The 55,805-nt window shown below is 58.1% G+C and carries 55 protein-coding genes and 1 pseudogene (2 of these 56 only partly in view); 18 read left to right on the top strand and 38 right to left on the bottom strand.

From position 1 onward, the window contains the following. The 4 genes in view from R0J87_RS00555 to R0J87_RS00540 are tightly spaced (at most 53 nt apart) and all read left to right on the top strand, a layout consistent with a single transcriptional unit that may run on beyond the window. Positions 1 to 1,952 carry the 3' portion of a heavy metal translocating P-type ATPase gene (locus R0J87_RS00555; RefSeq protein WP_054644987.1) on the top strand. It extends 235 nt beyond the left edge of the window, so the window shows 1,952 of its 2,187 coding nt (coding positions 236–2,187); its start codon lies off the left edge, out of view; its stop codon occupies positions 1,950 to 1,952. Further along, a complete protein-coding gene (gene lspA / locus R0J87_RS00550; protein ID WP_022521288.1) occupies positions 1,949 to 2,452 on the top strand; it encodes a signal peptidase II in 504 nt (167 codons plus the stop codon). Before R0J87_RS00555 ends, lspA begins: the two co-directional genes overlap by 4 nt. Before the next feature lie 4 nt (positions 2,453 to 2,456). Continuing rightward, complete coding sequence (gene lnt, locus R0J87_RS00545; protein ID WP_022521287.1) at positions 2,457 to 3,989, top strand: apolipoprotein N-acyltransferase; 1,533 nt, start codon at positions 2,457 to 2,459, stop codon at positions 3,987 to 3,989. Positions 3,990 to 4,042: 53 nt separating this feature from the next. Then, positions 4,043 to 5,086, top strand: coding sequence for a L,D-transpeptidase family protein (locus R0J87_RS00540; RefSeq protein WP_016916424.1), 1,044 nt, complete (start codon positions 4,043 to 4,045; stop codon positions 5,084 to 5,086). A 126-nt stretch (positions 5,087 to 5,212) separates the two neighbouring features. Here the strand turns inward: R0J87_RS00540 and R0J87_RS00535 are convergent, their stop codons facing one another. The 5 genes from R0J87_RS00535 to R0J87_RS00515 form a co-directional block, all read right to left on the bottom strand. Further along, positions 5,213 to 6,118 (bottom strand): hypothetical protein, encoded by a 906-nt coding sequence (locus R0J87_RS00535; protein WP_016916423.1) that lies wholly within the window; start codon positions 6,116 to 6,118, stop codon positions 5,213 to 5,215. 518 nt (positions 6,119 to 6,636) lie between these two features. Further along, complete coding sequence (locus R0J87_RS00530; RefSeq protein ID WP_081139052.1) at positions 6,637 to 7,725, bottom strand: TniQ family protein; 1,089 nt, start codon at positions 7,723 to 7,725, stop codon at positions 6,637 to 6,639. Further along, the gene (locus R0J87_RS00525) at positions 7,725 to 8,609 is read right to left on the bottom strand and encodes a TniB family NTP-binding protein (RefSeq protein WP_022521282.1); all 885 of its coding nucleotides are present in this window, start codon (positions 8,607 to 8,609) and stop codon (positions 7,725 to 7,727) included. Before R0J87_RS00525 ends, R0J87_RS00530 begins: the two co-directional genes overlap by 1 nt. Further along, the gene (locus R0J87_RS00520; RefSeq protein WP_022521281.1) at positions 8,606 to 10,534 is read right to left on the bottom strand and encodes a TnsB C-terminal domain-containing protein; all 1,929 of its coding nucleotides are present in this window, start codon (positions 10,532 to 10,534) and stop codon (positions 8,606 to 8,608) included. Before R0J87_RS00520 ends, R0J87_RS00525 begins: the two co-directional genes overlap by 4 nt. After that, positions 10,527 to 11,207: a TnsA endonuclease N-terminal domain-containing protein gene (locus R0J87_RS00515; RefSeq protein WP_498883630.1), complete on the bottom strand. Its 681-nt coding sequence runs from the start codon at positions 11,205 to 11,207 to the stop codon at positions 10,527 to 10,529. The genes R0J87_RS00520 and R0J87_RS00515 overlap by 8 nt, the downstream gene beginning before the upstream one ends. A gap of 141 nt (positions 11,208 to 11,348) precedes the next feature. On the opposite strand from R0J87_RS00515, the pseudogene R0J87_RS00510 reads away from it, so the two are divergent. Continuing rightward, a pseudogene (locus R0J87_RS00510) lies at positions 11,349 to 12,011 on the top strand (ATP-binding protein); the annotation flags it as partial. On the opposite strand, the gene R0J87_RS00505 reads toward R0J87_RS00510, so the two are convergent. Further along, positions 12,008 to 12,976, bottom strand: a complete 969-nt coding sequence (locus R0J87_RS00505; protein ID WP_404464446.1) for an alpha/beta hydrolase — start codon at positions 12,974 to 12,976, stop codon at positions 12,008 to 12,010. The pseudogene R0J87_RS00510 and the gene R0J87_RS00505 sit on opposite strands and share 4 nt — an antisense overlap. Positions 12,977 to 13,195: 219 nt before the next feature. Between R0J87_RS00505 and R0J87_RS00500 the strand changes: the two genes are divergently transcribed. Further along, on the top strand, positions 13,196 to 15,370 hold the full coding sequence (locus tag R0J87_RS00500; RefSeq protein ID WP_498883628.1) for a malate synthase G: 2,175 nt from the start codon (positions 13,196 to 13,198) through the stop codon (positions 15,368 to 15,370). Positions 15,371 to 15,461: 91 nt separating this feature from the next. After that, entirely contained in the window at positions 15,462 to 15,878 is a 417-nt protein-coding gene (locus tag R0J87_RS00495; RefSeq protein WP_498883627.1) for a PaaI family thioesterase, read from the top strand. Positions 15,879 to 15,915: 37 nt separating this feature from the next. Here the strand turns inward: R0J87_RS00495 and paoC are convergent, their stop codons facing one another. Genes paoC through R0J87_RS00480 form a run of 3 tightly spaced genes read right to left on the bottom strand, consistent with a single transcriptional unit; the run spans position 15,916 to position 19,616 of the window. Further along, entirely contained in the window at positions 15,916 to 18,099 is a 2,184-nt protein-coding gene (paoC, locus tag R0J87_RS00490) for an aldehyde oxidoreductase molybdenum-binding subunit PaoC (protein WP_498883626.1), read from the bottom strand. A 3-nt stretch (positions 18,100 to 18,102) separates the two neighbouring features. Next, complete coding sequence (locus tag R0J87_RS00485) at positions 18,103 to 19,053, bottom strand: FAD binding domain-containing protein (protein ID WP_498883624.1); 951 nt, start codon at positions 19,051 to 19,053, stop codon at positions 18,103 to 18,105. Next, entirely contained in the window at positions 19,050 to 19,616 is a 567-nt protein-coding gene (locus tag R0J87_RS00480; protein WP_498883622.1) for a 2Fe-2S iron-sulfur cluster-binding protein, read from the bottom strand. Before R0J87_RS00480 ends, R0J87_RS00485 begins: the two co-directional genes overlap by 4 nt. A 168-nt stretch (positions 19,617 to 19,784) precedes the next feature. On the opposite strand from R0J87_RS00480, the gene R0J87_RS00475 reads away from it, so the two are divergent. The 3 genes from R0J87_RS00475 (at position 19,785) to R0J87_RS00465 (ending at position 23,956) form a co-directional block, all read left to right on the top strand. Beyond that, on the top strand, positions 19,785 to 20,774 hold the full coding sequence (locus R0J87_RS00475) for an XdhC family protein (RefSeq protein ID WP_498883620.1): 990 nt from the start codon (positions 19,785 to 19,787) through the stop codon (positions 20,772 to 20,774). Between the two features lie 5 nt (positions 20,775 to 20,779). Continuing rightward, positions 20,780 to 21,373, top strand: coding sequence for a nucleotidyltransferase family protein (locus R0J87_RS00470; RefSeq protein ID WP_498883618.1), 594 nt, complete (start codon positions 20,780 to 20,782; stop codon positions 21,371 to 21,373). A gap of 90 nt (positions 21,374 to 21,463) precedes the next feature. After that, positions 21,464 to 23,956 carry an EAL domain-containing protein gene (locus tag R0J87_RS00465; protein WP_498883616.1) on the top strand — a complete coding sequence of 831 codons (2,493 nt, stop codon included), beginning with the start codon at positions 21,464 to 21,466 and terminating at the stop codon, positions 23,954 to 23,956. Here the strand turns inward: R0J87_RS00465 and R0J87_RS00460 are convergent. After that, positions 23,943 to 24,383, bottom strand: a complete 441-nt coding sequence (locus tag R0J87_RS00460; protein WP_498883615.1) for a DUF411 domain-containing protein — start codon at positions 24,381 to 24,383, stop codon at positions 23,943 to 23,945. The genes R0J87_RS00465 and R0J87_RS00460 overlap by 14 nt on opposite strands. 162 nt (positions 24,384 to 24,545) lie before the next feature. Between R0J87_RS00460 and R0J87_RS00455 the strand changes: the two genes are divergently transcribed. Next, positions 24,546 to 25,301 (top strand): glutaredoxin, encoded by a 756-nt coding sequence (locus R0J87_RS00455; protein ID WP_498883614.1) that lies wholly within the window; start codon positions 24,546 to 24,548, stop codon positions 25,299 to 25,301. Between the two features lie 6 nt (positions 25,302 to 25,307). Here the strand turns inward: R0J87_RS00455 and R0J87_RS00450 are convergent, their stop codons facing one another. Next, a complete protein-coding gene (locus tag R0J87_RS00450; protein ID WP_498883613.1) occupies positions 25,308 to 25,688 on the bottom strand; it encodes a DUF423 domain-containing protein in 381 nt (126 codons plus the stop codon). A gap of 142 nt (positions 25,689 to 25,830) precedes the next feature. Here R0J87_RS00450 and thiS point away from each other — a divergent pair, with 142 nt between their 5' ends. Genes thiS through trmB form a run of 3 tightly spaced genes read left to right on the top strand, consistent with a single transcriptional unit; the run spans position 25,831 to position 27,636 of the window. Further along, positions 25,831 to 26,052 carry a sulfur carrier protein ThiS gene (gene thiS / locus R0J87_RS00445; RefSeq protein ID WP_311064543.1) on the top strand — a complete coding sequence of 74 codons (222 nt, stop codon included), beginning with the start codon at positions 25,831 to 25,833 and terminating at the stop codon, positions 26,050 to 26,052. A gap of 27 nt (positions 26,053 to 26,079) precedes the next feature. Further along, positions 26,080 to 26,874, top strand: a complete 795-nt coding sequence (locus tag R0J87_RS00440) for a thiazole synthase (protein ID WP_498883612.1) — start codon at positions 26,080 to 26,082, stop codon at positions 26,872 to 26,874. A 12-nt stretch (positions 26,875 to 26,886) separates the two neighbouring features. Continuing rightward, positions 26,887 to 27,636 carry a tRNA (guanosine(46)-N7)-methyltransferase TrmB gene (gene trmB / locus R0J87_RS00435; RefSeq protein WP_490175857.1) on the top strand — a complete coding sequence of 250 codons (750 nt, stop codon included), beginning with the start codon at positions 26,887 to 26,889 and terminating at the stop codon, positions 27,634 to 27,636. A gap of 3 nt (positions 27,637 to 27,639) precedes the next feature. Here trmB and R0J87_RS00430 read toward each other — a convergent pair whose 3' ends face one another. The 3 genes from R0J87_RS00430 to R0J87_RS00420 form a co-directional block, all read right to left on the bottom strand. Beyond that, positions 27,640 to 28,242: a glutathione S-transferase family protein gene (locus R0J87_RS00430; protein WP_498883610.1), complete on the bottom strand. Its 603-nt coding sequence runs from the start codon at positions 28,240 to 28,242 to the stop codon at positions 27,640 to 27,642. A gap of 18 nt (positions 28,243 to 28,260) precedes the next feature. Next, positions 28,261 to 29,262, bottom strand: coding sequence for a 2-hydroxyacid dehydrogenase (locus R0J87_RS00425; protein ID WP_498883608.1), 1,002 nt, complete (start codon positions 29,260 to 29,262; stop codon positions 28,261 to 28,263). A 310-nt stretch (positions 29,263 to 29,572) separates the two neighbouring features. Continuing rightward, a complete protein-coding gene (locus R0J87_RS00420) occupies positions 29,573 to 30,487 on the bottom strand; it encodes an AEC family transporter (protein ID WP_498883606.1) in 915 nt (304 codons plus the stop codon). Positions 30,488 to 30,609: 122 nt separating this feature from the next. Here R0J87_RS00420 and R0J87_RS00415 point away from each other — a divergent pair, with 122 nt between their 5' ends. Together R0J87_RS00415 and R0J87_RS00410 are read left to right on the top strand one after the other, a co-directional pair. Next, positions 30,610 to 31,110, top strand: coding sequence for a hypothetical protein (locus R0J87_RS00415; RefSeq protein ID WP_404464469.1), 501 nt, complete (start codon positions 30,610 to 30,612; stop codon positions 31,108 to 31,110). Positions 31,111 to 31,114: 4 nt separating this feature from the next. After that, positions 31,115 to 31,720 carry an SCO family protein gene (locus tag R0J87_RS00410; RefSeq protein ID WP_404344263.1) on the top strand — a complete coding sequence of 202 codons (606 nt, stop codon included), beginning with the start codon at positions 31,115 to 31,117 and terminating at the stop codon, positions 31,718 to 31,720. A 26-nt stretch (positions 31,721 to 31,746) separates the two neighbouring features. Here R0J87_RS00410 and R0J87_RS00405 read toward each other — a convergent pair whose 3' ends face one another. From R0J87_RS00405 to R0J87_RS00375, 7 genes are all read right to left on the bottom strand, one after another. Continuing rightward, on the bottom strand, positions 31,747 to 32,817 hold the full coding sequence (locus tag R0J87_RS00405) for an alpha/beta hydrolase family protein (RefSeq protein WP_498883604.1): 1,071 nt from the start codon (positions 32,815 to 32,817) through the stop codon (positions 31,747 to 31,749). A 3-nt stretch (positions 32,818 to 32,820) separates the two neighbouring features. Then, on the bottom strand, positions 32,821 to 33,501 hold the full coding sequence (gene bamJ, locus R0J87_RS00400; RefSeq protein WP_404344265.1) for a BamJ family beta-barrel-assembly machinery protein: 681 nt from the start codon (positions 33,499 to 33,501) through the stop codon (positions 32,821 to 32,823). 151 nt (positions 33,502 to 33,652) lie between these two features. Beyond that, positions 33,653 to 34,096 carry a universal stress protein gene (locus R0J87_RS00395; RefSeq protein ID WP_311064534.1) on the bottom strand — a complete coding sequence of 148 codons (444 nt, stop codon included), beginning with the start codon at positions 34,094 to 34,096 and terminating at the stop codon, positions 33,653 to 33,655. Between the two features lie 21 nt (positions 34,097 to 34,117). Beyond that, positions 34,118 to 35,401, bottom strand: a complete 1,284-nt coding sequence (locus R0J87_RS00390; protein WP_404344266.1) for a TRAP transporter large permease — start codon at positions 35,399 to 35,401, stop codon at positions 34,118 to 34,120. 28 nt (positions 35,402 to 35,429) lie between these two features. Continuing rightward, positions 35,430 to 36,008: a TRAP transporter small permease gene (locus R0J87_RS00385; RefSeq protein ID WP_498883601.1), complete on the bottom strand. Its 579-nt coding sequence runs from the start codon at positions 36,006 to 36,008 to the stop codon at positions 35,430 to 35,432. 315 nt (positions 36,009 to 36,323) lie between these two features. Further along, positions 36,324 to 37,373, bottom strand: coding sequence for a TRAP transporter substrate-binding protein (locus R0J87_RS00380; RefSeq protein WP_498883599.1), 1,050 nt, complete (start codon positions 37,371 to 37,373; stop codon positions 36,324 to 36,326). 197 nt (positions 37,374 to 37,570) lie between these two features. Further along, positions 37,571 to 38,143 carry a TIGR02444 family protein gene (locus R0J87_RS00375; RefSeq protein ID WP_498883597.1) on the bottom strand — a complete coding sequence of 191 codons (573 nt, stop codon included), beginning with the start codon at positions 38,141 to 38,143 and terminating at the stop codon, positions 37,571 to 37,573. Between the two features lie 29 nt (positions 38,144 to 38,172). Here R0J87_RS00375 and R0J87_RS00370 point away from each other — a divergent pair, with 29 nt between their 5' ends. Beyond that, the gene (locus tag R0J87_RS00370) at positions 38,173 to 40,119 is read left to right on the top strand and encodes an ATP-binding cassette domain-containing protein (RefSeq protein WP_498883595.1); all 1,947 of its coding nucleotides are present in this window, start codon (positions 38,173 to 38,175) and stop codon (positions 40,117 to 40,119) included. A gap of 5 nt (positions 40,120 to 40,124) precedes the next feature. Here the strand turns inward: R0J87_RS00370 and dtd are convergent, their stop codons facing one another. The 10 genes from dtd to R0J87_RS00320 form a co-directional block, all read right to left on the bottom strand. Then, the gene (gene dtd / locus R0J87_RS00365; protein ID WP_498883593.1) at positions 40,125 to 40,562 is read right to left on the bottom strand and encodes a D-aminoacyl-tRNA deacylase; all 438 of its coding nucleotides are present in this window, start codon (positions 40,560 to 40,562) and stop codon (positions 40,125 to 40,127) included. Between the two features lie 94 nt (positions 40,563 to 40,656). Next, positions 40,657 to 41,235: a chalcone isomerase family protein gene (locus tag R0J87_RS00360; RefSeq protein ID WP_498883592.1), complete on the bottom strand. Its 579-nt coding sequence runs from the start codon at positions 41,233 to 41,235 to the stop codon at positions 40,657 to 40,659. Positions 41,236 to 41,337: 102 nt separating this feature from the next. Next, positions 41,338 to 42,183 carry a universal stress protein gene (locus R0J87_RS00355; protein ID WP_404344273.1) on the bottom strand — a complete coding sequence of 282 codons (846 nt, stop codon included), beginning with the start codon at positions 42,181 to 42,183 and terminating at the stop codon, positions 41,338 to 41,340. 120 nt (positions 42,184 to 42,303) lie between these two features. Next, positions 42,304 to 43,170, bottom strand: a complete 867-nt coding sequence (gene thiD / locus R0J87_RS00350) for a bifunctional hydroxymethylpyrimidine kinase/phosphomethylpyrimidine kinase (RefSeq protein WP_498883591.1) — start codon at positions 43,168 to 43,170, stop codon at positions 42,304 to 42,306. Positions 43,171 to 43,336: 166 nt separating this feature from the next. Then, positions 43,337 to 44,446 (bottom strand): TRAP transporter substrate-binding protein, encoded by a 1,110-nt coding sequence (locus R0J87_RS00345; RefSeq protein WP_498883590.1) that lies wholly within the window; start codon positions 44,444 to 44,446, stop codon positions 43,337 to 43,339. A 172-nt stretch (positions 44,447 to 44,618) separates the two neighbouring features. Further along, positions 44,619 to 46,022, bottom strand: a complete 1,404-nt coding sequence (locus R0J87_RS00340; RefSeq protein ID WP_498883589.1) for a TRAP transporter large permease — start codon at positions 46,020 to 46,022, stop codon at positions 44,619 to 44,621. After that, positions 46,022 to 46,582 (bottom strand): TRAP transporter small permease subunit, encoded by a 561-nt coding sequence (locus tag R0J87_RS00335; RefSeq protein ID WP_498883587.1) that lies wholly within the window; start codon positions 46,580 to 46,582, stop codon positions 46,022 to 46,024. The genes R0J87_RS00340 and R0J87_RS00335 overlap by 1 nt, the downstream gene beginning before the upstream one ends. A gap of 103 nt (positions 46,583 to 46,685) precedes the next feature. Continuing rightward, the gene (locus tag R0J87_RS00330; protein WP_404344278.1) at positions 46,686 to 47,528 is read right to left on the bottom strand and encodes an endonuclease/exonuclease/phosphatase family protein; all 843 of its coding nucleotides are present in this window, start codon (positions 47,526 to 47,528) and stop codon (positions 46,686 to 46,688) included. 2 nt (positions 47,529 to 47,530) lie between these two features. Further along, positions 47,531 to 48,163, bottom strand: a complete 633-nt coding sequence (locus R0J87_RS00325; RefSeq protein WP_404344279.1) for a thiol:disulfide interchange protein DsbA/DsbL — start codon at positions 48,161 to 48,163, stop codon at positions 47,531 to 47,533. Positions 48,164 to 48,279: 116 nt separating this feature from the next. Further along, on the bottom strand, positions 48,280 to 48,909 hold the full coding sequence (locus R0J87_RS00320) for a c-type cytochrome (protein ID WP_404344280.1): 630 nt from the start codon (positions 48,907 to 48,909) through the stop codon (positions 48,280 to 48,282). A 309-nt stretch (positions 48,910 to 49,218) separates the two neighbouring features. Between R0J87_RS00320 and yihA the strand changes: the two genes are divergently transcribed. Then, entirely contained in the window at positions 49,219 to 49,866 is a 648-nt protein-coding gene (gene yihA / locus R0J87_RS00315; protein WP_498883585.1) for a ribosome biogenesis GTP-binding protein YihA/YsxC, read from the top strand. Positions 49,867 to 49,875: 9 nt separating this feature from the next. Here the strand turns inward: yihA and R0J87_RS00310 are convergent, their stop codons facing one another. The 7 genes in view from R0J87_RS00310 to argH are tightly spaced (at most 16 nt apart) and all read right to left on the bottom strand, a layout consistent with a single transcriptional unit that may run on beyond the window. Beyond that, positions 49,876 to 50,613, bottom strand: a complete 738-nt coding sequence (locus tag R0J87_RS00310; protein ID WP_404464493.1) for an HAD family hydrolase — start codon at positions 50,611 to 50,613, stop codon at positions 49,876 to 49,878. 2 nt (positions 50,614 to 50,615) lie between these two features. Next, complete coding sequence (locus tag R0J87_RS00305) at positions 50,616 to 51,521, bottom strand: tyrosine recombinase XerC (RefSeq protein WP_498883583.1); 906 nt, start codon at positions 51,519 to 51,521, stop codon at positions 50,616 to 50,618. Then, positions 51,514 to 52,239, bottom strand: coding sequence for a DUF484 family protein (locus R0J87_RS00300; protein ID WP_404344284.1), 726 nt, complete (start codon positions 52,237 to 52,239; stop codon positions 51,514 to 51,516). Before R0J87_RS00300 ends, R0J87_RS00305 begins: the two co-directional genes overlap by 8 nt. Before the next feature lie 16 nt (positions 52,240 to 52,255). Further along, positions 52,256 to 53,089 carry a diaminopimelate epimerase gene (gene dapF / locus R0J87_RS00295; RefSeq protein WP_404344285.1) on the bottom strand — a complete coding sequence of 278 codons (834 nt, stop codon included), beginning with the start codon at positions 53,087 to 53,089 and terminating at the stop codon, positions 52,256 to 52,258. Beyond that, on the bottom strand, positions 53,089 to 54,360 hold the full coding sequence (gene lysA / locus R0J87_RS00290; RefSeq protein ID WP_498883581.1) for a diaminopimelate decarboxylase: 1,272 nt from the start codon (positions 54,358 to 54,360) through the stop codon (positions 53,089 to 53,091). The genes dapF and lysA overlap by 1 nt, the downstream gene beginning before the upstream one ends. After that, positions 54,360 to 54,488, bottom strand: coding sequence for an LPS translocon maturation chaperone LptM (gene lptM, locus R0J87_RS00285; RefSeq protein WP_188639640.1), 129 nt, complete (start codon positions 54,486 to 54,488; stop codon positions 54,360 to 54,362). Before lptM ends, lysA begins: the two co-directional genes overlap by 1 nt. Continuing rightward, positions 54,485 to 55,805, bottom strand: the 3' portion of a protein-coding gene (gene argH / locus R0J87_RS00280) for an argininosuccinate lyase (protein ID WP_498883580.1). The gene runs 83 nt beyond the window's last position; only the last 1,321 of its 1,404 coding nucleotides appear in the window; its start codon lies off the right edge, out of view; its stop codon occupies positions 54,485 to 54,487. The genes lptM and argH overlap by 4 nt, the downstream gene beginning before the upstream one ends.

Here is a 55,805-nt window from a genome sequence, read left to right as displayed (position 1 = left end):
CCCATGATGGCCAAACACGCGCATCTGGTGCTTCATCCTCTTGGTGGCAAACCGCTAAAGGGCGCTTGGTCATTATCACAGGAAATCTGCTGATAGTGGCCTTCGCGCTTCGTTTAGCATGGCCTGCGCTGGGTAATATGCCTTTCATTTTGGCCACGCTAGTCGGCTTAATACCCATTGCGCAGAGTGCCTGGGGCGCCCTCAAAATGCGCAATCCCTTTACCATAGAGATGCTGATGTGCATCGCTGCGCTTGGCGCATTGGCCATCAATGCTGCCGCTGAAGCTGCGATGGTCGTGTTCTTGTTCGCCGTAGGTGAGCTACTCGAAGGGGTAGCTGCTTCACGAGCGCGCCGCAGTATCTCAGCCTTGGCAAATTTAACACCCTCAACGGCGAGGCTGATGGACAATGGCCATCTGCGTGACGTCTCGGCGGAGTCACTTAAACCCGGGCAGCGTGTGCTGGTGCGGCCCGGTGATCGCGTACCCTGCGATGGACGCATCCTGGTGGGCACCTCCGACATTGACGAGTCGCCGGTAAACGGCGAGTCCATACCCCGTTCGCGAGCGCCTGGTGATGACATTTTTGCTGGCACAGTGAATCTTGATGCCGCCCTGGAGGTGGAGGTAACACGAGGCGCTGATGACAATACGATCGCACGCGTTATTCGTCTGGTTGAAGAAGCACAGGCCGCCAAGGCACCGATAGCACGCTTTATTGATCGTTTTGCGTATTACTATATGCCCGCCGTCGTCTTACTCGCCCTACTGATGGCGATAGTGCCACCGCTGGTATCGACCATGGCATGGTCGGAGTCGATTTACCGTGCGTTAGCATTGCTGTTAATCGCATGCCCCTGCGCGTTAGTCATTTCCACCCCAGCCGCCATCGCCGCCGGTCTCTCGGCGGGAGCTCGGCGCGGACTACTGATCAAAGGGGGAGCCGTTCTTGAACAGTTAGGTAAGCTTCGCTTGGTGGCATTAGATAAAACGGGCACCCTCACTGCGGGTACCCCAAGAGTCACAGATGTGGAGTCTTGGATTGCTGAGGAAGACGATAACAGCGTATTGCGGCTCGCCGCCGCAATAGAGCGGGATTCCAGTCACCCTATCGCCACGGCTATCGTTGAGCATGCCCGACAGTCGGGCATCAACCTCCCCACCGTCACCGGCGGCCGCGCTCTGGCGGGGCGCGGTGTTTCCGGCCAGGTGGAGGGTCGCGAGCTGAGCTTAATGACGCCTCGTCACCTTCACGAGAAAGTCATCCTTGAGGAAAGTCTCAGTGCTCGGATTGTCGCGTTAGAAGAAGCCGGTAAGAGCCTCGCTCTCCTCGTCGAAGGCGAGCGTTTACTGGGCTTGATCGCGGTTCGCGATGAGCCACGCGAAGATGCCATTGAAGGCCTAGCGGCGCTATCCCGTTTAGGCGTACAGGCGGTCATGCTCAGCGGTGATAATGCCCGCACCGTCGCTGCCACGGGGGGTCGCTTAGGCATTGAAGCGTACGGCGAACTAATGCCTGAAGACAAGGCAGCGTATGTTCGAGACTGGCAAGCGGCTGGCCGTGGCCCCATCGGTAAAGTAGGCGATGGCATCAACGATGCACCGGCACTCGCGGCAGCCGATGTGGGTATCGCGATGGGGGGCGGCACGGATGTGGCGTTGGAAACCGCCGATGCAGCCTTGCTCAAGAACCGCGTTACCGGCATCGCTGAGCTGATAGACCTATCTCGTGCCACGCTGCGCAATGTGAAAACCAACGTTGTTCTCGCCCTTGGCTTAAAAGCCATTTTCCTAGTTACAACGGCGCTGGGTATTACCGGCATGTGGATTGCGGTGATGGCCGATACCGGTGCTACCGTCCTGGTGACGTTGAACGCCATGCGACTGCTGGGTTACCGCTTTTCGCCCAGTACCGCAATGACAGGCCTGTCACAAGGAAAAGTAACCTCATGAGAACAGTGCAACACGATAGCCCTTCACGTCGCTGGCCATGGTTCACATTAGCTTGCGTGATGGCTCTAGCCGATCAACTGGTCAAGGAAATTGTGCATGCTCAGATGTCGTTTGGCCAAGTCATTCCGCTAACGCCGTTTTTTAACTGGGTTTATACCGGGAACACAGGAGCCGCTTTCAGCTTTCTCGCAGAAGCAGGGGGTTGGCAGCGCTACCTCTTTCTTGGTTTAGCGTTGGTGGTGGTCGTCGTATTGGTTGTGCAGCTATGCAAACCCCTGTCGCGCTTGGAGGCCTGTGCGTACAGCCTGATTCTTGGCGGCGCGCTCGGTAATACTGTTGATCGCTTAGCGCGAGGGTACGTCGTCGACTATCTGGACATTTACTGGGGCGAATGGCATTGGCCCGCCTTTAACATGGCCGATATCGCGCTATTTGCCGGTGTATTGATGTTCGCGGTGGCGTTATGGCGTGAAAGTCCTGCTTTTAAGCGCTCTGAGTAACGCTATGGATGTGGTCGATAAAGATAAAGAATATACGCTTTTTGCTGGGCGCTCCTCACCAATAGTCGATTGCGTTGTAGCGCTCGCCGCTGGGGTGCTGACCACCTTGAGTGCCGCCCCCTTTTCCCTATGGTGGCTTGGCCCAGTGGCCGTGGCACTGGTCTATTGGAAGATACAGTTGCTAACGCCCGCCATGGCCACCCTGCGTGGGTGGTGCTATGGGGTAGGCCTGTTCGGTTCAGGCACGTCGTGGGTCTTCGTTGCTATTCACGATTTCAGTGGCACCGGGGCCTTGGTGGCGATGTTCCTCACCACTCTTTTTGTCAGCGTCCTGGCGCTCTTCTTTGCAGTCCCCTTTGGGCTCTATCGACGCATCACGGGGCCACGGTTCGCCTTTCTTAGCTTTGCCGGTATGTGGGTGGTGAGCGAATGGCTACGCACTTGGATGCTCACCGGCTTTCCCTGGTTATTGCTGGGCACCTCTCAGATTGATTCTCCACTAGCCCCATGGGCGCCCGTTGGTGGTGTGTACTTGCTGTCACTCATGACCGCGCTGACAGGTACGTTAGGGGTAGAGGTACTGCGTCGCCGCTGGAGTTTCCTTGTCCCAATGGCCGCCTTGTGGATCGTTCCATTCCTATTGCCCGCCCAATGGACAACCCCGGCTGGCAAGCCCATCCGGGTGGCATTGCTGCAAGGGAATCTTGACCAGCGCATTAAGTGGACTGCCCAAGGGCAGCGCGAGGCGATCAGTATCTACACGGCGATGACACGGGAGCAAGCAAGGGATATCGATCTCATCGTTTGGCCCGAGGCAGCCCTTCCCATGCTTGAGCAGGAAGCACAGCAAATACTTGAGCAAGTAGCGTCCGACCTGGGGCCTGACACCGCCTTGTTGACCGGCATTTTGCAACGCGACAGTGAAGGGCGCTCTTATAACAGCGTCATAGGGCTAAATGATGTGCAGGGCGAATACCAGAAGGCGCACTTGGTGCCCTTTGGCGAGTATTTGCCATTCCAAAGTCTCCTCGCTGGCACCCTTGCTTTTTTCGACTTGCCAGTACCTCGCCTGACCCCAGGGTCAGGCGAACAGGCTCCGTTACACGTGGCTGGAGCCACCATTGGCAATGCCATTTGTTACGAAATCATTTTTGCCGACCATGTCGCCCAGCAGGCGCGTAATGCCGAGCTGCTATTAACGGTTTCCAACGATACGTGGTTTGGGCGTTCCATTGGCCCACACCAACATCTTCAAATGGCGCGTCTACGTGCCTTAGAAAATGGTCGTCACCTACTTCGAGCTACCAGTAATGGCGTGACGGCCATCATCGATTCACAAGGTCACGTCACAGCCCGTGCCCCACAGTTTGAACAGGCCAGTTTAACGGGCGAGGTGACCCCGATGCAGGGCCTAACTCCTTTCACACGCACCGGTAGTGGCCCCGCTTGGATACTCGCTGCGGTGCTGACACTGCTCGGGTTACAACTGAACTTATCTCGATCAAAAAACGACGCATTAGATGAAAAAGGAACCTAGCGATGCTCTTGGCAAAGAACGCAGCAATACTTAAGAGATTCCTCCCATGGCCAATGCAGATCGGCTTCATCGTGAGTGTGATGGTTTCGTTTCTGGCATGGCTCCCTGTCGCCATGGCGGCACAACCTTCCACTGCCCAGGAGACGGAATGGCCCAAGGGGCATTACCCGCTACCTGAGGAAGGCAATATTATCGGAGAGGCTGACACCTTCATCGTGAAGAATTACGAGGATACTCTGATTGATATTGCCAGACGTCACAACCTTGGCTACCAGGAGATTGTACGTGCTAACCCAGAGGTCAGTATTTGGGTGCCCGGAGTGGGTACTGAAGTAACCATTCCAGGACGCTTCATCCTGCCGAATGTCGAGCGTACTGGGGTCGTCATCAATATCGCCGAGCTGCGGCTTTACTACTACCCAGATGTCAAAACCGGTGAGACACCGCGCGTTGAGACCTATCCTATCGGCATCGGTCGCGAAGGGTTTGATACACCCCTTGGTGTGACCGAGACCACCATGAACATTAAAAACCCCGCATGGTACCCGCCTGAGTCGGTAAAACGTGAAGCGGAAGCACGCGGCGAAACCGCACCAAGCGTTGTACCGCCCGGCCCCGATAACCCGCTAGGAGACCATGCCATCATCCTAGGCTTCGATGGCTATTTGATTCACGGCACCAACCAGCCCGATGGCATTGGCATGCGCGCAAGCCGAGGTTGTATCCGCATGTTACCCAAAGACATCGAATCTATATTTGACCGCATTCCACCCGGCACCCAAGTCAACATCATCAATCAGCCGATCAAGATAGGTTGGGAAGGCGGTCAGCCGCTGATTCAAGCCTTTCCGCCGCTTGGAGAAGAAGAGCACAGTATGACCGCACTCACAGAGACCATGACACGCCTTAACCAATACAATGTCGATAACGTAAACCTCGATTACGAGCAGCTCAGCGATGTCCTGTCACTCTCTAACGGGCTTATAACCCCACTACATCCAAAGCAGGAACAGGAGCCACAGCGCCACAGCCCAGAAGAGAAGGCTATCAAGGGCATTTATGAAGACCTGGTTTTGACGTCATCTCAACGGTCATGACACGCCTTTTGGCACCCCGTTGAGCCCTGGCATATAGGTAGAGAGCCATAGCCCCGTCCAAACGGCGGGGCGACATTCGCCTACAGAGTCGCGGGGCCCTCCAAGTGACTGCGCGCTATCAGTGTCTTAGCACTCAATATCCAGAGGCAGCCAGTAGGTAACGCCACCCACTACCACCTGTATCCCGTCTGTCGTCCGCTCTACGGTCTGTTGTCGAAGCATTTTCTGCGTTAATTTTGTGTCATGGAAATACTCCATGGCAGCAACGATCCATGCCTCCCTCCAGGCCTCTCCTTGATCAGCACACCGGGCCATCGTCATCAGGGTGCGGGCTAGTGTTTCTTTTCGCCGCTTTCTTGCCCGTTTTACATCCACCCGAGGAGCCAACGTGGTGGCATGTTGGCGATTTAAGAAATTAGTAAACCCCGTGACCGAGGCTGCTTGTCCGGGCACCGCATGCAAATAGTTGTCCACATCGCCCTGTTGAGGCAGTCGCTGCCCCTCCCGGTCAGTAGCGAGTAGCAATGCGGCTGCCGCTCTTAGTGCAAGTCGTGCGGAGGTGTGGGACGTTTTGCCCGCCTCTATACGGGTTTCCAATTGCAGCCAATAGGCTTGCAGCACTTGGTCTGATAGCGAAGCGAACGGCATAGAACTGAGACACGCTTGAATACGTCTTTTCTCTGAGTCGATCCGCTTTGCTTGGTGATCCGGCTCTACCCCTTGCTCTTCATGCAACCATCGCATGGGAAGCCTCACACGCCGCAAGCCCTCCGCCCCGAAGTGATGAAGTAGCTCCGAATAGCTCGGTATCCGTGACCATGCCTGGTCGAGCTCAAGGAAGAACGAGAAGAAATGATTGATCTTGAGGGCAGCCTTATGCGGCCCAGTGATACGAATCAGCCATTCACCAAATTCCCCAAAGGCCTCACTTAACGCTTTGGTAGTGATACCGGCTTGGCCAATGGTGATGCGTTTACGGCATGTTCGCGTCCAATAGCAGGGCTCACAGGCATCACCTCGACCCGCTGGCATGGGATTACCACACGATGGGCAGGCAATTTCCCCTTGCTCATTACAGGCTTTGCACAACGCATCCCCGTTGGGTGCCACCACCAATAAACGATGTCGACGACATGCAGAACAGGTACCGTGGTCTGCTGTCGAACAGCGTGGACATAAGCGATGATCATGCCCCATACGCGCCACTCGGGTAAGACGTTGAGATGCTTTCCCACACGCCTCGCAGGGCTCTGGTTCTTTGAAATAGGGAGCGCAGGCGATACAGACAGGGCCGTAGGGAGTGACCTTGCCGATGTTGTAGTCTGAACTGGCTTTTCCACATCGTGCACACGGTTTGTCAACGTTGCACTGACGACAGACGGCGTCTGGGTCATTCTTAGGCAGACGGGCTAACTCACCACATCGTGGGCACATCCGCCGCTTAAACACACGAGCATAGCAAGTTGAACAGTAGCCGTGCCCTTTATGGCGTCGCCACAATTTGGAGACTTCTCGGCCACACTCATGGCAGTCGACCGTTTGGTGTTGATTCAAGAGGTTGGCTCCGCTTTCATTCTGCGTTTTAAACGCGCCCATGAGGCTCTAACAGCGCGTTCCGACATGGGGCGACAAGCCGGGGGAACACGGCGGCGATGCGGCCCATGAGGGTGGTGAGATAACCGTGATAGCAGCGGCAACAACACAACGGGGGGCGACCTTCGGGGATCATGAAGCGCGCTCGTTTTGACATTGCACGCGACCAGAACGCTGAACGTTTCTTCAAGGCCCATACTGAGCAAGCGTTCCAACGCTACCAATAAGGCACTACGCTCGCTGACAGCCAGCAGCTCAAACGCCAGGCCAGACACAGGCATTCGGCAATCCGTAACCGAAATGCCCAATGAAAGAAGCGCATCGGCCAGGGGTGACACAGGCCGCCGACTTGCACGCCGTATAACGCCAATAAAAAAGGCCACCATAGAAAACCAATCGGCGGGTGCGATAGAGGCCTGCCTAAACGTCACCTTATCCTGTTCTAACACACGATCAGCCATCACTTGAACACTGAACGCTTCAGGTAAAGGCGACGTGCATACCGCCTTTCTAAAATCGTTATGACACCGGCTGCATTGAGCTAAATGTTGATCTTCCGCTGTCAGGCGATGGGGCTCTATAGGGGCCTTGCATGCTGGGCACTCATCTACCAGCTGCACCCCATGAAAGCGGCACCCAGTGTGCCAAGCGAATCGCCAGTGCCGGCGCAAGTAGGGGGTTGAGTCCTCTGCCAAGCACAACGTGCATACCTGTTGTCCTCCATGGCGGGTTCGATTTCGGCTGCCGAGTGCCAACAACCAGGGCCAAGTCCGGGTTTCCGGTAACGAGTAACCGACCACTTTCTCACAATCGTCCCGCATCCCCGCTTTCTGAAACTTAGCGGAAGATATCCCCGAGGCATTCACTAATGGGCGCATTCTTGCGAGGGGTATTTCCCTATCAATGTCCCTCGTCCATATACGCCATGTTGGCCAAATAGCCCCGGTGAGCGACAAAGGATCACACCCCTGTCGCAACGCCGCCCGAACGAGCCATGATGAAAGGGACTCCTCAGGCAGCAGGGGCACACTCAGCGCCCAGGTCATTACAGCATCACTTCCCTAATGCCACGGGTGGGCCGCACCCATGATTTACTCTGAATAATTTTCTCATCGATGCACTCAGCTCCAGACAAAATAGCGGCATTTGCACACTCAATCAGCAGCCGGTGCAGGTCACCCAAATTACCGCCAGAAATCGCGTGGAGCTGGGTCGCCAATTGGGGCTCATGCAGTTGGGAAGGATGTTTGAGAGGTAATATCTTCTCAAAGCCAGCGAGCAGCTTCTGAAACTCCTGATTGAGCTCCCACTTTGGTAACGCGACCACATCAAAGCGACTCGCATGCTGTGGGTCTGAATGCAGCACACGCACAGCATCTTGCGTCCCCACACCAACGATGGGAATCATTAGCTCATTGCATAAAAGCTTAATGGCATTCATCGTTTCGCGCTGCTTAACAGCACCACCGGTTAACAGAGAGTGAAACTCATCGATGATCAGTAAGCGCGTATGGCAAGCACGCAGTTGATGAATCACCTGGTAGCGCAGCTTGGGAACAGGATCTGTAGGCCGGTAGGGAGCCCAGAAACTCTCTAGCACTGCGATATACAGACTTTTCTCATCGGCACTCGGGGGAGCCTGAGTGACAACAACAGGCTTCACGGGCTCTACGTCTTCATTCACGTAGCCTTCACCGTACTGCTTACGAAACCGTTGAACGATGGTTGTCTTTCCGTTGTTGGAGTCACCCACGAGCAAGAGGTTAGGCATACGAGGACGACTGGGCTTCTCCATCAACCCACGCATGACCTCAATGACACGATTGGCCAATGGATAGCCCAACCAGCGCGGTTGATCCATAAACTCCATTCGCTCTTTAGCGGACAGCCCCAAGACGTGACGAAGATCAGGATGAAGGTGTGTGCTCATGCTATGTCCCAGTTCACATCGATATCACCCGTTAAAAGACCGTCCCCTTGAGCGGGTGTCTCTTTAGGGGCCGCAGTTGAGGGCGCATGTAAAAGGGGATCTGCAGGCGTCACCTTCTTCTCATGCTCTTTACGTCGTTGTGCCTGACGGCGACTTCGCTTAGTACGTGCTTGCGACTCCTCCACATGGGTTCGCAGCTCACTAATAGCGCGTAGAATTTCAGTCTCATTGACCGAGCTTCTTCCTTCCTGCCGAAGGCGCGCTTTAGCTTGGGCATACTCCCAAACACTCATCGAGGGGAGGGCAAGATTGGCAAAGGGCACGCGAAAATAGTGCCCGAGCTCCGGGTCTTTGAACCAAATGACACTAATGTCGCGAGGGTCGCGCCGGAAAACAAAGGTGCGTTTCTTGTCTGGCATGTCTGGATCTTTGGCATTGATCCAAGGTCTTAGCGCTTCATCGTAATAGTTTATGCCATCGATGGTCACACCAAAGGTCTGGATCGTACGCTGAAAGCTGGGCAAAAAATCGAGCAATACAGAGAGCCTGTCAGCAGGCCTCGGCGCTAATCCCACTCCCTGCACATCCGCATTGCCAAACACACCAATTTCCCACTTTTTCATCGGCGACATACCAATCCCAGAATGAAGGCGCTGGTGGTAAACCTTGCAAATCAACGTCACCAGCCACTCTTCAAACTCGCTTTTCGTCATGGCCGCGTGCTTCTCTGGATCGTATCCCTCTTTCTCTTTAATGGAGGAGAAGGTCGTCCCAGGCAGGTTATGGATTTCCTTTAGAAGAGAGCCCAGTACCCGCTCAATGTGGCCACCATAACGAGGCTGCTTAACAGGCCGAAACTCAAGGTTGACCCCATAGGCTAGGCATGAGCGCCGAAACGTCTCAGAGCGAAAATCTGGGCCGTTATCGACATGAATCGTGGCGGGTGTGCCCCATACCGGCCACTCAGCCTCCACATTATGCAGTAGCAACCACTCATCTTTAGGAAGCATGGAGTGCGCCACACACATGCCGACAGATGTTTCAGAGGGCGGGTCAAACGACAAGTAATACCCCGTGACCATGCGAGTAAACACGTCCATGGCCAACGTAATCCATGGGCGACCAATCGGCTTGCGATACACGTCATCGACCAAAATAATATCGGCAGGCGTGTGGTCAATCTGCATAACGGCTAACGGATAGTCCGCATTGGGAAATTTTCCGGCAGCCGGCTGGAACTTGTTAATGGCTTTGTCTCTAAAACCATGGCCACGCAACCGGTCACGCTCTGGGATATCACGCAGACGAGCACGAACGGTACCAGGGCTCGGCGGGTCGATGCGCCGTTCATGGCAGCGCCGCATGACTTCCTGTACCGCTTTTTGTGCGGACGGACGCTGCAGCGTCAAATACACCTCTTTGATGACTTCCTGAATCACTGCCTCGGCATGCGCGGGAATACGCGACTTTCCCTTCTTCCACCCTGGCTTTTGAGGAATCAATGCAAGCACCGAGCCCGTCGCTTTATACCGCTTCAACCAACGGTAGATCGTAGCCGTATCAACCCCCGTTTGTTTCGCACGCTCCTCCGCTGCATCCCGCCCCACCGTATGGCGATCCACCAAGGGCTTAATGATGGAAAAGCGATGCTCGGCCTCCCGCCAATCGGCATCCCCAATCTCGGACATATCCTGCTCAGGGGATACGGACCCGCTATTGAGAGGCGCTAGTTCTTTGATGCGAAGCGGGCAACTACGCCCGGACTCAACGGCAATGCCAATGACTGTCTCAAAATCGAGCACCTGGGAAATTCGGTAAACGGTGCCATCTTTCTGAACCTGCTCACCCACCATAATCTGCAAGTGTTGGCGTGTTTGGGCGACGCCGTTATTGGGTTCAGTTGCGCTGCCACGATGGTTATTCATAATCGGGTACCCATACCTCTGATAGAGGACTGAAGGATTGGGTCATATCGCAATCTAACTGCCGAGTCGCCAGTAGATGCCATAAATGCGCAATCCCCTCTGCCCGGTAAATATCGCCCATAAAGTGCCGAGAAAGCAGGTAATCCAAGGTCGCCACCCCCATTTCCCTCACCGTGTTGAGGACTGCCTGGCTTTCGACAGAAGGAAACACCATCCGTTTATAGCGCGCTAGGAAGGTAATGTTGTCCAAGGTCTTATCACGAATGCGGCTTTCATCATGAATGCGAAACGCCCAGCCCTCATTGTTGGCATGCCGTATCGCCGCCTTCCATTTAGGCGACCATTCACGCCAATGTGCTTGCCACTTTTCCCGTGGTTTGACCTCCACCAGGAGAGGTTTTGGGTAATCCCTGTAATGACGGTTACCGAGACGGTAATAAACCAAATAGTCAGGTGTGTAGGTGTAGCGCCTACCGGTCACGGGATGATGAAACGGGATCTCGCACGGCTGGGATATCACACCAAGGACGCTCACATCAAAGTCAGCCTTGATGAGGAAATCACGTTCGAGCGTCGACTCGAACGCAATAGACTCCTCCCCGCGAAAGGCATAGTAGCCAGACACACTTCGTCGGGTAGGGCCGATTTTACGAACGGATGTAGGCAGTGGCATGGGCAGTCGCACCAAATGTTGAATAAAACAAGACCTGTCGCATCAATTGCTATTAATTCTGTCGCACTCAATCCTGTACAGACTACCATAATAGCCCGATATTACGCCCTGAGGGTCGCATCAATTGCTGAAAATGACAGCGGTTCAAAACCCAAACCGGGTGAAATCTCGCTAGCGCACCACGGCGTGCTGTTTTTGGATGAGCTGCCGGAGTTTTCCCGCAACGTGTTAGAAGTATTACGCCAACCGTTGGAAACAGGGGAAATACATCTATCCCGCGCCAGCCATGAACGCCGATATCCTGCTCAATTTCAGCTCGTTGCCGCGATGAACCCTTGCCCCTGCGGGCACCTGGGCGACCCGCGCCAGCGCTGCCAGTGCAGCGCCAGCCAAATTCAGCGCTACCAGGCACGGCTCTCTGGCCCGCTGTTGGACCGCATCGATCTGCAGGTGGAAGTGCCCGCGCTGCCCCCGGAGCAGCTCACTGCACAAACCCAGGGCGAACCCTCCAGCGCGGTGCGCGAGCGGGTGATGGCGGCCCGGGAGCGGCAAATGGCCCGGGGCGCGCTCAACAGCCAGCTCAGCGGTAAAGCGCTGGAAGCCGCCTGCGCCCTCAATGATGAAGAGCGCGCTTGGCTGGCAGGCGTGCTGGAAAAGCTCAAGCTCTCCGCCCGCGCCTACCACCGCGTGCTGCGCGTGGCGCTGACACTGGCTGATTTACAGGGCGAGCCCAAGCCTTCCCAGCCGCACTTTATCGAAGCCATCGGCTACCGGCAGTTGGATCGGCTATTGAAAGGGGCTTAATGCACGTTCTCGACAAAGTGGTCGAGCGCTTCAAACAGCACTTGGCGAATCGGCTCTGCTTCGTTCACCAAATGGTGGCGCGCTTCCGGGTGGCGGTGAATTTCCGCGTTGGGGAATTTTTCCGCCAGGATGGCCAGGTTCCACTCCCAATCCACGGTGAGGTCCTGCTCACCCTGCAGAATCAGCGTTGGCAAGGGGTTAGGCTCTCGCGCCAGTAGGCGTGGCATCCAGCGGCGCATGGCCGTGATCCAGGCCACGCTTAGCCGCTCTGGCTGTAGCGGGTCTTGGTCGCGTAGAAAGGCGGTGAACTGCTCATCAGTGGAGTTGGGGCGATACTTGCGCGGCAGCTCTTTAACAAAGGGGCTGGCAATTAAATGCAGCCAGCTGGCCTGGCTCCAGCGCCAGGGGCGTACCAGCGGGGCCAGCAGTACAATGCCTGCCCAACCGGCCGTGTCGCGGCGGGTGAGCGCGTCGGTGGCTAAAATCGCCGCGCCGGTGCTTTGGCCCACGCCCAGCCACGGTTTCGGTGCCATACCTAGGGTTTGCAGCGACTCTTGCAGGTGCGCTAGGCAGTGCTGGTAGTCATCGAAGTCTTCAATTTCCGCCCGGGGGCCGCTGGAAAGGCCGTGGCCGGGTAAATCCCACAGCACCACGCGCCAGCCTTTGGCCAGCAGGCAGCTGAGCAAGTGGCGATACAGGCCTAAATGGTCAAAGTAGCCGTGAATTACAAACGCGGTGCCGGTGGGCGCAGGCGGGCTCCACACTTGGCACCACAGTGCGAACCGCCCGGTATCAATAAACCCGGCGTGCACTTCGCTGGTGTCGTTGAGCAGCGTCTCTAAGCCGTAGTGGCGAAAGTAGTCATGCACAGCTTCCGTTAGCGCATCGCCCGGGGTTAAGCGGGAGAGCGACGACTCACCTTGCGCCTGCCGAAACAGACCTTCCAAGTGTTGGAAATTATGCATTAACGTCTCTCCGTGAACACCACACTTCCATGGGCTGAGTAACAGCACAAAATAACAGCGGCGGTGGCGCCCGCTCTCATCATTTGGTCGAGCATTTTACCGCTTTAGGGTCTACGCTGTTTACATGCCAACGCAGATGTGGAAGTATTTTCCATAAATCAACTTCTACCCTGACCGTGGCAGTCAAACCATCCACGGGCACCCCCACAGGAGAACCCCATGAGCGAGCGTATCACGCGTCACCGTTTACAGGTGGCAGCCGACCTAGATCGTTTCATCAACGAGCAGGCTCTGCCGGGCACCGGCGTCGACGAAAGCGCCTTCTGGGCCGGTGTCGATGCTCTGTTCCACGATTTGACCCCGAAAAACCGCCAACTGCTCGAAGAGCGCGACACGCTGCAAGAGAAGCTGGACGCTTGGCACCGTGAAAACCCCGGCCCGGTCAGCGACATGCCCGCCTACCGCAGCTTCCTGAAAGAAGCAGGTTACTTGGTAGACGCGCCGAACAGCGTGAAAGCCACCACCGCCAATGTTGACCGCGAAGTGGCCACGCAAGCAGGCCCGCAGTTGGTGGTACCGGTGAGCAACGCCCGCTACGCCCTGAACGCGGCCAACGCTCGTTGGGGCAGCCTGTACGATGCGCTGTACGGCACCGACGCTATCTCTGAAGAGGACGGCGCGGAAAAAGGCACCAGCTTCAACCCGAAACGCGGCGAAAAAGTCATCGCTTATGCCCGTGGCGTGCTGGACCGTGCCGCCCCGCTGGCCACTGGCTCTCACCGAGATGCGGTGAAGTATGTGATCCGCGATGGCCACTTGGTAGTCAGCCTGGAAGGCGGCCGTGAAACCGGCCTGAAAGACTCCGGTAAGCTGATTGGCTTTAACGGCGACGCCTCCGCTCCCGAATCGATTCTGCTGGCCAACAACGGCCTGCACCTGGAAATCCAGATCGATGCCAACCACTCGATCGGTAAGACCGACCCGGCTCACGTCAAAGACGTCGTAGTGGAAGCCGCGCTGACCGCCATCATGGACTGCGAAGACTCCGTTGCGGCGGTGGATTCTGAAGATAAAGTCGGTGTGTACAGCAACTGGCTCGGCCTGATGAAGGGCGACCTGGAAGAGAACATCGAAAAAGGCGGCAAAACCTTCACCCGTAAGCTGCACGCCGACCGCACTTGGCAAACCACTGACGGCAACACCGTCACGCTGCCGGGCCGTTCGCTGATGTTCGTGCGCAACGTGGGCCACCTGATGACCACGCCTGCGGTGCTGGACGAGAACGGCAACGAGCTGCCGGAAGGCATTTTGGATGCGGTGGTAACCTCGCTGCTGGCCCTGCACGACCTGAAGAAAGACGCCGACCAACCGCGCAACTCCCGCGCAGGCTCAGTGTATATCGTGAAGCCGAAGATGCACGGCCCTGCCGAGGTCGCCTTCGCTAACGAGCTGTTTGGCCGCGTGGAAGACATTCTGGGCATGAGTCGTGACACCCTGAAAATGGGTATCATGGACGAAGAGCGTCGCACCACGGTGAACCTCAAGGCGTGTATTGCTGAAGCGACCTCGCGCGTGGTGTTTATCAACACCGGCTTCCTGGATCGCACCGGTGATGAGATGCACACCGCCATGGAAGCAGGCCCGATGGTTCGCAAAGGCGATATGAAGAGCGCCGCGTGGATCACCGCCTACGAGAAGAACAACGTGCAGGTTGGTTTGGCCTGTGGCCTGCGTGGCCGCGCCCAGATTGGTAAAGGCATGTGGGCCATGCCGGACCTGATGCACAACATGCTGGAACAGAAGATTGGCCACCCGAAAGCCGGTGCCAATACCGCGTGGGTACCTTCCCCCACCGCCGCTGCCCTGCACGCACTGCACTACCATCAAGTGAACGTTGCTGACGTTCAGCGCGAGCTGGAAGCCCAAGGCGAGCCGGACTTCCTAGACGACCTGCTGAGCGTACCGGTAGCGGAAAATGCCAACTGGTCAGAGGAAGAGATTCAGCAAGAGCTGGATAACAACTGCCAGGGCATTCTGGGTTACGTGGTGCGCTGGGTGGAACACGGCGTTGGCTGCTCGAAAGTGCCGGATATCCACAACGTCGGCCTGATGGAAGACCGTGCCACGCTGCGCATCTCCAGCCAGCACATTGCCAACTGGCTGCACCATGGCATCGTCGATGCGCCCCGCGTTGAGGAAACCCTCAAGCGCATGGCGAAGGTGGTTGATGAGCAGAACGCTGGCGACCCCACTTACACCGCGATGAGCGCCGACTTTGAAGGCTCTACCGCGTTCAAAGCTGCCTCTGACCTGGTGTTCAAGGGCCGCGTACAGCCGTCTGGCTACACCGAGCCGCTCCTGCACGCATGGCGTCAGGTACATAAGGCTAAGTAAGCCCTATCGCTTAATAGCCCCCAGCCCCAAGGCTCGCGCCTTGGGGCTTTTTTATTTATGCTGATTTACGTTAACGTCAAGGAGAACAACTATGACCGTGATGACCGCCGAGCAGATTGAGCACTTCCTGGATGAGATCTTTCCCCAGCGGATGGGCAAGATAGTGAGCGTTGGAGAGATGTGCGCCACCATGCGGCTAAGCATTGGCCATGAGCACCTGCGCCCTGGCCCCCGCGTGTCAGGCCCCACCATGATGGGCTTTGCGGATGTAGCGCTGTACGTGGCGATACTGGCCCAAATAGGCCCCGAAGCGATGGCCGTGACCAGCGATTTAAACTGCCACTTTCTCCGCGCGGCCTCCGGCGATCACGACATCATCGCCCACGCCAAGCTGATCAAGCTGGGCAGACGCCTGGCGGTGGGCGAAGTACAGATTTTCTCCGCCAGCGATGACACGCGCCCCGTGGTGCATGTCACCGCTAGCTATGCGCTGCCGGATAACCCCTAGGCAGCCGAACAGCGCGGTCGTTCACGCCTTAACGCGCTCAACTCACTTTCGGGAGCTGGTCGATCAACCGATCTAGCGTGATCGGGTAGTCCCGTACGCGAATTCCGGTGGCGTTATAGATCGCGTTGGCCACGGCCGCCGCCACGCCGCAGATACCCAGCTCCCCCACGCCCTTGGCTTTAAGCGGCGTCGAGGCGGCGTCGGTGGTGTCCAAAAAAATCACCTCCTGCTCGGGAATATCCGCATGCACCGCCACCTCGTAACTGGCGAGGTCGTGGTTGACGAAAAAGCCGCGCTCCACATCGGGGGTGAGCCCCTCCATCAAGGCACTACCCACGCCCATGGTCATCCCCCCAATCACCTGGCTGCGCGCCGTGACCGGGTTGAGAATGCGCCCCGCGTCGCACACCGCCAGCATACGGCGCACACGGGTTTCGCCGGTATGGGCGTGCACGGCCACTTCAACAAAGTGCGCCGCGAAGGTGCCAATCTGTAGCGTGTCTTTGAAGTCGCCAAAGTGGATGGTGTCTTCTGCGACCAGCTCTTCGCCATCAGCCACCTCCGCTAGCGCTACCTCGGTGGTGCCTGCGATCACCCAGCCCTGTTCAAACCGCGGCGCGTTCATACCAAGTCGCTGGGCAATCTCCTCTTGTAGCTTCAAGCAGGCCGCATAAACACCGGCGGTCGCGCTGGCGGCACCGAACTGCCCACCGGAACCCGACGAGACCGGGTAGTCGCTGTTGCCCAGCCGCACCTCCACGTCCTCTAGCGCCAATCCCATGGCTTCCGCAGCGGTTTGGGCAATAATCGTGTACGAGCCGGTGCCGATATCGGTCATATCGGTTTCCACCACCAAACGCCCAGCCTGCAAACGCACTCGAGCGCCGGAATCCATGGTGGGCGCCCCGCGATAAGCCCCTGCCATGCCGTGGCCGATCAGCCACTGCCCTTCCCGCTGGCCGCCTGGGGTGCGGTTGCGCGCCTCCCAACCAAAATCGGCAGCCCCTTTTTGCAGGCACTCTACGTAGTGGCGGTCGCTAAACGGCTTGCTGGGGTCTTCCGGGTCGACCTGGGTGTCGTTGAGGATGCGGAATTCCACCGGGTCCATGCCCAGCTTCTCGGCCATTTCGTCCATGGCAATTTCTAACGCGGCAAGGCCGGAGGCTTCACCGGGGGCGCGCATATCCGCTGACTCAGGCAGGTCCATCTCGATAGCCGTATGGGCCACGCGGCGGCTTGCCCCGGCGTAAAAGGCGCGGGTTTGATTGACCGGGTTCTCGCCGCTGCCGCCAGGCAGCGTATGGGAAAACGCCGAGTGGTCGAAGGCGGTAATCCTGCCCTCAGCATCGGCGGCAATGCGCAGGCGCTGAACAGTACCGGAGCGGTGGGTGGCGTTGTTGAACACCAGCGGGCGCGGTAGCGCGAGCTTAACCGGCCGCCCGGCCGCCCGCGAACCCAGGGCAGCCAGCACGGTATCTGCCCGCAGCCAGAGCTTGCCGCCAAAGCCACCGCCCACATAGGGGCTCTCTAGACGAATGGTCTCGAGGTCGATAGCAAAGGTCTTGGCCAGCGCTTTGCGGGTCCAGGCAATCATCTGGTTGGAGGTCCAGACCGTCATTTGGCCGCCATCCGACCAATCCACGATGGAAGCGTGAGGCTCCATCATCGCGTGGCTTTGGGAGGCCGTGCGGTAGACCTCATCCAGCGTTACCGCTGCGCTTTTAAAGGCCGCATCCACATCGCCCACGTCAGAGAGCGGCTCGTCGGGTGTTTGCTGCTCCCAGGCGGCGTCTAAATCAAACACGCCTTGCTCTTCTTGGTAGCGCACCTCAATCAGCGCGGCGGCACTTCTCGCCTGCTCTAGGGTGTCGGCCACCACTACGGCAATGGCTTGATGGTAGTGGGCAACGGTATCGCCACCAAATAGGCGCGCCACGTTGCTTTTGGCCTGCGCCAGCGGTTCTATGTCTAGGGTGGTGACCACCGCCGCTACCCCAGGCGCGGCGCGGGCGGCCGTGGCATCCATGTGGGTAATGCGCCCTTTGGCGATGGTGGCACATAGCGGGTAGCCCACCAGCTGGTGGGCCGCTACGTCATGGCGCTCGTAGGCGTAGGGCGCTTGGCCGGTCACTTTAAGCGCGCCATCAATGCGCGCATGGGGCTTGCCGACAATACGGGCGCGGTCAAACAGGTTATCGTCGGTCGATTGATTGAAATCCATCGGTTACTCCTCGGCCAGCAGCGCGGCGAGCGTTCGCTCTGCCAGGGTCAGCTTGTAGGCGTTCTCTTCAGTCGGGCGGGCACCATCAAGCATCTCAGCCATCACAGCAGCTGCGCCTTGGGGCAGCGCGGCATCCGCCGCATCGCGTCGCCAGGGCCGTGGGGCCATACCGCCCAGCGCCACGCGCCCCGTGCCGTCCGGGGCGTGAATCAGCGCCACTGAGACCAGCGCAAAGGCATACGAAGAGCGGTCACGCACCTTGAAGTAGGCATGGCGGCCTTCCACAGGCGCGGGCAGCACCACCCCGGTAATCATCTCGCCCTTGGTCAGGGTGTTTTCCACCTCGGGGGTATCGCCGGGCAGCTGGTAGAACGCATCCAGCGTCAGGCTGCGGGTCTCACCCTCGGGGGTGATGGTTTCCACGCGGGCATCCAGCGCTTGCAGCGCCACCGCCATATCGGAGGGGTGCGTGGCAATGCACGCATCAGAAGTACCAATCACGCCCAGTTGCCGAGTGGTCGCGCCTTTTCCCAGCGCCGCGCAGCCAGCGCCCGGTGAGCGCTTATTGCAGGGCATGGCGGTGTCGTAAAAATAGGGGCAGCGCGTACGCTGCAGCAGGTTACCGCCGGTGGTGGCTTTGTTGCGCAGCTGGCCAGACGCCCCCGCCACCAGCGCCCGGCTCAACACGCCATAGGCTTCGCGCACGCGTGGGTCGGCTGCCAGGGTGCTATTGCTGACCATCGCCCCCACGCGCAGGCCGCCCTCTTCCGTAGCCGTAATGGCGTTCAACCCCGTGTCGCGCACATCGATCAGGTGCAGCGGAGTTTCAATCTCGTGCTTCATTAAATCCAGCAGGTTGGTGCCGCCGGCAATGAATTTCGTGCCCGGCACCTCGGCCGCGCGGGCCGCTGCTTCGGCAGGGCTAGACGCCCGCTCGTAGGAAAAGGCTCTCATGCGCGCTCCTTGGCAACCTGGGTAATGGCCTTAAGGATGTTGGCGTAAGCGCCGCAGCGGCAGAGGTTGCCCGACATCCGCTCGCGAATCTCGACATCAGTGATCTCGATAGGCGCGGTGAGATCCGCCGTGACATGGCTGGGAATATTGGCGGCGATCTCCTGCAATACGGCGTTGGCCGAACAGATCTGCCCCGGCGTGCAGTAGCCGCATTGAAAGGCGTCGTTATCCACGAACGCCTGCTGCATGGGGTCTAGCTGTTCTACCGTACCCAGGCCTTCAATGGTGGCGATCTCATCACCTTCATGCATCACTGCCAGGGTGAGACACGCGTTGATGCGTTCGCCATTCACCGACACGGTGCAGGCGCCACACTGGCCGTGGTCACAGCCTTTTTTGGAGCCGGTGAGCGCTAGGTGCTCACGCAGGGCGTCCAACAGCGTGGTGCGGTTATCAAGCGTTAGGGTGTGCTGGGTGCCATTCACTATCAACGTGACGGTTGAGCGCGGCACGTCTAGCGGTGCCTGATCGCGGCGCTGTTCAGCGCTATTTGAAGCGTTCATAAATCGGTGCCTTCCCTGCTCATTGCTGTTGCTTATCGACGGTCTCGCCCCTTCAGCATAGACATAAATCGGCGGCAGCGACCTGACGCGTGCCAAGCGGCTGCGCTACGCTTAGTGCAACGACCCGCGCTAAGCGGGCAGGGTGACTCACGAAAGGACGCGACATTGATGCAACACTTGGATCGACAGGTGATTGAACACGCCCTGGCGTGGTGCCAGCAGGGCCGCCCTTTTTGGCTCTGCACCGTGCTGGCGACCTTTGGCTCCTCTCCTCGCGAGCCGGGCTCCTGGATGGCGGTGAACGAGGAGGGGAAAGCAATTGGTTCGCTGTCCGGGGGCTGCGTGGAAGAAGACTTTCTCCAGCGCGTCAAAGAGGGGGCGTTTGAGCGCCCGGTGACGGTCATCCGCTACGGCGACCCGGACGACGTTCAAGGGGCAAATGTGACGCTGCCCTGCGGCGGTATCCTAGAAGTACTGATTGAGCGCCTGCCCGCTACTCAAGCCACCGAAGCGCACCTCACCACGCTGCTGGCGACGCTAGACGGCCAGCAGCCGCTGGTGCGCCACGTCGAGCTCCCCAGCGGGCGCTTTGGCTTTCACGAGGATGCCTCGCTTGGCCCGCGAGTTTACCGTGAGCAGGTGCAGGGGGAATCCGAGCGCATCTACCTGCGCGTTGCCCCCGCCAGGCGGTTAATTATCGCGGGCATCTCCGCTATTACCGCCCCCTGTGCGGCCTTTGCCGTCACACTCGGTTTCGAGGTGATCGTATGCGACCCGGACGCCACCGCCTGCGCGCAGTTCTCCGTGCCCGGCGCGGTGGTTAAGGCACAGCTGCCGTCCCAATACATCGCCTCCGGCGCTTGCCACAGTGCAACGGCAGTGGTGGCGCTCACCCACGACCCGCGCATTGATGACTTGGCCATGATGGAAGCCGTACGTACCCCCGCGTTTTATATTGGCGTGATGGGCTCTCAACGCACCTCCACCGCCCGAGCAGAGCGGCTGATACGCTCCGGCGGGCTCACCCAAGCGCAGGTGAAGCGCCTGCATATGCCCATTGGCCTAGCGCTGGGCAGTAAAACCCCGGCGGAAATCGCCCTTGCAGTGATGGCGGATATCGTAAGGGTGCAGCACGGTAAGGCCGTCGATGAGCTTTAATCGCCATGCGTGCTAACCACGTCGTCGCGCTAGTGACGGCGGCAGGCTACTCGCGGCGTTATGGCGAGGCTGATAAGCGCCAGGAACGTCTTGCCGATGGCAGAACGCTGTTGGCCACCACCGTTGCGCGCACCGAGCAGGCGTTTAGCCAGGTACGGGTCGCGATTCGTGAGGAGGACGACGCGTTTCAGCTTGGCTTGGCTGCCAGCACGCCGCTAATCCGGCTACGTCAGGCGCACCTGGGGTTGGGTGCTAGTTTGGCTGAAGCGGTAACGGCGCTAGGCGGTGACCGCCGCTTGAACGACAGCGAGGCGGTGGCGGTACTGCTAGGCGATATGCCGCGTATTCAACCCGCAACGCTGCGGGCACTGCAGCAGCAGGCCACCTTCAACACCATCTGGCGGCCGCGCTACGGCGGGCAGCCCGGCCACCCGGTGCTGTTTGGTCGCGCTTTTTGGCCGGAACTAGCGCATTTACGAGGCGACACGGGCGCTAAGGCGCTGATTCAACGCCACCCATCCCACTACCATACGTATGACATCAACGACGCAGGCATTCTGCTCGATATCGATACGCCAGACGCACTCGCCAGCCTCTAGCGTTTAAGCGCAAACTTGATTAACAGAGAAAGGATTTAACAAACATTATAAAGTAGTGTGCGCATGCCACTGCCACACAGCGATTGATGAATGATACTGCCCAACCTGTTACTGGACCCGCAGGCGCTGAGTGCTTTGCAAGGAAAGCACGATGTTCCCCTGGTCATTTTATCCTGGCTAGTTGCCTTGGCCGCGTCTTACGCCAGCTTAGAAATTATTCGCTTGGTCAGTAGCACCTCGTCGTCGCTCTGGCGCAGAACGTGGCTCACCGCGGGCGCCAGCGTGATGGGCGCTGGCGTCTGGAGCATGCATTTTGTCGGCATGCACGCCTACCGGCTGGATTTTCATGTCAGCCACGGCCATCTGCTGACTCTGCTTTCCGTATTACCCGCTATCGCTGGCAGCCTAGTGGCTATGACGCTGCTCTGTCGAGAGCCGTTATCGCATCGCACGCTGTTTCTGGCAGGCAGTAGCCTAGGGCTGGGGATTGGTATGATGCACTATGGCGGCATGGCCGCCATGCACATGCCCGCCACGCTCTACTACGCGCTGGACCTGTTTTTAGCCTCGCTGGTCGTTGCCGTTGGGCTGGGTGTTCTCAGTGCCTATGCTTACCGCTTATGCCGCATGGAAAACGGCAAAGCGCACTATCAGCGGTACACGTTCATATCTGCGCTGTGTATTTCGCTCGCTGTCAGCGGCATGCACTACGTGGCCATGCAGGCCGCTTGGTTCGTGCCCATGGACAATGCCGTCGATCACGCGCGTATGGAGGCTTCTAACTGGCTCATTTATGTGATCAGCGGGGCGGCCGTCTTTGCTGCACTGCTAACCTTATTGGCGATTAAAATTCAACGCCGCCTGCAGGACAGCGAGCGCCACGGCCATATGACCCAGCGACGGCTGCTAGAAGTGATTGCCGCTCTGCAAGATGGCGTGGTGCTGTTCGATGACAGTGCCCGTATCCGGCTGTGTAATAACGCCTTTGAGCAATTAACGGGCATGACTCACGTCCAGCTCATGGATGCGGATATCACGCAGGTGCCTTACGCCAAAGATAGCCAGGCGCTTACCCCCACCATTCACCGCGCACTCTTGTCGCAAGGGGAGTGGAGCGGCATGGTCACGGCGCTGCGCACGAATGGCGATGAGTACCCAGCATGGCTCAGTATCAGCCGCGTGAACTATGCCCATAGCAAAGATAGGGATTACGTGGCCCTGCTTAGCGACCGCACCGACGAGCAAAACGCGCAGCAGCGGATTCGCTACCTGGCTTACCACGACATGCTCACCGGATTACCAAACCGTTTGGCGCTTCAGGAGTACTTGACGACACACCTGAAGGATAGCCGCCATAAAGGCCACTACTCAGTGCTAGCACTGTTGGACGTCAACCGTTTCAAAGTGCTGAACGACAGCATGGGCCAAGATATTGGCGACGAGCTGTTACGACAGCTCGGCAGCCGCCTGCAGCAGGCCGGAAAGCAGGTGATCGCTGCCCGCCTGGATGGCAATGAATTTGCGCTGTGCCTCACGCTAACCGCCACCGACCAAACCGAAGCCGAACGACAGGCGCACCAGCATATCGAAGATGTGCAGGCTTCCCTGGTGGCCGACTACCAGCTTCATGGGCACACCTACCCGTGCAAAATTAACGTGGGCATGCTGATTTTTTGCCCTCGTGAGATTGAGAGCGTCGGGCAGCTGTTCAAACGCGCCGGGCTGGCACTGTTGGAAGCCAAGCGCCAGCGAGACGACGTGCCCAAGCGCTTCTGTTCGGAGCTGGAGCAGAAACTCGAAGAAGATATCACGCTGGAGCGCGAACTGCGCCTAGCGATCGATAGCGGTGCGCTTAGCCTGCACCTTCAACCACAGGTGGGAGCGCAGCACGAGGTCATTGGTGCCGAGGCCCTGGTACGCTGGCACCACCCGCAGAAAGGCATGATTTCACCGGGGCGCTTTATTCCCATCGCCGAACACACCGGGCTAATTCTGCCCTTAGGGGCCTGGGTATTAAAAGAGGGCTGCCGCCTGCTCGGCGAGTGGCAGCACGACCCATGCCTGCGCCATTTAAAGCTCTCGCTCAACGTGAGCGTGCGCCAGTTCCAGCAGCCCGATTTTGTTGAGCAGGTTACCACCACGCTGCGCGCGACCGGCGCTCCGCCTGAGCGTTTGACGCTGGAGCTTACCGAATCGCTGCTGATGAGCGACCCAGAGGGAACCATCGATAAGATGCTGCGCCTGCGACAGATGGGCATTCGCTTTGCGCTGGATGATTTTGGCACCGGCTATTCGTCGCTGGCGTATCTCAAATCGCTGCCGCTAGACACGCTCAAAATCGATATTGCCTTCGTCAAAGATTTGACCCTGGACATGCAGGCGACGCCGATCGCCGCCACCATTATTGCCCTGGCAGAGAGCCTGGGATTAGACGTGATTGCCGAGGGCGTGGAAACTGCCGACCAGTGCACGGTGCTGGCTCGCTTAGGATGCCATGTGTATCAAGGCTACTATTTTGGCAAGCCAGCACCCGCAGCAGAGTTTGCGCGACGCAACGGCGCTTCTTCGCCTACAGCGTCATGAACGGCTGGGCGTCTTGATCGCTGAATAGGTAAACGTTGTAAGGCTCGCTTTGGGGCCCTGGCATGCCCGGTGTGCCAATCGGCATACCGGCTAAGCCGATGCCATCGACATCAGGTTGCTGTTCAAACAGTGCCTCAACCGCTTCCATCGGCACGTGCCCTTCAATCCAATAGTTGCCTATCTCAATGGTGTGGCAAGAGCCCATGCCGTAAGGCACGCCCGCCTGCTGTTTGATATCACCCAGCTCGACATCATCAATAATGGTGACGTCTACGCCCAGCGCTTCAAGATGACGTGCGTACTCATCGCAGCAGCCGCATTGCGGGTTTTTATACAGCGTCGCCTCATCGGGCAGCGCAGCGTGGGCCGTCGCAGCGCCGAACATCAAGGCACCGGATACCATAAGCGCCGTGGCATGTCGTTTCATATCGCTCTCCTATGACAACGTCTTTTGCAAAGCTTACAACCTAGGGGCTGCCTATAGGTCAAGACCCAAGCAACAGCCTCCCACTCTCGTTTGACCTATGGGCGGCACTGGGTTCTACGCTAAAGGGTGGACGTTGATCGCAAGACGACAAGGAGGCTAACCATGGCAGCAACGACCCACCACACCGCACAGGTGTATCGGATGAAAACCGCCGAGCACATGTGCCCGTTCGGCTTGAAGACCGTCGATCTGCTCACGCGCAAAGGCTACGCGGTGGATGACCACACCCTCACCTCACGCGAGGAAATCGACACCTTCAAGGCGCGAGAAGATGTCGATACCACGCCGCAGGTGTATATCGATGGCGAGCGGATCGGCGGCTACGAAGAAGTGCGCGAACACTTGGGTATGAGCGTTCCCAATGCCAAAGAGACTATCTACCGCCCGGTGCTGGCCATTTTTGCCGTCGCGCTATTAATAGGCCTGGCGATGAGCTGGGCAACTCAGGGCACGCTGCTCACGGCGCGCATGCCAGAGTTTGCCGTGGCAACCGCGATGGTGCTGCTGGGCCTGCAGAAGCTGCAGGACATCGAAAGCTTCAGCACCATGTTTCTCAACTACGACCTGCTCGCCCAACGCTACGTGCCCTATAGCTACGTTTATCCCTACGCCGAAACCGCCGCCGGGCTGTTGATGCTGGCTGGCACGCTGATTTGGGTAGCCGCGCCGCTGGCACTGTTCGTCGGCACCGTGGGCGCGGTATCGGTATTCAAAGCGGTTTACATCGATAAGCGCGAACTCAAGTGCGCCTGCGTGGGGGGCAACAGCAACGTACCGCTTGGCTTTGTGTCGCTCACCGAAAACCTGGTGATGATCGGAATGGGTTTGTGGATGCCATTGCGCCTACTGCTGAGCTAGCGTCGATTAGGAACGGCTAAGCAGCGCCGTGACGCCCAGGGCCAGCCAACCGGCCATCAGTAGAAGCCCGCCGATCGGCGTCACGATACCTACGCTTAAACCGGCCAGCGCCATTAGGTAGAGCGAACCAGCAAAGGCCAGTACGCCTAACGCCCATAGCGCCAGTACGACCTGCTGGCCGGGGTGTGGGTAGTGGCTGCGCCACGCAAGCACCGCTAGCATCGCCAACGTGTGCCACGCTTGGTAGCGCACGCCGGTTTCCACGATATCTACCATGGCAGCGCTGGTGCGTGCCGCCAACCCGTGGGCGGCATAAGCTCCCAGCATCACCATGAGCGCCCCCGAAAGCGCCACCACACACCACCACAGCTTGTCGACTCGCTGCACGCCCTACTCCTTTTCACCTATGTTGGCGGCGCATCGCCACCCCGTTAATCATTGAGATATTCACCCCGCTGCATACCTTGCACGGGTCGAAACCGCTACAATAGAGGCCGTTTTGCCTCATCCACCAGGGTGCTTACTGTTTATGTCTACCCCCAATGAGTCGATACAGCTTACGCTCAACGGCGAACCCTACGCCATGACCGCTGGCCTCACCGCTGCTGACTTGATCGAGCAGCTTGGCCTGGGCGGGCGTCGTATCGCTGTCGAAATCAACGAACAGATTGTGCCCAAGAGCCAACTGGCCGCGACCCCGCTGGCCGCAGGCGACCAGATCGAAGTGGTCCACGCCATTGGCGGCGGCTAGCTGCCGGTGCTTTTTCAAGGAATCGCTATGACGCAACTGACTGATACACCGTTCACCATTGCCGGACGTGATTTTAGCTCCCGCCTGTTAGTGGGTACCGGCAAGTACAAAGACTTTACCGAAACCGGTGCTGCGATTGCCCAGAGCGGTGCCGAAATCGTCACCTTTGCCGTGCGCCGTACCAACCTTGGCCAGGATGCCGATGCGCCGAACCTGCTCGACGTCATCTCTCCCAAGCAGTACACCCTGCTGCCCAATACCGCTGGCTGCTACAACGCCAAAGATGCCGTGCGCACCTGCCGCTTGGCCCGCGAACTGCTGGACGGCCACAATCTCGTCAAGCTGGAAGTGCTCGGCGATGACCACACGCTCTACCCCAACGTGGTCGAGACGCTCAAGGCTGCCGAGACCCTGCTGGCCGACGGTTTCGACGTGATGGTGTACACCAGCGACGACCCGATTGTGGCACGGGAGCTGGAAGCCATGGGCTGCTGCGCCATCATGCCGCTGGGCTCATTGATTGGCTCGGGCCACGGCATTCAAAACCCGCATAACGTTCGCCTCATCGTAGAGCAGAGCAGCGTGCCGGTCCTGGTGGATGCAGGCATTGGTACGGCCTCCGATGCCGCCATGGCCATGGAGCTTGGCTGCGACGGCGTGCTGCTCAACAGCGCCATTGCCCACGCCCGCGACCCGCTGCGCATGGCCAACGCCATGAAGCTCGCCGTCGAGGCTGGCCGCGATGCGTTCTTGGCAGGCCGCATGCCGCGCCGCCAAAGCGCCGAACCCTCTTCGCCTTTTGCAGGCCGAATCAACGGCTGATACAGAGACACCATGACCGATACGAACGACACCGCGCCCGAGAGCAACACCACTGGCCCCGAAAGTGCCGATGCGCCGCTGCACCGCCGCGGCATTAAAAGCTATGTGATTCGCGCCGGGCGCATGACCCAAGCCCAAAGCCGCGGCCTGGAAGACGTATGGCCGCGCCTGGGGCTGACCATTGCCGATGGTCGCCAGGATTTAGACGCCCTGTTTGGCCGCCAAGCCCCCCGCGTGGTGGAAATTGGCTTTGGTATGGGTAACTCGCTGATCGAGCAGGCTGAAACTCATCCCGATACCGACTTTATCGGCATCGAAGTGCACGCCCCCGGCGTTGGTAAACTGCTTGATGAAGTGGATAAACGCGGCCTGACCAACCTGCGCGTTTACCGTGAAGACGCCCTGGCGGTGCTGGAGCAGTGCCTGCCCGAAGGTTCGCTGACCACGCTGCAGCTGTTCTTCCCCGACCCGTGGCCGAAGAAGAAGCACCATAAACGGCGCATCGTCCAGCCTGCGTTTGTAGAGCTGATTCGCACGCGCCTCAAGCCCGGCGGTACCTTCCACATGGCCACCGATTGGGAAGCCTACGCCGAGTGGATGGCGGAAGTGATGGAAGCCGCCCCCGGCTACGCCAACACCGCCACCGCCGAGACCGCGCCTTACGTGCCGCGCCCGGCCTTCCGCCCGCTCACCAAGTTTGAGGCCCGCGGCGAAAAGCTCGGCCACGGCGTGTGGGATCTGATTTACCGGCGGGAAGCGTAACGCTTACTCAAACGCCGTTAGCGCAAAGCTGTCGCACTCGGTCACCTTGGCAAACCACGCCTGCAGCCGTGGAAAGCGGTTCGGCCAATCAAAGGCCGGTAAGCGAAAGCTGAGGTAAGCCAGGGCGACAGCGACCACAATCGCCCCAAGCGTGCGCTGGGTATGTCCGGCCAGCACGCTAGGGTGCGCTTCCAGCGTCACCAGCGTGCGCTCAATCGCTTTTAACCGTCGGCTTCCTAACAGCGTCTCATCCACGTCTGGCCCGCCATGCTTGCGGCCAATCACCACGTTGAACGCCGCCTCCATCAAGCCCTGCCCCAACCCCGCCAGCGCCAGGTTTTCCGCTAAACCATCTGCCGGTAGCAGCTTCGCGCCTTCGCCCACGGCATCCAGATAGTGGGCAATCAGCAGCGATTCGGTCAGCACCTCGCCGCCTTCCGTCACCAGCGTCGGAATACGACTCAGCGGGGTAATCTTTAAAAGCTCGCTATCCGCCGCCCAGGGGTCGCACCAGCAAAGCTCCGTGCGCTCCATTAGCCCTTTTTCATACAAGCATACCCGCACGACGCGGGCGTAAGGTGAAGAAGTATTGAGATAGAGCTGCATAGAGGCCTCACTGATCAGTTACGTGCGCTTATCGTAAACCACCCGATGCAGCGTGCCGCTACCACTTTCGAAGGCATCGATATTGGCAAGGGTCGTCTCGGCAATATTGGTTAGCGCCTCCTGGGTAAAAAAGGCTTGATGGCCGGTGATAAGCACGTTGTGGAAGGTCGTTAGGCGCATGAACCGGTCATCGTCGATCACCTGATGGGAGTGGTCCTCAAAGAAGAGTTGCTCCTCCTCTTCGTACACATCCAACCCCAGGTAGCCAATATGGCCACTTTTAAGCCCGGCGATGACGGCTTGGGTATCGACTACCCGCCCGCGGCCGGTGTTAATCAGCATCACTCCCCGCTTCATTTGGGCAATGGCGCTCGCGTTAATCAGGTGGTGGGTGTCAGGCGTAAGCGGGCAGTGCAGGGAAATAATATCCGCTTGGGCATAGAGCGTTTCTAACGGCACATACTCCACAAACGCTTTCGCTTCAGGGTTTGGGTAAGGGTCGTAGGCCACAATGCGGCAGCCAAACCCGTGCATGATGTCGGCAAAGATGAGACCGATATGGCCCGTTCCAATGACTCCCACGGTTTTGCCGTGCAGATCAAACCCCAGCAGGCCATCGAGAGCGAAGTTACCCTCCCGCACTCGGTTATAGGCCCGATATGTCATGCGGTTTAAGCTCATCACCAGTGCCACCGCATGCTCTGCCACGGCGTGGGGCGAGTAGGCAGGCACCCGCACTACCGTCATCCCCAGCCGCTGCGCCGCTTCTAGGTCCACGTGATTAAACCCGGCCGAACGCAGCGCCACTAGCCTTGTACCGCCTTGATAAAGCTGCTCCAGCACTGCCCCATCCAGGTGGTCATTCACAAACGCGCAGACACACTCAAACCCGACGGCGAGCGGCGCGGTTTCGACGGTGAGCCGCGCATCAAAAAAGCTCAGCAAATGGCGGCCCGCGGCGTTGGCACGGGATAGAAAGGTTTGGTCGTAAGGTTTAGCGCTAAACACGGCGATACGCATAACGAAAACTCCCGGTAGCAGTGTTATCAGGGTAGGCGACGTACTCGCCATTATCTGCACACATCGCACGGGGAAAGCTTGGCCGGCATCAACAAAAGGGGGAGTAGAAAAAAGAAAGCCGCTCCATGGGGGAGCGGCAAAAGACCGTGACTAGCAATGAGAGGGAGAAACCATGACAGGAAACTGGCGCTGATCGGTGCCAAGCAGCTGTCGTGGTTGCCAGCGACTCATTAAACGCTGACCATCACAATATAATCATTCTCATTTACCCCGTCAACACAAATGCGAATACTTTTTATTTATTTTTATATCAGCTGACTAATTTGAGCCAAAACGGCAGCGTCAGCATGGCCAGCAGCGTTTGCCCGGTGATAATGGCCGCCATCAATTCCGCATCGCCGCCTAGCTGGCGGGCAAGAATGTATGCCGAAGTGGCCGTGGGTAGCGCAGCGAACAGCAGCGCGACGTCCCGGCTGACGGGGTCAAGCCCCAGTAGCCACGCCAACAGCAGTACAAACGCCGGCATGCACAGTAGCTTAATGGCGTTAGTGGCAATCACCCCTCGGTCAATACGCAGCAGCGCCATGGGCTTGAGCGCGACTCCCACGGCCACTAGGCCCAGCGGTAGCGCTGCGCGGCCCAGTAGTGTCACGGTATCTTCGCTCCAGCCGGGCAGGCCCACGCCGCTCAGGTTCAAGCCAATACCTACCAGGCACGCCAAAATCAGCGGATTTTTCGCCAGCGCTAGCGCACTTTTACCCAGGCTTGCGCTACCCAGCGTGCCCGCTGCCACAAAGCTAGCCACGCACATAACGTTTACCACGGGCACCATTAGCGCCACGGCGACCGCTGCCGTTGTGGCCCCAAGCGAACCGTGCAGCGCGGCGGCCCCAGCTACCCCCACATAAGTATTGAAACGCACGGCACCTTGAAACACCGAGGTGAACGCCGCCGGGCTGAGTTTTAACCATGCGCGGAAGTACCACAGTACCAGCCCAAACAGCGCCATTGCCCCCAGCAATGCCAGCGCCAACCGGCCAACGGGCACTTGGCTCACATCGGCTGTCGCCAGCGTGCCCACCAGCATGGCGGGGAACAGAACAAAATAGATAAACCGCTCCATTTGCGCCCAAAAATCGAGGCTAGGCCAGCGCCCATACCCTACGGCTGCGCCCAATAAAATCAATAAAAAGAGCGGCCCTAGTGCTCCGGTAATGCTCTCCATTGTGCTTCCTTATTAAGTGCGACATCCCAGCACAGCGACATCCGCGGGATAGCTGTTACCATGAAACGCATACCACCCAATCAATTTCCCCGCCTTATGGCCTGCGTAGCGACTATTCTGCCATGAAGAATTTGCCTAAACCCGACGTAACGGGTTTTCCAGCGCTAAAAGTGCTGATCTTGGTGACGGGCCTCGCGTTGGCCGCATGCACATGGTATGTGTTTGCCAACTGGCTGCGCGACGATAGCGATATTATGTGGTTCTCTGCAGATGGTGAGTGCAACCTGCACACCACCCCCTGCTCGGCTGCGCTAGGCGATAAGGGCCACCTAACCTTAGCCATAGATGCCAACGGCCGCATCGAAGCACTCGAGGTTCTACCGCTGGATGTAGAGGTAGAGGGCGTTACCCCAAGCCAAGTGACCGTTGATTTTGTTGGCCGCGGTATGGATATGGGATTGAACCGCTTTGCGCTGACGGCCACCGCACCTGGGCACTTTCATGGCCAAGGGCAAATCGGTGTTTGCACACAAGAGGTGATGCCTTGGCGAGCACGGGTTATTCTGGAGACTCCCGAAGGCAAGATGGGCAGCTGGTTCGATTTTGATGTCACAAGGAGCTAAGCGCATGGCAGCATCTATAAAACGCAAGCCGCTTTGGCTTGGCCTCTCGCTACTCGGCGTGCTCCTGCTGGTGGCCACGATTGGCCTTTACCAACTAGGTACTGACCAAGACAGCGGCGAACCACAAGGTGGCCCCATCGCCATGCCCTCAACCCAGGGCGATTTCTCGCTGACCCAGCTGGGCGATAACGACATCGCTATTGTGTCGTTTGGCTATACTTACTGCCCCGATGTTTGCCCCATGAATCAGGCCGTCAAACGCCAAGCACTGTCACAGCTGAGCGACGAGCAGCGTGAGCGGATAGTGCCTGTCATGATCACGGTAGACCCAGAGCGGGATACGCTCGCCCGTATGAGCGAATATATGCAGTTCTTTGGCAGCGAATTTATCGGTTTAGTGGGCAGCCAGGCGCAGCTAGCCGATGTGGCTGAGCGTTACGGGGTGATTTGGCGACGGGTCGAGGCGCCAGAATCGGCCATGGCGTATACCATCGACCACAGCGCATCGCTGTTTTTGGTCAACCGCGAAGGGGAAATATTGCAGCGGGTACTCTACTCCCCAACGCCGCACGGGTTAGTGTCGGCGCTGGAAAGCGAGCTGGGCAGCTAACGCTGATAGCGCAAGCTGCCGCATGATTACTCGGCCGCGACCGTTTCTTCCTCTGTAGGGGCAGCCTGCAGCTGATCTACCATTGCCATCAACGCCCTCGCTTGGGTGCCATCGCGGGTATCGTGCAGCGGGTTGACCTGCCAAGTACTCTCAGCAAACCCCCACCAGTCCCAGCAAGCCTGAGGGTTAGCCATGCTGTTCTCCGCCTGAGGGTAGAGCACTACCTGGCCATGCTCGGCAGCCCAGCGGTTCAAACCGCTGTAGCGCACAAAGATATCGCCAATCGCCTCCGCATTCATCTGGCAGCCGTGCAAGGCAACTGTCACCGGGCAACCGCCTGCTTCACACGCCTCGGGAACAAACAGATAACCGGTATCAGCAAACCCCTTCACAGCAAAGTCAGACTGATCAAAGGCGCGCAGTTCACCGTCACTAGCGTTGACCTCACGCTCCGGGTAAAGCCATGCCAACATCTCACCAGCGACATCATCGCCACACGCCAGCACATGACTACCGCCACCTTTGTGGCAATCGCCCATTTCCTGGGGATCGATACGCGCGTCCTTTGGCATAGCCACTGGCCACCCGTGCCCGGTATTTTCTCTCAGCTCATAGTGAAGCTGCTGTTCCGGGCTGGCGAGCCAGCGCTGCCACTGCTGGGCAAGCAGATCACCCAGCGCTGGCGAGACCGTGGCATCCGCCCCTCCATGCCATACAAAAGCACGTAGCTGTGCCAGCGCTTCCTGGCTACCCACCTGATCCAGTGAGGCGTAGCGCTCACGCCGCTGCTCCAGCTCGTCTAACGATGGCAGCCCACGTCGCGTCATCATGCACTGGTTAAGGGCCAGGCTTAGCGCTCCTTGAGCGCAGCCCCATGGGCCTGCGGCCAGCACGCCCACACCGCTAAAGCGCTCAGGCCAGGCAACCGCCAACTGAGTGGCCATATAACCGCCCGACGAGACACCCACAACGCTGGCTTGGTCACTAGCAACCCCTAATGCAGGCAGACTTGGCGGCTCTTCCTGGGCGTGGGCAGCGCTGCTGCCCAACAGGATAAGCGCGGCCATAAGGCGACGCTGATGAACGGCGATGCCCATGGCTTATTCGATGCCTAACAGTTCAACGCGGAACGTGAGCATTTCATTCGGGCCGATCGGGCCTTGGCCGCGTTCGCCGTAGGCAAGTTCAGCAGGAATATAGAGCATCCAGCTATCGCCCACGCTCATCAGTTGCAGGGCTTCCTGCCAGCCTTCGATCACTTGGTTAACCTGGAAGCTGACCGACTCACCGCGCTCGAAAGAGCTGTCAAACACGGTACCGTCGAGCAGCATGCCTTCGTAGTTCACTTCAACGGTGTCTTCTGCGCTAGGCGTTTCGCCGTCGCCAGACTCTAGCACTTCGTACTGCAAACCAGACTCGGTCACTTCAACTTCATCACGCTCGGCGTTTTCGGCGAGGTAATCCTGCCCTTCTTCCAGGTTCATCTGCGCCAGTTCTGCGGCCTGCTGTTCACGCGCTTCCATTGAGCTCTCTTGGAAGGCCATCAGCGCTTCCATCATCTCTTCTTCGTTCAACGCCAGCTCGTTGCCATCGAAGACATCGCGCATACCGTCGGTGAACGCATCAATATCCAGGTCTTCAATATCGGCTTGCATGCTTTCGCCTAGGGTCACGCCCAGGCTGTAAGCCAGGCGCTGCTCGTCGGTTTCCGGGGCAGCGGCGGCAAACGGTGCGACCAGCAGAAGGCCAGTCAGCGCGGTAGAAGAGAGAAGTGCTTTCATGAAAAAAACCTTATCCAGCGGCGCAGCGCGCCAAGTGTTTTTGGGTGCCTCAAAGACTAACACCCGCCGCTTCAGGCTGCATTACCTGAAACGGCGGGTGTTCATCAGACCGCGACGACGCGCAGAGGTTTATCCCTTGTGACAAAGAGCGCTAGACCACTAGCGTTGGGCAATGAGCTGCCCCGGCAACCCGCTGAGAGACACTGCCTAGCAGCAGATTTTTCTCACCGTTTGTACCCTGAGCGCCAATCACTATCAGGTCGCACTCCCGCTTGCGGGCAAAGCGTACAATCGTGCGCGAGGGGCGGCCACCTTTTACAAAGGCACGTACCCGCACGCTATCGGCTCCTAACTCAATGGCATGGGACTTTGCATGTACAGCAATTTCCGTGGCGTACTCTTTGAGCGCATCGTCCGGGATATCAAGCTTATTGGGGCGCACCATAGAGAGTGACGCCTCCAGCAGGCTGTGATGCTTGAACACACACAGCAAATACAGCTCTGCGCCCGTTAGCATATGCAGGCCGACCGCTTTCTCCAGCGCCTTGATGGCCCCCTTAGAGCCATCGACTGGAACCAAAATGCGATTAAACATCCGCGTTCTCCTTGTGACTGCTTAACGGAAGGCAACATCACGCAGGAACAGCGCAATTTGCGGAAACATAATCAGCAGCGCCGCCGCCAAAATCAGCATAAAGATAAACGGTGGCGTGCCTTTAATCACTTCCCAATAGGGGCGCTTAAAGATCGCAATGGCGGTAAATATATCGCACCCAAACGGTGGCGTGGCCGAGCCTATCGCCACCTGCAGGGTAATCAAAATACCCACCAGTACGGGGTCTAGCCCGGTGGCCGCAATGGCTGGTGCGAAAATAGGCGTTAACACCAGAATCACCACGATGGGGTCAACGAACATACAGGCCACAAAGAACGAAATGCAGATCGCGATCAGCACGCCAGTCGGCCCGGCTTCATTGACACCCACCGCTTCCAAAATGGCCTGAGGAATCTGCGCGAACGAGATAATCCACGAGAAGCCATTACCTACGGCTACCAGGATAAATACCACGGCGGTAATCAGGCCAGTCGACTTAGCAATCGCGTAGATGTCATTCATCTTCAGCGAGCGAAACACCACAAACTCCAGCAGCACCGCGTAAAGCACACAGGCCGCAGCGGCTTCGGTTGGGCTGAACACGCCGCCGTAAATACCACCGACGATAATGACGGGAAAACCAAGCGGCCAAAGCGCTTTCTGCACTGCCACCGCACGCTCTCTCCAGCTAGCACGCGGCTCGGTGGGGACGTCTTTAACAATGGCGTAAATCACGCAGTAAATAGAGAACATCAGCAGGATGAGTAAGCCTGGCCCGATACCGGCGATAAATAGCTCGGCAATGGAGGTGCCCGAGATCACCCCGTAAATAATCATGCCGATGCTGGGCGGGATCAAAAAGGCGATATCACTGGCATTGATAATCAGCGCCAGCGTGAAGGGGTCAGAGTAGCCGGCCTTTAGCATCTTGGGGCGTAGCGGCGAACCCACGGCTACTACGGTGGCCTGGGTCGAACCCGATACCGCCCCAAACAGCGTACAAGAGGCCGCCGTACTTACCGCTAGGCCGCCTTTAACATGGCCAATAAACGACATCACCATATCGATTAGGCGGTTCGCAGACTGCCCACGGGTCATAATATCGGCCGCCAGAATAAACATCGGCACGGCGATCAGCGAAGCGGGGCGAATGCCCGCCATCATCTGCTGAATCAGCGTATCCATCTGGCCAAAGCCGTTAAACATCATATAAAAGCCAATCACCGCGGCGGTGATCAGCGGGATCATCATAGGAAAGCCCAGCAGCAGCAGGGCAATCATGGTGACTACCATTATCGTCGTCATAGCGTTCCCCTAGGGTGCAGTCCCTGCTTTACACTTCTGTTTCGGTGTCTTTATAGCCGTCTACCACCCCAGTCGAGAGGTACACGTCTCGGGTGGTGAGGTTTTTAATCGCGGTCAGCAAATATTGAATGCCGGTAATCAAAAAGCCCATGGGCACCCAGATATAGATCATCCATACCGGTAAACCGAGCGATGGCAGCACCCGTCCTTTGCTGTAAAGGTCAAGGATGTACACCACCGAATAATAAAGCAGGAAAAACATTACCAACGAGGTAAAGAACGCAATGCCGATCATAAGCACTTTACGCCCACCCACCGGCAGCGCGTCGTAAATAGCCGACATTCGAATATGGCGCCCGTGACGAGCCGCATAGCCAATCCCGGCGAAGGTAATCATGATGATTAAAATACGGTTCAGCTCACCTGAGAACATGATGCTATTGCCGAACACAAAGCGAGCAATCACGTTGGTGACCGTATTCAGCGCCATTAGCAAAACCCCCATCGCCAGTATGACTGACTCGATTTTGCTAATTGCAGTGTCGATCACTCCCAAAATACCGGGCAAACCGGATCGGTAGTTCTTTTCGGACTCTTCTTCAGACATGGCCGTTCTCCTTTAAAACACAGCGTGGTCGCAGGCGTTGCAAGCGTCGAGACTTTCCCGTCACTGACCACCGAACGATACATGTTCGGCTTAGCTACATTTTGTAGCGTAACGGTTAATAACTCTTTTCGCTTCAACGCTGGATGTACGTAGATTTTTCTGTGTTACGCCGCAGAGGGTTGGCATTTTTTTGCCGCAGGCTCTACCACCCCGAGGAACTCACTTGCCAATACACCCGTTTTGGAAACAAAAAAGGGGCAGCGCTGGCTGCCCCTCTTAGTGATGTCTTCTGTTTAACGCAAAGGCGCTAACTCATTAAGACTCACTATTGACGGCTTCAAGATCCGCTTTGAACTGCTGCAGAAGCTCTTCGCCACGCTCACCGGTCATTTCCAGGAACGCTTCCTCAACCTGCGGCGCACGCTCGCGGAACACTTGGATTTGCTCTTCGCTAAGGCGCGTCACGGTCACTTCATCAGACGCTTCTTGAATTTTGGCAAGTGCTTCATCCGCCAGACCTTTGATGTGCTCAATAGTGTGGTCGTAAGCCGCGTTAGAGGCTTCCTGCACCAGCTCTTTATCTTCATCAGACAGGCCTTCGTAGAAGTCCTGGTTAGCCATCATGGCGGTAGTAAACCAGCCGTGGCCTGTGAAGGTTAGGTGCGGAGACACTTCGTACAGACCGCCAGACTCAATCCAGAAGATCGGGTTTTCCTGACCATCGATAATGCCTGTCTGCAGGCCACCATATACCTCGCCCCACGGCAGCGGTGTCGGCGTCGCGCCAAAGGCGTCATACGTTTCCGACAGCAGCGGGTTGGTCATGGTGCGAATTTTCTTATTGCTCATATCTTCCGGCGAGCTGATCGGCTCGTCGGTAGTGACCACCATTTCGCCTTCTGGATACATCTTCAGAAGCTCAAGGCCCTGTTCCGCATACAGCTCGGGGAACATTTCATTGATGGCTTTACTCTCGTCGAAGAACGTCAGCACGGTCTCTTCGTCGGTCGGGAGCAGGTAGGGAATAAAGAAGATTTGAGCTTCTGGAATCAGCGCGCCAGTGAAACCAGGCGATTGGTTAACAAACTGGAGGATGCCGTTCTGGGTCTGCTCCATGATGTCGTCAGACTCACCCAGCTCACCAAAGCGATATACCTGAATCGTGTGGTCGGAATTCTCTTCGATGTACTCTTTAAATGCGTAGGCAAATACATCCTGTACGTCGCCTTCGTACTCTTCGTGGGCGTAACGCCAGTTATCGGCCTGCGCGGTAGCGCTAAGGCCCAACAGCAGAGCACCAACGCTCGCTGTGGTGAGTAACTTGGTAGTAACGGAACGAGTCGAAACTAATTTGCTTGCCTTCATGCAGAGTTCCCCTAGCAGTGGTAAGCGCGCCGTGCGAGAGCGCCAGAATCTAATTTTTGTCTATCCCTAGCCGCATCGCGTTTATGCTCAGCCGCTAACACACAGAAACGGTTTCTAACGGTGCGTTCATTGCTGTGGGTTAGCGGGCAAAATAAGCGCTGCCAACGCGGGTTAATCAAAAACAGCTTAAATTCAGGCTAGCGTGGTGACTCACAGTGGTCAAGCTGGCTTGTCAGGGCCATTAGTGCGGTTTGTGTGTTTTCGCGTACGCGTGACGCTTGCGGCGAGCGGTTGTCAAGCGGTGCCGAAAACAGCGTATCTTGCAGCCACTGTGCAACATTGTGCTGGCTTATGTCGCTTTTTGTTAACCGCACCTCCTCCAACGAAGAGCGCAGTGCCCACTGCTGCCAACGTTGAAGGTTTTCACGCTCAGCCTGCAGTTCCGCTTTTTGTAAGGTGGCTCGCAGCGCCTTAATGTCATCGTTGTAAGCCGCTTCAGGTTTGAGTGCGCGGCGCAATTCGCGCAGTGTCGCGGTCACCTGCTGCTGCCAGCCGTAGCGCTCTTCCCGTATGGCCTTCAGCGGGCCAGGTTCGGCGGCTAAGCCGTGTTGATAAAGCCAGCAGTGAAACAGCAGCTCACACACATCCACGCCTGCCTCATCTTGCAAAATAAGACAGGCCTGCTCGACGCCAGGCTGTGCATAAAGCGCTAAGGCAAAATCCCACAGCGGTCTCTGCTGCAAGCGCTGCAATCGGTTAGAATCGCGCATTGGTTTACCCACTTTTTTCGGGAGAAAACATGATCGCACTGCGCCAAGTCGCCCTGCAACGGGGCACGCAAACGCTCCTAGAGAGCGCCGATCTTACGCTACATAACGGCGTAAAGGCCGGCATTATTGGGGCCAACGGTGCCGGTAAGTCGAGCCTGTTTAAACTCCTGCTGGGCGAGCTAGGCCCCGACCAGGGTGATGTCGAGATGAGCGGCGGCCAGCGTATTGCCCACATGGCCCAGGAAGTGGAGGCGTTGGATCGCCCCATTGTGGAGTATGTATTAGACGGCGATTACGCCTTGCGCCAAGCCGAAGCCGACCTGCTCGCCGCCCGCGAGGCCGATAACGCGCATCGAGAAGCCGAACTCCACGGACTAATCGAAACCCTGGATGGCTACACTGCAGAATCACGGGCATCGCAGCTGCTGGTAGGGCTGGGCTTCGTGCAGGCAGATCTTAAGCGACCGCTATCAGACTTTTCCGGTGGCTGGCGAATGCGGGTCAATCTTGCACGAACGCTGTTTATGCCTTCCGACCTGCTGCTGTTGGATGAGCCGACTAACCACCTGGACTTAGACGCCCTGCTGTGGCTGGAACAGTGGCTCACCCGCTACCCGGGCACGCTGCTGCTGATTTCTCACGACCGCGACTTTTTGGATGCTGTATGCGACCACATCGTGCATATGCATCACCAAACGCTGGAGCTATACCGGGGCAACTACTCACGCTTTGAGCGCACACGGGCTGAAAAGCTTGCGCTGCAGCAAGCCGAAGCGGCCAAGCAGCAGGCACGGCGTGAAGAGATTGAACGCTTTATTGCCCGCTTTCGCGCCCAGGCAACAAAAGCCAAGCAGGCGCAAAGCCGGGTAAAAATGCTCGAGCGCATGGGCGATATCGCCGTCGCCCATACCGATTCCCCTTTCCACTTCACTTTGCCTGCTGCTGATAAAACGTCGCACCCCCTGCTGGTACTGGACCAAGCCACCCTGGGCTATCGCAGCGAAGCGGGCGATGTGGCTCAGTTAGAGAAGGTCAACATTACGCTGCTGCCCGGTAGCCGTATCGGCCTATTAGGTCCGAACGGTGCGGGTAAATCGACCCTGATCAAGTCACTCACGGGCGAACTCGCGCTGCTAGAAGGCAAGCGCGTACCCGGCGAACATCTCGCCATTGGCTATTTTGCTCAGCACCAGCTGGAAAGCCTGGACGTGACCACCACGCCCTTTGTGCACGTGCAGCGCCTCTCTCCCACCGCCAGTGACCAAGATATCCGCAATTTCCTCGGCGGCTTTGGTTTCAAAGGCGACGACGCCTTTGGCGAGGTGGGCACTTATTCAGGCGGTGAAAAAGCGCGCCTGGCACTGGCACTTGTGGCTTGGCAAAAGCCCAACCTGCTGCTGCTCGATGAGCCCACCAACCACTTGGACCTAGAAATGCGCGAAGCGCTGACCGAGGCGCTGGCAAGCTTTGAGGGCACGGTCATCCTGGTCTCCCACGACCGGCACCTATTGCGCGCCACGGTGGATGAGTTTTGGCGTGTAGCCGACAACCGGGTTGAGCCTTTCGACGGCGACTTGGAGGACTACCGAGCCTGGTTAAAAGCGCGCCTGGAAGAGAACCGCCGCGACGCCCGCAGTGAAAAGAGCGAGCGCCAGAGCCAGCAACCTAGCGGCGACCGTAAAGCCGCCCGTAAAGCGGCGGCAGAGCTGCGCGAGAAGCTGCGCCCGCTGAAAAAAGAGCGCGACCAGGCTGAAAAAGCCATGGAAAAAGCCCAGCACTCCCTTGAAGAAGTCGAAGCGGTGCTCGCGGACCCGGAGCTTTATACCGACAGCGCCCGCAAGGCAGAACTTACCCAGGCGCTTGCTAAGCAGGCAGAAAGTAAGGCGCGTCTGGATAGCAGCGAGCAAGCTTGGCTCGCCGCCGAAGAGGCTTTAGAAACGATGGAAGCGGAACTCTTGGCCAGTGAGAACGCTTAAGGCCATTAGCCCTCTAGCAAAAAGGTCACCGGCCCGTCGTTGACCAAGGCGACCTGCATATCCGCACCAAACTGCCCGGTGGCGATAGGCGACCAAACGGCACGGGCCTGGGTCACCAAATACTGAAACAGCCGCTCGCCTTCATCGGGCGGGGCGGCACTTGAGAAGCCAGGGCGCAGCCCCTTGCGGGTATCGGCGGCCAGGGTGAACTGAGACACTAGCAGCAGCCCGCCTTCGGCCTGCTGTAGGTTATGGTTCATCTTGCCCGCCTCGTCGCTAAACACGCGGTAGTGCAGCAGCTTATGCAGTAGCCTATCGGCATTCGCCTCGCTGTCGCCTCTCTCCACCCCTACCAGTGCCAGCAGCCCATGCTCAATGGCACCCACCGTACTACCTTCTACCGTGACGCTGGCCTGTGTTACCCGTTGAATCAGTGCTTTCACGCTTGCCCCTTCATTAGACGCTGTTTGAAAAACAGAGTGTAAACGCAGGAAAATACTGGCCCAAACGAATACGTCATCCGCTCTTTTTTACAGGCTAGTTTTGCCCAAGCAAGGCATCGCGAAAGTCTTCGCCTAGTGGGCGCTCGCCTAGCCAGATCCCAAACATCGCGCTGGCAAATTCGGCGCTGCTGTCTTCGTAGAGCGTTTCACCGTTCAAGGCGAGGCGCAGCTGGTCGCCGTCCCAACTCAGCAAGTAGCGGTCACCGGGCACCACATCCCGATACTGCTGGTTTAGCTGCGCCATGCTCTCTTTCACCTGATTGAACTCAAAAAGCGTCAGCGAATCGTTGAGGGTTTTCTCTGTGGCCTCAGCGAAATCTTCGGCGGCAATCTCGTGAAAGTAGGCAAGCTCTAAACGGCGGGGGACATCGCTTAACGGCTGGGGCTCACGCTCCCCTTCCAACTGATAATACGCCCCCGCATAGGCGGTCCAGATCATATAGCGGAACACCCCACTTCCCAACAGCGTATAGCGCTGGCCGTTCTCTTCCACCACGCGATCAAAGCGCTCGCCCCGCTCGGTCACGCTATCAGCAGCGGCGCTGGTCGAGATGAACGCAGCGCCTAACAGCAGCGCCGCCAAAACAACCGTTCTCTTCTTTGCTCGTTGCACAGTGGCTCTCCCCTGTTGGCTTGAGTAAATCATGCTTCGTTATACATACCCACCCTAGCCATAAAGGTTCCGTACAACCAGCATCCTATCGGTTCAGGGCCTTTACCAAGGTCGACAGATCATTAGGTCGCAGTGGGGCTCGCTGAGCAGCATTTCGGTTAACGGGTTAGGCTGATGCGGTCGACTGCGGCTGCCCAGCATGACCAGATCCGGCGAGTGCCGTTTCACATAGTCATGCAGCACATCGCAGGGCTGGCCCGGCTCTAGCGCAAGCTCAATGTCCGGCACGCCGTCCAGCTCTCGCAGCAGGCTTTCGACTTCGTTATCCAGCGCTTCTCGTAGGCGCGCGACTTCGTGGTCACGCCACTGGGCATAGAACGCTTGGTTCCCCAGCTCCCGTTCACCGGGCAGGCTCCAGGCGTGTAGAAGCGTTAGCTTGGCCTCAGGAAAGCGAATCAGCGCCTCTTTTAAGGTTTGCCGTGCCGTCAGCGAGAAATCGATAGGCACCACAATATGCTGCCAGGCCTGAGTAGGCAGGTAAGACGCCACTACCACCGGGCACGGCGCGCTGCGCAAAATACGCATCATCGTGGTGCCGTACAGCAGGTCTTTTTGGCCGCGTTTGCGGTGCATTCCCAGCACGATGAGCGACGCATGACGCTCGTGGGCTTCCCGGACGATTTCTACATGAGGCTCCCCCACGACCGTTTGAATCATCAGCGATGGTAGTTCCAGTGCGTAGTCTTCCCGCAGGTCGGTGAGCGTCGCGCTGATATCGTCGTTAACGGCGCGCTCCAAGTCATGAAGCATGCGATGAGGAAGGTAGGGGTCGAGGACGTGCAGCACATCCAGCTGCGCGCCCTGCTGGTGAGCTAAGCGCAGCGCGCGGGCAAACGCCGCGCGGTTTTCCTGGGAGAGATCGGTGGCAAACAGCAGCGTGCGGGACATGGGCAGCTCCTTGGCCGAACAGCTCAGCCTAGTAGGCAAACAAACGGGCACCCTTCAGCATGGTGCCCGTTGGCCTATCCCGCAAGGAGACTCTGCGTCCGCAACGCAACGGCCATGAAGTTACCACCAGGCATGGAAGTGGTGTACCGGGCCTCGCCCTTTGCCAACGCTTAAGCGGTGGCTAGCCGCCAGAGCACTATGAAGCCACCGCTTAGCCTCCGTAATCGCCTGCTCGGGGGCTTCTACACTGGCATCTGCCGGCAACTTGGCCAAGCAAGCCGTAATAGCGGATGACAGCGCGCAACCTGTGCCGTGAAGGTTTTCAGTGGCAATGCGTGAGGCGGGCAACCATTGGTGCCCGTTGGGCGTTGCCAGCAAATCCGGGCAGGTGTCTCCGCGTAAGTGGCCGCCTTTCAGCACCACATAGGGCGTGCCTAGCGCGACCAGCTGAGGCAGTAGCGCCTCCATCTCATCCAAGCTGGCAGGCGATGGGGTGCCCAACAGCACGGCGGCTTCGGGCAAATTAGGCGTAATCACATCGGCCAGCGGTACTAAAATATCCCGCACGGCATGAATCCCCGCGTCGTCTACCAAAATATCGCCGCTCTTCGCCACCATCACCGGGTCGAGCACGATCCAGCGGGGGCGATGCTGGCGCAGCACATCGGCAATCACTTCGGCGACGTCACGGCTGGCCACCATGCCGATTTTGACGCCATCAATGGCGACATCGCTTAATAGGTGTTCGAGCTGGTGACGAATCGCCTTAGGCGATACGGGATACACCGCCGCCACGCCGCAGGTATTCTGAGCGGTTAAGGCGGTAATCACACTGGTACCGTAGGTGCCAAGGGCTGAAAACGTCTTAAGATCGGCCTGAATACCCGCGCCACCGGAGGGGTCAGAGCCTGCAATGGTGAGCACATTTCGTAGGCGCGGTTCGGTAGACCTAAAAGGTGTAGGCGTAGATATAGCGGACGTAGACATGGGGCTCCTTACACGGCAGAACAGTATCTGTAATAGGATACCCAGTCGGCAGCGCTTACGCTGCTTTAATCTCAGCCGCCTGCCCTGTACACAACGCGACCTATACACAGCACACTCCATAAAAATAGCCGCCCGAAGGCGGCCATTGGCGCGTTGGATACACCGATTACTGCGTGGTGTCGCCTTCCGGGTTACGAGCGTTGTAGTACGCCTGTTCGGAAATCGCGTGGTAATCCACTACTTTATCCTGGAACTCACGGTAGGAGTCGTAGATGCGGGTTGCCAGCTCGCTGGAAGCCGCAAGTTCACCCACAACGTCTTCCGAGTGCTCACGAGCTTGGGCCAGTACGTCATCCGGAATGCGGCGCAGCTCTACATCATGTTCATTGACCAGCGTTTCCAGCGCGTCGTTGTTACGGGCGGTGTACTCATCTAGTACGTTTTGGTTGATGTCGCTGATGGCGGTGCGAAGAATCGCCTGAAGATCCGCTGGCAGCTCTGCCAAGGCCTCTTCGTTGACGATGGCTTCGAACACTACCGTCGGCTCATGCCAGCCGGGGTAGTAGTAGTAATCCGCCGCCTGATGCAGGCCGAAGGCTAAATCGTTGTAAGGGCCGATCCACTCGGTGGCATCAATAGCACCGGATTGCAGCGAGGTGAAGATTTCGCCGCCCGGCATGTTCACAATCGCCACACCCATACGGCTCATCACTTCGCCGCCAAGCCCCGGCATGCGCATTTTCAGGCCTTCGAGGTCAGCAACCGAGTTAATCTCTTTGTTGTACCAACCGCCCATCTGTACACCGGAGGAACCGGCTGCGAGCACATCAACACCGAACTCATCGTACAGCTCGTTCCACAGCTCCATGCCGCCGCCGTAGCTTAACCAGGCGTTCATTTCCTGGGCATTCATGCCAAACGGTACGGCTGCAAAGAACTGTGCCGCCGGCGCTTTGCCTTTCCAGTAGTAGGAAGCGGAGTGGCCAAGCTCAGCGGTGCCGTCTGACACGGCATCAAAGACTTCAAACCCAGGTACCAGCTGGCCCGCGCCAAACACTTCAATGGTGAGACGGCCATCGGACATCTCCTCCACCAGCTGGGAAAGCCGCTCGGGGCCTTGACCAACACCGGGGAAGTTTTTCGGCCAGGAGGTGACCATTTTCCAACGGAAATTCTCTTGCGCTTGGGCTTGATTATCGAAGCTTGAGACCACCAGCAGGCTGGCAGAAAGAGCGGTCGTCATGGCAATGGCGACAGGCAGTGCTTTGGCTTTCATGCGTTAACCCTCTTGCTTATTTTATTGCTGTTATGGGTAGGGAATACCCCGCCTGACGGGTGCCGCCAGGCGGGTTGTTACAAGCCATTTTGTGTCTGCAGCTTGGCTGCTTTTGGTTAAGGTTGCCACTCCCTTGCGTTGATAGCAGGGTTATTTTTCAACTTAGAAAGTATTAGAACTGCTCCGGTAGCCAGGTGGCTAACTGCGGGAAGAACGTCAGCAGAAGCAGCATGCCTAACTGCATCAAGATAAACGGCACGACGCCACGATAAATCGCCGACGTGGGCACCGACGGGGGCGCCACACCGCGCAGATAAAACAGCGCAAAACCAAAGGGCGGTGTCAGGAAGGAGGTCTGCAGGTTAATCGCGATCATGATGCCCAACCAGATGGGGTCGAGCCCCATGGCCAGCAGAATCGGCCCCACAATGGGTACCACCACAAAGGTGATCTCGATAAAGTCGAGAATAAAGCCCAGCAGGAAGATCACCAGCATGACAATGATCGTCGCGCCCACCACGCCGCCCGGCATGCCTTCAAAGAGGTCAGTGACCATGTGTTCACCGCCGTAAGCGCGGAACACTAGCGAGAACAGTGCAGCCCCGATCAAAATCAGGAACACCATGGTGGTTACATGGGTGGTAGAACGCAGCACATCTTTTAGGGTGGCTAAATCCAACTGGCGATAAGCCAATGCCAGTACCAGCGCACCAAAGGCACCCACGGCCGAGGCTTCGGTGGGTGTCGCAAAGCCACTCAGGATAGAACCCAGCACCGCCACAATCAGCACCACCGGCGGCACCAAGCCTTTGAGCAGCAGAATGCCTAACCCAGAGGTATGACCCAGCTCTGCCATCAGCTCTTCGCGGTCAGCCGCAGGGGCCATTTGAGGGCGGAAAAACGCCACCAAACCAACGTAGATCATATACATGACGACGAGGATCAAACCCGGCACCAGCGCGCCCATAAACAGGTCGCCAACCGAGACCGTTTTAGGGCTGAAGATGCCCATGTCTAACTGTGCTTGCTGATACGCCGAGGAGAGCACGTCGCCCAGCAGCACCAGGGCAATAGAGGGCGGAATAATCTGGCCCAGCGTGCCGGTTGCGCAGATAGTGCCCGTGGCAAGCGAGGTGCTGTAGCCACGCTTGAGCATGGTAGGCAGCGACATCAGGCCCATGGTCACCACCGTGGCACCCACAATACCCGTGGATGCCGCCATCAGCATGCCCACCAGCGTGACCGAAATACCTAGGCCACCCCGCATAGCGCCAAACAGCAGCGCCATGGCATCCAGCAGCGTTTCGGCGACTTTAGATTTCTCAAGCAGCACGCCCATTAATACAAATAGCGGCACGGCCAAGAGCGTTTGGTTGGTCATAATGCCGTAGAGTCGATTGGGCAGCGCAGCCAGATAGCCGCTGTCGAAATTGGCATCAATGCCAATGGCTTCTAAACCCAACCCCATACCTGCAAACAGCAGAGCCGTGCCCGCCAGCGACAGCGCCACGGGGAAGCCCAGCATCAGCACCATGCAGATGGCGGCAAACAGAATAAGCGGCATAAATTCGAGCATCAAACACGCTCCTCAAGGTGATTGTCATCGGCGGCTGGCGGCGTTATCCGCCCGGTGAAGATATAGCCATTGCGCACTAACTCAATCAGCCCTTGCATAATCATCAACACAGCAAAGGCAGGAATGAGCGTTTTGAGTGCATAAACAGCGGGGATGCCACCGTAATCTGAGGAGGTTTCCAAGATGCGCCAAGAGTTGGCCACGTAGCCAAAACTGGAGGCAATGATAAAGACCATCACCGGTATCAGGAGCAAAACAATGCCTGCCATATTCACCAACGCCTGGCGGCGTGGCGTCATGCCGCGATAGAAGATATCAACGCGCACGTGCCCGTCATGGCGAAAGGTGTAGGCAGCGGCAAGCATAAAGACGCTGGCGTGCATATACATCACCAGCTCTTGCATGAAGATGCTATTCACACTGAAGGCGTAGCGAAGCAGTACAATCGCGAACTGAATCAACATCATAATGATGATCAGCCACGCAAGGGTGCGACCAAACCACTCTGAAGCGCGGTCCAGCGCACCGATAAACGCAGGTAGTTGTGTTGTGTCCGACATGGAAGTGTCTCGCGTAAAACGGGCTAAGGGGGGTCAGCGCCCCAGACAATAGCGCATATACGCAGACAATGCAGCGCCCGACAAGCGCTCAGCGGGCTTATTGTTAAACGCTTGGACGAATCGCGGCGAGACACGACGCCGGTAATGGCAAGTCCACCGCAATCGGCAGGTGGTCGGAGAATAGATGATCCAGCACGCGCACCTCTGCCGCTTCAAGGGTTTGCGAGAGCAGTATATGGTCTAACGCGCGGCGCGGCTGCCAGGAGGGGTAGCTCAGTAACGGCTTGACGGGGTGTAACGGTAGCGACGTACTAAAACGTTTGTGGGCGTGAAGCTGCTCAGGCGTGCAGTTCAAATCTCCCATGACCACCACATGGCGCAGCGGCTCAATAATATCGCTTAAATAATTGAGCTGGCGCACGCGGCCACGATGGCTAAGCGCTAAGTGGGCGACAAAAATATGCAGAGCGTCAGGGCCTTCACCATAACGCACATGAATCGCACCTCGCCCTGGCAACATACCCGGCAGGCGGTGCTCTTCAATATGGCTAGGCACCAAGCGTGAGAGAAGCCCATTACTATGTTGAGCAAACTGGCCTAAATTGCGGTTCAACTGCTGAAAATAGTGGGGGAACCCGGCCTGAGTCGCTAGATACTCTACCTGATTGACGCGGCTTGAGCGGAAGCTTCCGCCGTCCACTTCTTGCAGCCCCACCACATCAAACTGCTCTAGCACGTTACCCATCAGGGCTAAACGCTTGAGCCGCTGCGGGTTAGGCAGCACATGCTGCCAGCTACGCGTGAGGTAGTGGTGGTAGGCCGACGTTTGAATGCCCACCTGCAGATTAAAGGTCAGCAGCCGGATATGGCCGCGTTCAATCAACGCAGAGGTTGTTTGGGCTGCGGGCGAACGCGATTGTCCGCCCGTGTGGCCGTGCTCAAGCACCGTTATTGTGCGCGCTCGTTACGAACTTTTTCGATTAGCGCATCAGCAATTTCTGGCATGTTTTCTAAGCTGCCTGCCGACTGCGGCGATACCACATAACGCCCATCTACGATTAACGCAGGGACGCCCATTAGGCGCATTTCACGCATGCGACTGTTGGCCTTGTTGACCTCACTACGCACGCTGAACGCGGTGAGCGACTGCTTAGCTTCTTCTTCGCTCACACCATAGCCAGAGAAAAATTCAGCGATGTCGTCAGCGTCAGTCAGTGAACGGTCATCCTGATGGATGGCATCAAAGAAGTCCTGGTGAAGCTCTTCTTCAATTCCCAGGGATTGCGCTGCATAGAAGGCAGTGGCGTGGGTATTCCAATCGCCGCCCATGGTAGCCGGCATTTTGACAATGCTGACGTCTTCATCCAGGGTTTCGTACCACTCATTTACCGACGTTTGTAGACGGTAGCAGTGCGGGCAGCCAAACCAGAACGCTTCGGTCACTTCAATCTGATCGTCATCTACCTGGGTCGCTACGGGCGACTCAAGCAGTGTGTAGTGCTGGCCTTCCACCAGCTCCTGGGCACTAACTGCAGCAGACAGGCCAAGACCGGCCAACGCGACCATCAACGTTTTCAACATAGCGAGAATTCTCCAGAATAAGCAGGCCAAAAAGTGACCCTGTGACCATAAAAGTGCGAAACGGGTTCCCCATTCTGCTCATGTTTCGCAGAATGAGGACACCTAAGGCAGGAGAATTAGTTCAAGCCCAGCACGTAGTTGGCCACGGCTTCCATGTCTTGGTCGCTCATTTTGGAAGCGATATCGCCCATGATGTTGTTCGGGCTATTGGCGCGCTCACCGGACGCGAAGTCTTGCAGCGTAGAAACGGTGTACTCCACATGCTGACCAGACAGCCCCGGATACACCGCGCTGCCAATGCCAACACCCGTGGGTGTATGGCAGGCGCTACAAGCCGGAATGCCTTTAGACATATCGCCCGCGCGGTAGAGTTCTTCACCGCGTGCCAGCAGCTCAGCGTCTTCATCGCTGGTTTGGCCAAGGTTGGCATCTTGACCTGCAAAATGCGCGGCAACGTCCCAGGCATCTTGGTCTGAATAGTCATCGACCAAACCGGCCATTTGCGCGACCACGCGGTTGCCGTCACGGATATCCATGATCTGCTTGGCGAGGTAGGACATCTGCTGCCCTGCCAGGTTGGGGAAGGTGCCCGCTGCGCTAATGCCCTGCTGGCCATGACAGGCGGCACAGGTTTGCGCGAGTTCACGACCTGCCGCTGCATCCGCGTCGGCTTGAAGGTCCGTTTGGGCGTGGGCGGTGCCAACGGCACCCATGGTAATTGCCAGGCTTGCCAGTAACTTTCTCATTGCTAATCCACTATGCCGTTTGATTATTGACTGGTACGCACCCTGGGCGCTGCCCAGGTTCAGCACATTACCAGGGTCAGCTCCGCCAAAACGAACAACATGTCGTGTTGGTCGCTGCTGGCTAGAACGCGATGGTACACTAGCGCCCCAGGTCGCAGTTATAAACCGCTTGCATTATAACGAATCACCCTAGCGGCGGGAATGCAAGTCCAGGTCTGCTTTTGGGGTAATTCGTCACGGTACTGCTTGCTTTCACGTTCAGGTGAGCCTGCGGGCCGTCTTATAGGTTTGTTTTTCAGGATTAAATCCATGTCTACCCCCCATCATAGCCCAGTTCCTCGGCTGAACTACCCCACAGCGCGTTTTATGATCAGCGCGCCGACGCTTGCGCTGTGCCCTGATGATACCGGCGCAGAAGTGGCGTTTGCTGGGCGCTCGAATGCTGGTAAATCTAGCGCCATTAACGCGCTAACCCAGCAAAATGCACTGGCCCGTACCTCACGCACGCCAGGGCGTACTCAGCTGATTAACTTTTTCACCCTCATGAACGATGAGTCGCGCCGTCTCGTGGACCTGCCCGGTTACGGCTATGCCAAAGTGCCGGAAGCGGTCAAAATTGAGTGGCAAAAGCACCTTTCCGACTACCTGCGCGGCCGCTTTAGCCTGCGCGGTCTTGTACTGCTAATGGACGTACGCCACCCGCTGACCGAATTCGACCAAATGATGCTCGATTACGCCGACCAGCGCGGGATGCCGGTGCATATCCTGCTTACAAAAGCCGATAAGCTGAAAAGAGGTCCAGCCAGTGCCGCGCTGCAACAGGTGCGCTCTCGCCTAAAAGAGTGGGAAGACCTGGTGTCGGTTCAGCTCTTTTCGTCACTGAAGCGCGACGGCGTGGACACGCTTTCCCAAAAGCTTGACCAATGGCTGCATACGCCCGAAGAAGCGAATCAGTAAGGCGTTCGTCTAGGCGCGCTTTTCGAGCCACTCAATCAGAGTAGGCAGCTCCTTCACATGAGCAATGCGGTGAACCCGCGCAGGCAGCGTTTGGTCGCCACGCTCGGCTACCCAGGCGGCGTGCATGCCCAACTGCTGGGCGGGAAGCACATCTTCCAGCCAGGAGTCGCCCACATGCATGGCGCGCTGCGGCACGGTGTTCAAGCGCTCTAGCGCGGTGAGAAACGGCTTGGGGTCAGGCTTGGGTGCCAGCAGTTCCCCAGCAGCAATCGCGACGGGAAAGTGAGCCGCTAGCGGCTGGCGCTTAAGGTGAATATTGCCGTTGGTAATCGCGGCTAGCCGATACCGCTCGGCAAGCGCTGCAAGCAACCCTGCCGCTTCAGGATGCGGCGTCACCTGCACTCGCAGGCGATGAAACTCGTTCATCGCCGCTGCCGCCCATAGCAGCGCAGCACTGCGCGGTAAACCGCAGGCTTCTAACTGGGCCTCCAGCGCACGCAGCCGCAGCCAGGTAAAGTCGCCTCGCCGCTCAGGCACTTGGCTTGCCCACTGCTGGCGACGCTGAAGATAATCTGCCACGCCCGTCTCATAGCTTAACGCCAGCGGCGCTTCTTGACGGGTTGCCCGCCAGGCGGCCAGCGCCTCAAGCAGCCAACGGTAGTGGCCCTCTTCGGTTTTCAGCATCACCCCCTGGTTGTCCCATAAGGTGTCGTCTAAATCAAAGGTAATGGCGTCTAGGGTAACCATAACTAACTCTCGCTGGGGCGACGTTTAGCGCGGGGATGGGCGGCATCGTAGCTTTCCGCCAGGTGCTGCCAGTCCAGCCGCGTATACACCTGGGTAGTCGATAAATTCGCGTGACCAAGCAGTTCCTGCACCGCGCGCAGGTCTTGGCTAGACTCCAGTAAATGGCTGGCAAAAGAGTGGCGCAGCCGATGCGGATGCAGGTGTTCAGGCAAACCGCGTACCACCGAAAGCTGGGCCAAGCGCTTTTGAATACCGCGATGTCCCAAACGCTTACCGCGCTGCCCCACAAACAGCGCCGCTTCGCCGCTTGGTGCCAGTACATCACGGCAAGCAAGCCACGCGGCCAGCGCCTGCTGAGCGCGGCCCCCCACAGGCACTTGGCGTGGCTTACTGCCTTTACCCATCACCCGCACATGATTGGCCGTTAAGTGACTCATATCCAGCGCCGCCAGCTCGGCTAGGCGCAGGCCGCTGGAATAGAAAAGCTCCAACATGGCTTGGTCACGCAGCGCCAGCGGCGAGCCATCGTGGGGGGTGTCTAAAAAGTGCGCTAGCAAATCAACGTCCAGCGGCCTGGGTAGATGGCTGGGCTGCTTGGGCGTCCGCAGCAAGCTGACCGGGTTGTCTGTTAGCCAGTGATGCTGCACTAAGTGGTCAGCAAAGCGTGATAACGCCGCGCGGCGGCGCGCCAAACTGCGTGGTGCTAACCCTCGGCTGCGCTCAGCACCTAAAAAGGCCCGAGCAAGCGGGGTGTCCAGCTCACGAGTCTCCGTCACTTCTCTGCTCTGGGCAAACTGGCAAAATGCGCTTAAATCCTGACGATAGGCCGCCACCGTGGCAGGGCTTGCCCGGGTGGCTAGCTGCGCCAAATACGCTGCAACAGCGGCCTCTAACGAGGGCTTATCCATGCGGCTCCACGCCGTGCGGCCCTAGGCGAAGCAGCAGCCGCGCCACGATGTCACTGAGGTACTCGGTAAACAGCGTATCCATGCTGGCGCGGTAGCACTCGGGGTCGGGGCTGGCGAGCAGCAAATAGCCCAACTGCTCGCCTGCAGAGAGCCGTGAGATCGCGCAGGAACCCGCCTTACGAGGCGGTTTGATATGTGGCAGCAGGCATTTCCAGTCGCTGACACTAAGCTTGGCACAGCGGCTGGAGCGACCGTCTAACAGCGCGGCTAAGCGGGCGCTGGCGTGCTGGTCAAGCACATGGCGCGGCGGTTGAGGCGGCGTGGGCTCAGCGTCGCTAAGTGATGCCGGACACCACAGTGACATCGCCGGGGTTTGAAAGCGCTCGCTCAACTGGGTGGCTAACGCCTGTGCTAGCGCGTCACGGTCTTCCGCTTCCACTAAGCTGAGCAGCGTTTCCCGTAGGCGACGGTACTGGGCTTCATTGTGGCGTGCGGTTTCCAATAAATGCTCAAGCCGCCCCTCTGCCGTTTCGGCTCGCTGGCGCAGGTCCATTACCAGCCTCTCTAGCAATGACACCGCGCCATCAATGTGGGGGTGCGGCACTTTCAGCTGCTGTAACAGCCCTTCACGGCCCGTAAAAAAATCCGGGTGACGAGCCAGCCAAAACGCCACTTGATCAGGGTCGAGCGTTTTGCGTGGCTCAGGGGCTTGAGACATCGCCGTTCTCCTCGAATTAGTTGAGTGATACCCGCCCGTCGAACACTCGGGTCGCTGGCCCGACCATCACTAAAGAGGCCTCAGGGTCAGGCCACTCGATGCTTAACTCGCCGCCGGGCAAATGGACTTTCACCGGACTTTTTAACAGCCCCTGGCGGATACCGCTCGCCACCGCCGCGCAGGCGCCCGTGCCGCAGGCTAACGTCTCGCCACTGCCGCGCTCAAACACCCGCAGGCGAATCTCGCTGGGCGACAGCACCTGCATAAAGCCCACGTTGACCCGCTTGGGAAAGCGTGGGTGCGACTCTAGCAGCGGCCCTAAACGCTCCACTGGCGCACGATCAACATCCTCAACCTGCAGCACCGCATGCGGGTTACCCATGGAAACCACGCCCAGCTGCAGCGTTTCGCCCTCTACGTCTACCTCGTGCAGCGGCTGGTCGCCCGGTGCTTCAAAGGGCAGCGTTGCCGGGTTAAACCGCGGCCTGCCCATGTCTACGCGCACCATACCGTCGTGCTGAACGTTGAGCACTAACGGGCCACCGGCGGTCTCCACATGGATTTCATGCTTGTGGGTTAAACGCTGGTCGCGCACAAAGCGGGCGAAGCAGCGCGCGCCGTTGCCGCAGTTCTCCACTTCGCTGCCATCCGCGTTGTAGATGCGATAGCGAAAGTCCATATCCGGGTCGCGGGGCGGTTCGACAATCAGCAGTTGATCAAAGCCAATACCAAAGCGGCGATCCGCCAGCTGGCGAATCTGCTCATCCCCCAGGCGCGCACGCTGGGTGACTAGGTCCACCACCATGAAGTCGTTGCCCAGGCCGTGCATTTTGGTGAAGTGCAGCAGCATTAGCGCGCCCCTTCCGGCAGCAGCGCCTCGCCGGCCCACAGGCTTTCCAGCGTTTCCCGAGCGCGCACCACGTGGTACGTGTCGCCGTCCACCATTACCTCTGGCGGGCGCGGGCGGCTATTGTAGTTCGACGCCATCACAAAACCGTAAGCTCCGGCGGAGCGCACCGCCAACAGATCGCCTTCGGCGATCGCAAGCTCACGCTCTTTGCCCAGGAAGTCGCCGGTTTCACACACAGGACCGACCACGTCGTAGGTAGATGTCTCGCGAGGCTGGCGGGTATCCACCGGCACAATTGCCTGCCACGCCTGATACAGCGCCGGACGAATTAGATCATTCATGGCCGCATCGACAATGGCAAAGTTCTTGGTCTCGCCGGGTTTCAAAAACTCTACCCGGGTGAGCATCAGCCCGGCGTTGGCCGCAATGGAGCGGCCCGGCTCAAACAGCAGCGTTAAGCTTTCGCCGCCTTCCCAACGGGAGAGGCGCGCCAAGAGCTGGCTCGCGTAATCAAACGGCTGGGGCGGCTTCTCATCGCGGTAAGGCACGCCTAAACCGCCACCTAAATCCAGGTGATCAATCTCAATGCCGTGTTCGCGAAGGCGCTCCATCAGCACCAGCAGGCGCTCCAGGGCATCTAGGAACGGCGCGGTTTCGGTGAGCTGCGAGCCGATATGGCAATCCAGGCCCGTCACGCGCAGGTTGGGCAGGCTGGCCGCCAGTTGGTACACCTCCAACGCGTCATCCACTGGAATACCAAACTTGTTGTCTTTCAAGCCGGTCGAGATATAGGGGTGAGTGCCTGCATCCACATCGGGGTTAACCCGCAGCGACACGGAGGCCACTTTGCCAAGCTCGCCCGCTACCGTGTTAAGGCGCTCAAGCTCAGGCCGAGACTCTACGTTAAAGCACTTGATGCCGACTTCCAGCGCCCGCGCCATTTCATGGGGCTGCTTAGCCACGCCAGAAAACACCACTTTGGCGGGGTTGCCGCCCGCTTTTAGCACCCGCTCAAGCTCACCCACGGAGACAATATCAAACCCGGCACCCAATCGGGCCAGCAGGCCTAGCACGGCAAGGTTCGAGTTGGCTTTCACTGCGTAGCAGATCAAGTGCGGGTGGCCGCCAAGCGCTTCGGTGTAGGCACGAAAATGGCGCTCAAGGGTCGCTTTTGAGTAGACATAGCAGGGCGTGCCCAGCTCGACTGCCAGCTGCGTTAACGGTACATCTTCGGCGTAGAGCACGCCGTCGCGGTAGTTAAAGTGATCCATTACCCCTCCTGCTCAGCGGCCGAATCATTGGTATCGTCAGGCAAATAAAGCGGCCCTTTCTGGCCACAACCCGCCAGCAGCAAGGCAGCCATGAGCAGCGCGCTCAGTGTGATGGCACAGCGTTTCATGACACCCCTTTCAGCGCTGCCAGCGCTTCTCGTGCACGGTTTGCAGCGGCGCGCACTTGGTCGGGGGCCGTACCGCCAATGTGGTTACGGGCAGCGACCGAGCCTTCCAGCGTCAGCACTTCAAACACGTCCTGCTCAATGATGTCGGAGAACTGTTTCAGCTCTTCCAAGCTCATTTCGGAGAGGTCTTTTTTAGTCTTCAGGCCATAAGCCACTGACAAACCAACGATTTCGTGGGCATCACGGAAGGCCACACCTTTACGCACCAGGTAATCCGCCAAATCAGTGGCGGTGGAGAAGCCGCGCCGCGCCGCTTCGTACATGCTCTCTTTTTTCGGCTCGATGGCGGGCACCATGTCCGCAAACGCTTTTAAGCAGTCGCGCACGGTGTCGACGGCATCAAACAGCGGCTCTTTGTCTTCCTGGTTATCCTTGTTGTAGGCCAGCGGCTGCGACTTCATCAGCGTCAGCAGCGACATCAGGTGACCATAAACACGACCGGTTTTACCGCGCACCAGCTCAGGCACGTCCGGGTTTTTCTTCTGCGGCATGATGGAGGAGCCGGTGCAGAAGCGGTCAGGCAGGTCGATAAAATCAAACTGGGCGCTGGTCCACAGCACCAGCTCTTCGCTCATGCGCGATAGGTGCATCAGCAGAATGCTGGCGAAGCTGGTGAATTCGATCGCAAAATCACGATCTGAGACAGCGTCCAGGGAGTTTTCTGCCGGGCGGTCGAAACCGAGCAGCTCAGCGGTCACGTGGCGGTCGATGGGGTACGTGGTGCCAGCCAGCGCTGCAGCGCCCAGCGGCATCACGTTCACGCGCTTGCGGCAATCCAGCAGACGCTCGTGGTCGCGGGCTAGCATCTCTTGCCACGCCAGCAGGTGGTGCCCGAAGGTGACCGGCTGAGCGGTTTGTAGGTGCGTGAAGCCGGGCATGATGGTATCGGCTTCGCGGTCGGCGAGTTCAATCATGCCCTCACGCAGGCGGGTCAGCTCAACTTCAATCACGTCGATTTCATCGCGCATAAATAGGCGAATATCGGTAGCGACTTGGTCGTTGCGCGAGCGGCCGGTGTGGAGCTTCTTACCGGTAATACCGATTTTATCGGTCAAGCGCGCTTCAATATTCATATGCACGTCTTCCAACGGAACCGACCACTGGAACTCACCGCGCTCAATCTCGCCCTGAATCTCGGTCAGGCCGTTGATAATGGCGTCGCGCTCTTCTTCGGTGAGCACGCCCACACCCGCCAGCATGGTGGCGTGGGCAATCGAGCCCTGGATATCCTGACGCGCCAGGCGCTGGTCGAAATTC

The sequence above is a fragment of the Halomonas sp. SIMBA_159 genome, assembly GCF_046536035.1.
Lineage (GTDB): Bacteria > Pseudomonadota > Gammaproteobacteria > Pseudomonadales > Halomonadaceae > Vreelandella > Vreelandella venusta_A.
The sequence above is the reverse complement of the archived record's forward strand: the minus strand, read 5'-3'. Positions and strand labels throughout refer to the sequence as shown.

What these genes read in the sequence shown, in the direction of transcription:
- lspA (WP_022521288.1), top strand. Translation starts at nt 1,949, where the DNA reads ATGAGAACAGTGCAACACGATAGCCCTTCACGTCGCTGGCCATGGTTC.
- lnt (WP_022521287.1), top strand. Translation starts at nt 2,457, where the DNA reads ATGGATGTGGTCGATAAAGATAAAGAATATACGCTTTTTGCTGGGCGC.
- R0J87_RS00540 (WP_016916424.1), top strand. Translation starts at nt 4,043, where the DNA reads ATGCAGATCGGCTTCATCGTGAGTGTGATGGTTTCGTTTCTGGCATGG.
- R0J87_RS00535 (WP_016916423.1), bottom strand. Translation starts at nt 6,118, where the DNA reads ATGCCAGCGGGTCGAGGTGATGCCTGTGAGCCCTGCTATTGGACGCGA.
- R0J87_RS00530 (WP_081139052.1), bottom strand. Translation starts at nt 7,725, where the DNA reads ATGACCTGGGCGCTGAGTGTGCCCCTGCTGCCTGAGGAGTCCCTTTCA.
- R0J87_RS00525 (WP_022521282.1), bottom strand. Translation starts at nt 8,609, where the DNA reads ATGAGCACACACCTTCATCCTGATCTTCGTCACGTCTTGGGGCTGTCC.
- R0J87_RS00520 (WP_022521281.1), bottom strand. Translation starts at nt 10,534, where the DNA reads ATGAATAACCATCGTGGCAGCGCAACTGAACCCAATAACGGCGTCGCC.
- R0J87_RS00515 (WP_498883630.1), bottom strand. Translation starts at nt 11,207, where the DNA reads ATGCCACTGCCTACATCCGTTCGTAAAATCGGCCCTACCCGACGAAGT.
- R0J87_RS00505 (WP_404464446.1), bottom strand. Translation starts at nt 12,976, where the DNA reads ATGCATAATTTCCAACACTTGGAAGGTCTGTTTCGGCAGGCGCAAGGT.
- R0J87_RS00500 (WP_498883628.1), top strand. Translation starts at nt 13,196, where the DNA reads ATGAGCGAGCGTATCACGCGTCACCGTTTACAGGTGGCAGCCGACCTA.
- R0J87_RS00495 (WP_498883627.1), top strand. Translation starts at nt 15,462, where the DNA reads ATGACCGTGATGACCGCCGAGCAGATTGAGCACTTCCTGGATGAGATC.
- paoC (WP_498883626.1), bottom strand. Translation starts at nt 18,099, where the DNA reads ATGGATTTCAATCAATCGACCGACGATAACCTGTTTGACCGCGCCCGT.
- R0J87_RS00485 (WP_498883624.1), bottom strand. Translation starts at nt 19,053, where the DNA reads ATGAGAGCCTTTTCCTACGAGCGGGCGTCTAGCCCTGCCGAAGCAGCG.
- R0J87_RS00480 (WP_498883622.1), bottom strand. Translation starts at nt 19,616, where the DNA reads ATGAACGCTTCAAATAGCGCTGAACAGCGCCGCGATCAGGCACCGCTA.
- R0J87_RS00475 (WP_498883620.1), top strand. Translation starts at nt 19,785, where the DNA reads ATGCAACACTTGGATCGACAGGTGATTGAACACGCCCTGGCGTGGTGC.
- R0J87_RS00470 (WP_498883618.1), top strand. Translation starts at nt 20,780, where the DNA reads ATGCGTGCTAACCACGTCGTCGCGCTAGTGACGGCGGCAGGCTACTCG.
- R0J87_RS00465 (WP_498883616.1), top strand. Translation starts at nt 21,464, where the DNA reads ATGATACTGCCCAACCTGTTACTGGACCCGCAGGCGCTGAGTGCTTTG.
- R0J87_RS00460 (WP_498883615.1), bottom strand. Translation starts at nt 24,383, where the DNA reads ATGAAACGACATGCCACGGCGCTTATGGTATCCGGTGCCTTGATGTTC.
- R0J87_RS00455 (WP_498883614.1), top strand. Translation starts at nt 24,546, where the DNA reads ATGGCAGCAACGACCCACCACACCGCACAGGTGTATCGGATGAAAACC.
- thiS (WP_311064543.1), top strand. Translation starts at nt 25,831, where the DNA reads ATGTCTACCCCCAATGAGTCGATACAGCTTACGCTCAACGGCGAACCC.
- R0J87_RS00440 (WP_498883612.1), top strand. Translation starts at nt 26,080, where the DNA reads ATGACGCAACTGACTGATACACCGTTCACCATTGCCGGACGTGATTTT.
- trmB (WP_490175857.1), top strand. Translation starts at nt 26,887, where the DNA reads ATGACCGATACGAACGACACCGCGCCCGAGAGCAACACCACTGGCCCC.
- R0J87_RS00430 (WP_498883610.1), bottom strand. Translation starts at nt 28,242, where the DNA reads ATGCAGCTCTATCTCAATACTTCTTCACCTTACGCCCGCGTCGTGCGG.
- R0J87_RS00425 (WP_498883608.1), bottom strand. Translation starts at nt 29,262, where the DNA reads ATGCGTATCGCCGTGTTTAGCGCTAAACCTTACGACCAAACCTTTCTA.
- R0J87_RS00420 (WP_498883606.1), bottom strand. Translation starts at nt 30,487, where the DNA reads ATGGAGAGCATTACCGGAGCACTAGGGCCGCTCTTTTTATTGATTTTA.
- R0J87_RS00415 (WP_404464469.1), top strand. Translation starts at nt 30,610, where the DNA reads ATGAAGAATTTGCCTAAACCCGACGTAACGGGTTTTCCAGCGCTAAAA.
- R0J87_RS00410 (WP_404344263.1), top strand. Translation starts at nt 31,115, where the DNA reads ATGGCAGCATCTATAAAACGCAAGCCGCTTTGGCTTGGCCTCTCGCTA.
- R0J87_RS00405 (WP_498883604.1), bottom strand. Translation starts at nt 32,817, where the DNA reads ATGGGCATCGCCGTTCATCAGCGTCGCCTTATGGCCGCGCTTATCCTG.
- bamJ (WP_404344265.1), bottom strand. Translation starts at nt 33,501, where the DNA reads ATGAAAGCACTTCTCTCTTCTACCGCGCTGACTGGCCTTCTGCTGGTC.
- R0J87_RS00395 (WP_311064534.1), bottom strand. Translation starts at nt 34,096, where the DNA reads ATGTTTAATCGCATTTTGGTTCCAGTCGATGGCTCTAAGGGGGCCATC.
- R0J87_RS00390 (WP_404344266.1), bottom strand. Translation starts at nt 35,401, where the DNA reads ATGACGACGATAATGGTAGTCACCATGATTGCCCTGCTGCTGCTGGGC.
- R0J87_RS00385 (WP_498883601.1), bottom strand. Translation starts at nt 36,008, where the DNA reads ATGTCTGAAGAAGAGTCCGAAAAGAACTACCGATCCGGTTTGCCCGGT.
- R0J87_RS00380 (WP_498883599.1), bottom strand. Translation starts at nt 37,373, where the DNA reads ATGAAGGCAAGCAAATTAGTTTCGACTCGTTCCGTTACTACCAAGTTA.
- R0J87_RS00375 (WP_498883597.1), bottom strand. Translation starts at nt 38,143, where the DNA reads ATGCGCGATTCTAACCGATTGCAGCGCTTGCAGCAGAGACCGCTGTGG.
- R0J87_RS00370 (WP_498883595.1), top strand. Translation starts at nt 38,173, where the DNA reads ATGATCGCACTGCGCCAAGTCGCCCTGCAACGGGGCACGCAAACGCTC.
- R0J87_RS00355 (WP_404344273.1), bottom strand. Translation starts at nt 42,183, where the DNA reads ATGTCCCGCACGCTGCTGTTTGCCACCGATCTCTCCCAGGAAAACCGC.
- thiD (WP_498883591.1), bottom strand. Translation starts at nt 43,170, where the DNA reads ATGTCTACGTCCGCTATATCTACGCCTACACCTTTTAGGTCTACCGAA.
- R0J87_RS00345 (WP_498883590.1), bottom strand. Translation starts at nt 44,446, where the DNA reads ATGAAAGCCAAAGCACTGCCTGTCGCCATTGCCATGACGACCGCTCTT.
- R0J87_RS00340 (WP_498883589.1), bottom strand. Translation starts at nt 46,022, where the DNA reads ATGCTCGAATTTATGCCGCTTATTCTGTTTGCCGCCATCTGCATGGTG.
- R0J87_RS00335 (WP_498883587.1), bottom strand. Translation starts at nt 46,582, where the DNA reads ATGTCGGACACAACACAACTACCTGCGTTTATCGGTGCGCTGGACCGC.
- R0J87_RS00325 (WP_404344279.1), bottom strand. Translation starts at nt 48,163, where the DNA reads ATGTTGAAAACGTTGATGGTCGCGTTGGCCGGTCTTGGCCTGTCTGCT.
- R0J87_RS00320 (WP_404344280.1), bottom strand. Translation starts at nt 48,909, where the DNA reads ATGAGAAAGTTACTGGCAAGCCTGGCAATTACCATGGGTGCCGTTGGC.
- yihA (WP_498883585.1), top strand. Translation starts at nt 49,219, where the DNA reads ATGTCTACCCCCCATCATAGCCCAGTTCCTCGGCTGAACTACCCCACA.
- R0J87_RS00310 (WP_404464493.1), bottom strand. Translation starts at nt 50,613, where the DNA reads ATGGTTACCCTAGACGCCATTACCTTTGATTTAGACGACACCTTATGG.
- R0J87_RS00305 (WP_498883583.1), bottom strand. Translation starts at nt 51,521, where the DNA reads ATGGATAAGCCCTCGTTAGAGGCCGCTGTTGCAGCGTATTTGGCGCAG.
- R0J87_RS00300 (WP_404344284.1), bottom strand. Translation starts at nt 52,239, where the DNA reads ATGTCTCAAGCCCCTGAGCCACGCAAAACGCTCGACCCTGATCAAGTG.
- dapF (WP_404344285.1), bottom strand. Translation starts at nt 53,089, where the DNA reads ATGCTGCTGCACTTCACCAAAATGCACGGCCTGGGCAACGACTTCATG.
- lysA (WP_498883581.1), bottom strand. Translation starts at nt 54,360, where the DNA reads ATGGATCACTTTAACTACCGCGACGGCGTGCTCTACGCCGAAGATGTA.
- lptM (WP_188639640.1), bottom strand. Translation starts at nt 54,488, where the DNA reads ATGAAACGCTGTGCCATCACACTGAGCGCGCTGCTCATGGCTGCCTTG.